This window comes from Halopelagius inordinatus (assembly GCF_900113245.1).
GTDB classification, from domain to species: domain Archaea; phylum Halobacteriota; class Halobacteria; order Halobacteriales; family Haloferacaceae; genus Halopelagius; species Halopelagius inordinatus.
In genome coordinates, this window is the sequence record NZ_FOOQ01000007.1 from 55338 (window position 1) to 111162 (window position 55825).

Annotated in this window: 66 protein-coding genes (2 of these 66 only partly in view); 50 read left to right on the forward strand and 16 right to left on the reverse strand. The window is 59.5% G+C overall.

Annotated elements, in window-relative coordinates:
• Positions 1-916: the 3' portion of a universal stress protein gene (locus BM167_RS16230; RefSeq protein ID WP_092893780.1), read on the forward strand. The gene continues 83 nt to the left of window position 1, outside the view; the window shows 916 of its 999 coding nt (coding positions 84-999); the start codon falls outside the window, past its left edge; it ends in the stop codon at positions 914-916.
• Positions 917-1267: 351 nt separating this feature from the next.
• Here BM167_RS16230 and BM167_RS16235 read toward each other — a convergent pair whose 3' ends face one another.
• A complete protein-coding gene (locus BM167_RS16235; protein ID WP_092893781.1) occupies positions 1268-1702 on the reverse strand; it encodes a hypothetical protein in 435 nt (144 codons plus the stop codon).
• A gap of 94 nt (positions 1703-1796) precedes the next feature.
• Positions 1797-2618, reverse strand: coding sequence for an IS5 family transposase (locus BM167_RS16240; RefSeq protein ID WP_092893782.1), 822 nt, complete (start codon positions 2616-2618; stop codon positions 1797-1799).
• Between the two features lie 53 nt (positions 2619-2671).
• On the opposite strand from BM167_RS16240, the gene BM167_RS16245 reads away from it, so the two are divergent.
• Entirely contained in the window at positions 2672-3013 is a 342-nt protein-coding gene (locus BM167_RS16245; protein ID WP_143095533.1) for a HalOD1 output domain-containing protein, read from the forward strand.
• A 153-nt stretch (positions 3014-3166) separates the two neighbouring features.
• Here the strand turns inward: BM167_RS16245 and BM167_RS16250 are convergent, their stop codons facing one another.
• From BM167_RS16250 to BM167_RS16270, 5 genes are all read right to left on the reverse strand, one after another.
• Entirely contained in the window at positions 3167-4303 is a 1137-nt protein-coding gene (locus BM167_RS16250; protein WP_245781403.1) for an NAD(P)/FAD-dependent oxidoreductase, read from the reverse strand.
• 68 nt (positions 4304-4371) lie between these two features.
• Complete coding sequence (locus BM167_RS16255) at positions 4372-5373, reverse strand: DUF63 family protein (RefSeq protein WP_092893785.1); 1002 nt, start codon at positions 5371-5373, stop codon at positions 4372-4374.
• Entirely contained in the window at positions 5370-5594 is a 225-nt protein-coding gene (locus tag BM167_RS19020) for a DUF7123 family protein (RefSeq protein ID WP_092893786.1), read from the reverse strand. The genes BM167_RS16255 and BM167_RS19020 overlap by 4 nt, the downstream gene beginning before the upstream one ends.
• A 17-nt stretch (positions 5595-5611) precedes the next feature.
• A complete protein-coding gene (locus tag BM167_RS16265; protein ID WP_092893787.1) occupies positions 5612-8218 on the reverse strand; it encodes a heavy metal translocating P-type ATPase in 2607 nt (868 codons plus the stop codon).
• A gap of 94 nt (positions 8219-8312) precedes the next feature.
• Positions 8313-8903, reverse strand: coding sequence for an AsnC family transcriptional regulator (locus tag BM167_RS16270; protein ID WP_092893788.1), 591 nt, complete (start codon positions 8901-8903; stop codon positions 8313-8315).
• Between the two features lie 134 nt (positions 8904-9037).
• On the opposite strand from BM167_RS16270, the gene BM167_RS16275 reads away from it, so the two are divergent.
• The 4 genes from BM167_RS16275 (at position 9038) to BM167_RS16295 (ending at position 13197) form a co-directional block, all read left to right on the forward strand.
• Positions 9038-9235, forward strand: coding sequence for a heavy-metal-associated domain-containing protein (locus tag BM167_RS16275; protein WP_092893789.1), 198 nt, complete (start codon positions 9038-9040; stop codon positions 9233-9235).
• A gap of 277 nt (positions 9236-9512) precedes the next feature.
• Positions 9513-11477 (forward strand): copper-translocating P-type ATPase, encoded by a 1965-nt coding sequence (locus tag BM167_RS16285; protein ID WP_092893791.1) that lies wholly within the window; start codon positions 9513-9515, stop codon positions 11475-11477.
• Positions 11478-11482: 5 nt separating this feature from the next.
• Positions 11483-12100, forward strand: coding sequence for a methyltransferase family protein (locus tag BM167_RS16290; RefSeq protein WP_092893792.1), 618 nt, complete (start codon positions 11483-11485; stop codon positions 12098-12100).
• A complete protein-coding gene (locus BM167_RS16295; protein ID WP_058365807.1) occupies positions 12097-13197 on the forward strand; it encodes a succinylglutamate desuccinylase/aspartoacylase family protein in 1101 nt (366 codons plus the stop codon). Before BM167_RS16290 ends, BM167_RS16295 begins: the two co-directional genes overlap by 4 nt.
• A 259-nt stretch (positions 13198-13456) precedes the next feature.
• On the opposite strand, the gene BM167_RS16300 is transcribed toward BM167_RS16295, so the two are convergent.
• The 4 genes from BM167_RS16300 to BM167_RS16315 all read right to left on the reverse strand — a co-directional run bounded on the left by BM167_RS16300 (position 13457) and on the right by BM167_RS16315 (position 17105).
• Positions 13457-14092: an adenylate kinase gene (locus BM167_RS16300; protein ID WP_080508370.1), complete on the reverse strand. Its 636-nt coding sequence runs from the start codon at positions 14090-14092 to the stop codon at positions 13457-13459.
• A 59-nt stretch (positions 14093-14151) separates the two neighbouring features.
• Positions 14152-14652: a CBS domain-containing protein gene (locus BM167_RS16305; protein ID WP_058365806.1), complete on the reverse strand. Its 501-nt coding sequence runs from the start codon at positions 14650-14652 to the stop codon at positions 14152-14154.
• 179 nt (positions 14653-14831) lie between these two features.
• Positions 14832-15560, reverse strand: a complete 729-nt coding sequence (locus BM167_RS16310) for a meso-2,3-butanediol dehydrogenase (protein WP_092893793.1) — start codon at positions 15558-15560, stop codon at positions 14832-14834.
• A gap of 72 nt (positions 15561-15632) precedes the next feature.
• Positions 15633-17105: an ABC1 kinase family protein gene (locus tag BM167_RS16315; RefSeq protein ID WP_177213397.1), complete on the reverse strand. Its 1473-nt coding sequence runs from the start codon at positions 17103-17105 to the stop codon at positions 15633-15635.
• 439 nt (positions 17106-17544) lie between these two features.
• Between BM167_RS16315 and BM167_RS16325 the strand changes: the two genes are divergently transcribed.
• Complete coding sequence (locus BM167_RS16325; RefSeq protein WP_177213398.1) at positions 17545-17841, forward strand: YHS domain-containing protein; 297 nt, start codon at positions 17545-17547, stop codon at positions 17839-17841.
• A gap of 4 nt (positions 17842-17845) precedes the next feature.
• Here the strand turns inward: BM167_RS16325 and BM167_RS16330 are convergent, their stop codons facing one another.
• From BM167_RS16330 to BM167_RS16340, 3 genes are read right to left on the reverse strand one after another with little or no spacing between them, the layout of a single operon-like run.
• Positions 17846-18778 (reverse strand): alpha/beta fold hydrolase, encoded by a 933-nt coding sequence (locus BM167_RS16330; protein WP_092893795.1) that lies wholly within the window; start codon positions 18776-18778, stop codon positions 17846-17848.
• A gap of 27 nt (positions 18779-18805) precedes the next feature.
• Positions 18806-19081, reverse strand: a complete 276-nt coding sequence (locus BM167_RS16335) for a DUF7521 family protein (protein ID WP_092893796.1) — start codon at positions 19079-19081, stop codon at positions 18806-18808.
• 3 nt (positions 19082-19084) lie between these two features.
• Positions 19085-19435, reverse strand: a complete 351-nt coding sequence (locus BM167_RS16340) for an ArsR/SmtB family transcription factor (RefSeq protein ID WP_092893797.1) — start codon at positions 19433-19435, stop codon at positions 19085-19087.
• 111 nt (positions 19436-19546) lie between these two features.
• Between BM167_RS16340 and BM167_RS16345 the strand changes: the two genes are divergently transcribed.
• Together BM167_RS16345 and BM167_RS16350 are read left to right on the forward strand one after the other, a co-directional pair.
• Entirely contained in the window at positions 19547-20107 is a 561-nt protein-coding gene (locus tag BM167_RS16345) for a DoxX family protein (RefSeq protein WP_092893798.1), read from the forward strand.
• A 30-nt stretch (positions 20108-20137) separates the two neighbouring features.
• Complete coding sequence (locus BM167_RS16350; protein ID WP_092893799.1) at positions 20138-20527, forward strand: SHOCT domain-containing protein; 390 nt, start codon at positions 20138-20140, stop codon at positions 20525-20527.
• Positions 20528-20645: 118 nt separating this feature from the next.
• Here the strand turns inward: BM167_RS16350 and BM167_RS16355 are convergent, their stop codons facing one another.
• A complete protein-coding gene (locus BM167_RS16355) occupies positions 20646-20939 on the reverse strand; it encodes a PadR family transcriptional regulator (RefSeq protein ID WP_092893800.1) in 294 nt (97 codons plus the stop codon).
• Between the two features lie 136 nt (positions 20940-21075).
• Between BM167_RS16355 and BM167_RS16360 the strand changes: the two genes are divergently transcribed.
• The 41 genes from BM167_RS16360 to BM167_RS16560 all read left to right on the forward strand — a co-directional run bounded on the left by BM167_RS16360 (position 21076) and on the right by BM167_RS16560 (position 55333).
• Positions 21076-21243 (forward strand): DNA-binding protein, encoded by a 168-nt coding sequence (locus BM167_RS16360; protein ID WP_004048632.1) that lies wholly within the window; start codon positions 21076-21078, stop codon positions 21241-21243.
• 75 nt (positions 21244-21318) lie between these two features.
• Entirely contained in the window at positions 21319-22371 is a 1053-nt protein-coding gene (gene xseA / locus BM167_RS16365) for an exodeoxyribonuclease VII large subunit (protein ID WP_092893801.1), read from the forward strand.
• A gap of 2 nt (positions 22372-22373) precedes the next feature.
• Positions 22374-22556 carry an exodeoxyribonuclease VII small subunit gene (xseB, locus tag BM167_RS16370; protein ID WP_092893802.1) on the forward strand — a complete coding sequence of 61 codons (183 nt, stop codon included), beginning with the start codon at positions 22374-22376 and terminating at the stop codon, positions 22554-22556.
• A 202-nt stretch (positions 22557-22758) separates the two neighbouring features.
• The gene (locus tag BM167_RS16375; protein ID WP_092893803.1) at positions 22759-23007 is read left to right on the forward strand and encodes a hypothetical protein; all 249 of its coding nucleotides are present in this window, start codon (positions 22759-22761) and stop codon (positions 23005-23007) included.
• A 6-nt stretch (positions 23008-23013) separates the two neighbouring features.
• Positions 23014-23436 carry a DUF7985 family protein gene (locus BM167_RS16380; RefSeq protein ID WP_092893804.1) on the forward strand — a complete coding sequence of 141 codons (423 nt, stop codon included), beginning with the start codon at positions 23014-23016 and terminating at the stop codon, positions 23434-23436.
• A gap of 28 nt (positions 23437-23464) precedes the next feature.
• Positions 23465-25201: a DUF8186 domain-containing protein gene (locus BM167_RS16385; protein ID WP_092893805.1), complete on the forward strand. Its 1737-nt coding sequence runs from the start codon at positions 23465-23467 to the stop codon at positions 25199-25201.
• A gap of 3 nt (positions 25202-25204) precedes the next feature.
• Positions 25205-26041, forward strand: a complete 837-nt coding sequence (locus BM167_RS16390) for a hypothetical protein (protein WP_092893806.1) — start codon at positions 25205-25207, stop codon at positions 26039-26041.
• Between the two features lie 2 nt (positions 26042-26043).
• Positions 26044-27159 carry a TrbL/VirB6 family protein gene (locus tag BM167_RS16395; protein WP_092893807.1) on the forward strand — a complete coding sequence of 372 codons (1116 nt, stop codon included), beginning with the start codon at positions 26044-26046 and terminating at the stop codon, positions 27157-27159.
• A 2-nt stretch (positions 27160-27161) separates the two neighbouring features.
• Entirely contained in the window at positions 27162-28283 is a 1122-nt protein-coding gene (locus tag BM167_RS16400) for a TraC-like domain-containing protein (RefSeq protein ID WP_092893808.1), read from the forward strand.
• Entirely contained in the window at positions 28276-30483 is a 2208-nt protein-coding gene (locus BM167_RS16405) for a VirB4 family type IV secretion system protein (RefSeq protein WP_092893809.1), read from the forward strand. Before BM167_RS16400 ends, BM167_RS16405 begins: the two co-directional genes overlap by 8 nt.
• Complete coding sequence (locus BM167_RS16410) at positions 30449-34795, forward strand: primase-like DNA-binding domain-containing protein (protein WP_092893810.1); 4347 nt, start codon at positions 30449-30451, stop codon at positions 34793-34795. Before BM167_RS16405 ends, BM167_RS16410 begins: the two co-directional genes overlap by 35 nt.
• A gap of 351 nt (positions 34796-35146) precedes the next feature.
• On the forward strand, positions 35147-36409 hold the full coding sequence (locus tag BM167_RS18635; protein ID WP_177213399.1) for a phage NrS-1 polymerase family protein: 1263 nt from the start codon (positions 35147-35149) through the stop codon (positions 36407-36409).
• A 211-nt stretch (positions 36410-36620) separates the two neighbouring features.
• Positions 36621-37154, forward strand: a complete 534-nt coding sequence (locus BM167_RS16420; RefSeq protein ID WP_092893811.1) for a DUF7342 family protein — start codon at positions 36621-36623, stop codon at positions 37152-37154.
• 8 nt (positions 37155-37162) lie between these two features.
• Positions 37163-37597, forward strand: coding sequence for a toxin-antitoxin system TumE family protein (locus tag BM167_RS18985; protein ID WP_092893812.1), 435 nt, complete (start codon positions 37163-37165; stop codon positions 37595-37597).
• Between the two features lie 128 nt (positions 37598-37725).
• Positions 37726-38214 (forward strand): hypothetical protein, encoded by a 489-nt coding sequence (locus BM167_RS16430; RefSeq protein WP_143095535.1) that lies wholly within the window; start codon positions 37726-37728, stop codon positions 38212-38214.
• Positions 38215-38445: 231 nt separating this feature from the next.
• Positions 38446-38730 (forward strand): DUF8069 family protein, encoded by a 285-nt coding sequence (locus tag BM167_RS16435; RefSeq protein WP_092893813.1) that lies wholly within the window; start codon positions 38446-38448, stop codon positions 38728-38730.
• Positions 38730-39056, forward strand: coding sequence for a DUF7558 family protein (locus tag BM167_RS16440; protein WP_092893814.1), 327 nt, complete (start codon positions 38730-38732; stop codon positions 39054-39056). Before BM167_RS16435 ends, BM167_RS16440 begins: the two co-directional genes overlap by 1 nt.
• A gap of 71 nt (positions 39057-39127) precedes the next feature.
• On the forward strand, positions 39128-39430 hold the full coding sequence (locus BM167_RS16445; RefSeq protein WP_092893815.1) for a hypothetical protein: 303 nt from the start codon (positions 39128-39130) through the stop codon (positions 39428-39430).
• On the forward strand, positions 39431-39943 hold the full coding sequence (locus tag BM167_RS16450; RefSeq protein WP_092893816.1) for a PIN domain-containing protein: 513 nt from the start codon (positions 39431-39433) through the stop codon (positions 39941-39943).
• A gap of 31 nt (positions 39944-39974) precedes the next feature.
• Entirely contained in the window at positions 39975-40304 is a 330-nt protein-coding gene (locus tag BM167_RS16455; protein ID WP_092893817.1) for a DUF8158 family protein, read from the forward strand.
• Positions 40305-40971: 667 nt separating this feature from the next.
• Positions 40972-41835, forward strand: coding sequence for a DNA-binding protein (locus BM167_RS16465; protein ID WP_092893818.1), 864 nt, complete (start codon positions 40972-40974; stop codon positions 41833-41835).
• A gap of 221 nt (positions 41836-42056) precedes the next feature.
• Complete coding sequence (locus BM167_RS16470) at positions 42057-42983, forward strand: transcription initiation factor IIB (RefSeq protein WP_092893845.1); 927 nt, start codon at positions 42057-42059, stop codon at positions 42981-42983.
• A gap of 100 nt (positions 42984-43083) precedes the next feature.
• Positions 43084-43968, forward strand: coding sequence for a biosurfactant protein 1 (locus tag BM167_RS16475; protein WP_092893846.1), 885 nt, complete (start codon positions 43084-43086; stop codon positions 43966-43968).
• Positions 43969-44110: 142 nt separating this feature from the next.
• Positions 44111-44299, forward strand: a complete 189-nt coding sequence (locus tag BM167_RS18835) for a DUF8012 family protein (RefSeq protein ID WP_092893819.1) — start codon at positions 44111-44113, stop codon at positions 44297-44299.
• A 106-nt stretch (positions 44300-44405) separates the two neighbouring features.
• The gene (locus tag BM167_RS16485; RefSeq protein ID WP_092893820.1) at positions 44406-44786 is read left to right on the forward strand and encodes a hypothetical protein; all 381 of its coding nucleotides are present in this window, start codon (positions 44406-44408) and stop codon (positions 44784-44786) included.
• A gap of 67 nt (positions 44787-44853) precedes the next feature.
• Positions 44854-45516 carry a DUF6735 family protein gene (locus BM167_RS16490; protein ID WP_092893821.1) on the forward strand — a complete coding sequence of 221 codons (663 nt, stop codon included), beginning with the start codon at positions 44854-44856 and terminating at the stop codon, positions 45514-45516.
• A 37-nt stretch (positions 45517-45553) separates the two neighbouring features.
• Positions 45554-45838: a DUF7967 family protein gene (locus BM167_RS16495; RefSeq protein WP_092893822.1), complete on the forward strand. Its 285-nt coding sequence runs from the start codon at positions 45554-45556 to the stop codon at positions 45836-45838.
• 61 nt (positions 45839-45899) lie between these two features.
• Entirely contained in the window at positions 45900-46646 is a 747-nt protein-coding gene (locus BM167_RS16500; protein WP_092893823.1) for a helix-turn-helix domain-containing protein, read from the forward strand.
• A 60-nt stretch (positions 46647-46706) separates the two neighbouring features.
• On the forward strand, positions 46707-49079 hold the full coding sequence (locus BM167_RS16505) for a heavy metal translocating P-type ATPase (RefSeq protein WP_177213400.1): 2373 nt from the start codon (positions 46707-46709) through the stop codon (positions 49077-49079).
• A gap of 121 nt (positions 49080-49200) precedes the next feature.
• Positions 49201-49623, forward strand: a complete 423-nt coding sequence (locus tag BM167_RS16510) for a DUF8025 family protein (protein WP_092893824.1) — start codon at positions 49201-49203, stop codon at positions 49621-49623.
• 106 nt (positions 49624-49729) lie between these two features.
• Complete coding sequence (locus tag BM167_RS16515; protein ID WP_092893848.1) at positions 49730-50221, forward strand: DUF7995 family protein; 492 nt, start codon at positions 49730-49732, stop codon at positions 50219-50221.
• A gap of 3 nt (positions 50222-50224) precedes the next feature.
• Positions 50225-50590, forward strand: coding sequence for a DUF7568 family protein (locus BM167_RS16520; RefSeq protein WP_092893825.1), 366 nt, complete (start codon positions 50225-50227; stop codon positions 50588-50590).
• A gap of 77 nt (positions 50591-50667) precedes the next feature.
• Positions 50668-51063, forward strand: a complete 396-nt coding sequence (locus tag BM167_RS16525) for a DUF7567 family protein (RefSeq protein WP_092893826.1) — start codon at positions 50668-50670, stop codon at positions 51061-51063.
• Positions 51064-51142: 79 nt separating this feature from the next.
• On the forward strand, positions 51143-51544 hold the full coding sequence (locus BM167_RS18840; RefSeq protein WP_092893827.1) for a DUF6166 domain-containing protein: 402 nt from the start codon (positions 51143-51145) through the stop codon (positions 51542-51544).
• A gap of 24 nt (positions 51545-51568) precedes the next feature.
• Complete coding sequence (locus BM167_RS16535; RefSeq protein WP_092893828.1) at positions 51569-51847, forward strand: DUF7389 domain-containing protein; 279 nt, start codon at positions 51569-51571, stop codon at positions 51845-51847.
• Positions 51848-51896: 49 nt separating this feature from the next.
• Positions 51897-52118, forward strand: coding sequence for a DUF8129 domain-containing protein (locus tag BM167_RS16540; protein WP_092893829.1), 222 nt, complete (start codon positions 51897-51899; stop codon positions 52116-52118).
• Positions 52119-52171: 53 nt separating this feature from the next.
• Positions 52172-52471 carry a hypothetical protein gene (locus BM167_RS16545; RefSeq protein ID WP_092893830.1) on the forward strand — a complete coding sequence of 100 codons (300 nt, stop codon included), beginning with the start codon at positions 52172-52174 and terminating at the stop codon, positions 52469-52471.
• A gap of 157 nt (positions 52472-52628) precedes the next feature.
• Entirely contained in the window at positions 52629-53315 is a 687-nt protein-coding gene (locus BM167_RS16550; RefSeq protein WP_092893849.1) for a DUF6166 domain-containing protein, read from the forward strand.
• Positions 53315-53470: a hypothetical protein gene (locus BM167_RS18640; RefSeq protein ID WP_177213401.1), complete on the forward strand. Its 156-nt coding sequence runs from the start codon at positions 53315-53317 to the stop codon at positions 53468-53470. The genes BM167_RS16550 and BM167_RS18640 overlap by 1 nt, the downstream gene beginning before the upstream one ends.
• Positions 53467-54003, forward strand: coding sequence for a hypothetical protein (locus tag BM167_RS16555; protein ID WP_092893831.1), 537 nt, complete (start codon positions 53467-53469; stop codon positions 54001-54003). Before BM167_RS18640 ends, BM167_RS16555 begins: the two co-directional genes overlap by 4 nt.
• 169 nt (positions 54004-54172) lie before the next feature.
• Entirely contained in the window at positions 54173-55333 is a 1161-nt protein-coding gene (locus BM167_RS16560) for a hypothetical protein (protein ID WP_092893832.1), read from the forward strand.
• A gap of 42 nt (positions 55334-55375) precedes the next feature.
• Here BM167_RS16560 and BM167_RS16565 read toward each other — a convergent pair whose 3' ends face one another.
• Positions 55376-55825, reverse strand: the 3' portion of a protein-coding gene (locus BM167_RS16565; RefSeq protein ID WP_092893833.1) for a peroxiredoxin. 105 nt of this gene lie beyond the right edge of the window; the window shows 450 of its 555 coding nt (coding positions 106-555); its start codon lies off the right edge, out of view — the gene reads right to left on this strand; it ends in the stop codon at positions 55376-55378.

Genomic DNA, 55825 nt, shown 5'->3' on the forward strand with positions numbered 1-55825 from the left:
TGATGCAGTGGAGTCAGTAGTCCAATACAGTTTATCACTTGCAGAAACATATGATGCGGCTCTCCACGTACTATCTATTCAAGATGAGGGCCACACGGGATTGGAATCCGACCAGGTCACTACACAAGAGGAGTGGAACGCAGCAGCAGAAATTGAACCCGTGGTGGAACAGGCCCACGCGCTCGGACTCAATGTGATACCAGCAGTGGATAGTGGGCACCCTCCAAGTGTTATTCGGCAGTACGCTGAAGAGAACGATATTGATCTGCTGGTCCACCAGAAACCTAAACAGAATAGATTAGCAAGAGTTCTTCGGAGAGACATCTCCAGTCGCATCATTCAAACTGCCCCTCTTCCTGTCTTGACGATACCTGATAGGAGCCCCTTTAATCCGGTTGGAAGTTCAGCTACCAGCCAGTTCACGGATGTTCTCGTGCCCACGAATGGGTATGATGAGGCGTCTGTTGCTTTCAAACATGGGCTACAAATTGCCAAACGGCATGATGCGACCCTGCATGGACTTCTTGTTGTTGATGAGCAGTCCTATTCGAGTCGGCCTGGATACACGTGGAGAGAGGTTACTGACTCTTGGGAACAGCGGGGGAAGAGGCTCTTAGAAGACATTACGGAGAAGACAGCGAGTTTCGACGTTCCTGTCCGAACTACGTTGAGTTATGGTCAAGCTCAGCAGGAGATTCTCGAATATACTGAGGTGAATGACATCGACCTTGTTACAATGGGGACACGAGGATTGACTGGTATTCGCCGACTGTTACAGAGGAGTGTCGCAGCTCACGTAATCGAGGAAGCAGACTGCCCCGTTCTAACGATCAATCGCACAACAGCGGAATTGAAGAAGCACCCGTACACATTTCTTCGAAAGGCAAATCAGAATCGGATGTCAAGGCTCTGTTGAAATCCTATTTGTTAGACACTATTTGTGGTGAAATATCCGGTAAGTGGGATTGCGTATTGACCGCCGAGAAGTCTACCAGTTTAAATATATGTTCCATTAGCTCTGCAAGATACTACGTGCTTCTCCTACCGCGGATTGGCCGGAACGCATACCACTTAGGATTCACTGGGCCTTCCAGAGTTGTTGGAACTATTGTGGAGGATCCTCTCGATAGAGTAAAGCGATCCCCGTCCTAAGATACAATATGGGTCGGCTCTGTTGAAATCCTATTCTTCAGACACAAAATGGGCTGAAACAGCTGATCGCTGAAGAATACGTATGTAGCACGACTGTTAGTGGCCTGCCCGGTATTCATGCGACCGGACGGGATTTTCTGGCAACGAATCGGTGTCCCCAACGGAGGATGACGCCGGCCCCAAACGCGATGACGCCAAGTAATAGCGCCAACGGAACCCACATCTCCCACGCTCCGACTCCACCGAACGATAGTGGAAGCGCTACGGGGGATGGCTGGTCGAGGTAGAGCCACCAATAGTACGTCAGTCTGGCGACCACCGGTGCCAGCATGAGGGTCATGCTGACTGCGAGCCCACTATTGTCATAGGCCCACCAGCTCGCCAGTCCGAACCCGATAATGACGAGTCCTGGTTCAACGATTGCACCCGCAGTAAGCGGCAAGAGCGAAATGACCAAAACGAGCGCGGACACTCCTGCCGCCACGAGAACCCCCTCTAACGACCGCTTCCGGTCGCTTCCGACCAGTGCGGTGCGGAGGTCAATTTCCATACACCCTCTCCGATTGTGAAGGGTAAATATCTTGTTCAGACCAGATGTACGGTAATGCCGACGACTTGCTGTATCCACTCTCTGTATTGGCCGTTCAGAGTGATCGGTCTACATTATGAATGAGACAGGCGATGGTGATCTCACGGAACTGTTTCCACCAGCGTCGTGAGCGGACGAACGCACCGTATTTTCGCTTGAGCGTTGAGTTGACAGTCTCGGATTGACTCCGCTGGCCGTAGAGATCAGTGTCTAAGCGTGCGTTCCATGCCTTGTGGAGCGATGTGAACTCACGATGCTTGATCAGTGGACGAACCTCGTGTTGCCGGGCAAGCCGTCTGATCTTCTGGTCGTCGTAGCCCTTGTCACCGAGCAGAATGCCAATATCTTCGGGGTTGCGCTTGATCAACGACGGCGCAATCTGGCTATCGTGTTTCCGCGTCGTCGTCACGTGTAGATCGAGGATTGCGTTCACTTTCGTATCGACCAGCAGCGTCACTTTGAGCTGTTGAATGGTGAGTTCTGCTCGTTTCGTGTAGTGTTTCGAGGCGTGACTACGGTCAAACCCTGACGCATCAACTCCAACGACACCGCTCGTCGGAAGTAGTGTCGTTGAGAGGGTCAATATGACACGCCATACGGCCATATCAAGTCGGTTGAACGCCTTACAGAGCGTTGATGGCGTAGGAAGTTCGGCTAGTCCAAGAGCTCGGCGGATGCGTGGCATCTCGATTAATTCGTCAAGCAGACCACGGTAGGTCGTGTTCTTCCGAACTTTGAGACACAGCAGAACAACGTGCTGGGGAAGTGTGTAGCGGTGTTTGGAGAATTTCGAGGAGTATCGAGAGACCACTCGGCGTGCTAGATGGATCGCCTTCTCAGTAAACCGTAGAATCTGCGACTTCGGGAGGGCCTTCATCTCGTGGAATCATACGGCGAACATGTAACTCTCTGAGGATTTCAACAGAGCCTATGGGTCAGGAATCGTTGAACGTGTATCGTGGCTGCACACCAGTAGTGGATGCTGAGTACGAGTTCGAGAGCGAAGGGTCGCCCACGGAAGTCATCGTCGAGGCTCTAGCAGAAGCTGCCGAGATTGACCCGCTTGATCTTCCACCACTGTACGAGTTCGTCGATCCTGACGCCCTCGATCAGCTCTTCGGAGAGCACGTCGGCGCAGCCCACGCGGATGCGCTCCTCAGTTTTCAGGTCGAGACCTGGAACGTGTTCGTCCGGGCCGACGGCCGCATTCGGGTCTGTGATGCCACCCGACCCACCGACCCGGAACCAGTCTTCGAATCCACCCCCGCCTAATTCGACTCTTTCAGACTCTAACTCCAACAATCTCTATCACGGCGTTCTTGATCGATATCGAGCGGTTCAATGGACCAATCTGCACATAAGTTCCCTGTACTTACTGATCCTCTCAGAATCTGTTAGCTACTGAGAATTTAACCCGAGTAGATGTCAATCAATTAACTCCCACTGGTTGGTCATTCCTCCATAGACACGCTTTAAAACTCGCCGTCTCGAGAAAATTCGGGCGAACAAGACAGGGTGGCGGAGGAGACGGGGTAGAACTGTGCTCGGAGAGCGGTCAACATCTTCAATATCGATTCCGGCGGCGGCACGAATTGCTGCTCCCAAAATCTGTGGATCACGAGTTTCAAGGAAATATCTCACAACTGTTGCGAATATATACTCCATTTTCATCCTCTGATATAATTTATCGGGGTATCTGTGTAATTGATTGCCTTTAGCTAGCTCTGCGGCCAAAAATCCTGATTCAACGGCCTGTGAAATCCCCTTCCCGGTGAGTCGATTTGCGATACCTGCAGCATCACCAACCCGTACGACAGAGTGCTCCGGTAGATAGGTTCTGTCAGGATCGAGGCTTGGTCCCTCAGGAATGATTGCGACGTTCGTCCGTTGCTGCGACGGGACTGGCCACCCATTCCGCTTACAGGCTTCCCTCAATGCCTTCATATAATCACTAGGCCGATCACTGACCGTCCAGCCGATACCAACGTTGGCTCGTTGCGGTGTCTTCGGGAATGCCCATGAGTACCCAGTATAATTCTCTAGAACAATCCGGCTGTTCGGATACAACTCGGTGAAATCTCCTTCAACGTCACTGTTGAGCGCTATCATATACCCTGAATACTCGTTAGTTGTTCCGAGTGCTTTGCTAGAGAGTGATGGCTGACCAGTTGCATCAATGACGAGATCGTACTCTTTAGTGAGCTCGTGGAAATCTGTCCGTGTGATAGACTGTTTTTCGTGGATGTCAACACCCTTCTCTGAGAGTTGTTCTGCCCAAGACTGCTCAACGGTATTTCGGTCCGTTATATATGTGTTTGCAGCAGGGAAAGTGCCGGCTCCAGTGCGTCGGCGACCGGCGTCAATACTGTCATATACCTCAACTTCCATCGCTGGCAGCGAATTTAGAAAGCCGTTCTCTACAGTCGGCTCGAGTGGTATCTTCGATACCGCTGTCATCGCTTCTCCGCAATTAACGCGTTTGCTCTCGAAGGACTGACGCTCATACAGTTCGACGTCGAATTCAGCGTCGTCGAATCCTGTAGCTGCTGCAAGTCCGGCCATCCCACCCCCTACTATCGCAATTCTGGATGTTCGAGTCATCGGTTAGGTACCAAGTATTGAGGCCATTATTAGGCCCCCAGCAGCATCCGAAGTGACCCGCGAACGCCCATCGGGAGTCCGATCGCTCCGATGAAGAACGTCATAAGCCACCACCACGTGTGATTCATCTCCTCTTTCGCATCAGCGAGATACCATACGATGCCGACAGTCACGACAAGTTTCAGCACGAACGTCGACCCAGAGAAGCCGGTGGCCTGGTACACGAGATTCGTGACGACCAGTTTGGGGGAGTAGCCGAGGAACGTCACACCGATGAGATTCTGCGCAGCGTCCCACAGCTGGCCAAAGACGGCCAGCAGAATTAGCGGGTGTCGAAGGTGTGTGACATTGACGAAACTCGCGCTCCAGTAGTAGAGCGCGGTCACGCCGAGAGCTATTCCCGTCGTCGCGACAGGAACCCATAGGCGGAGTGGGGTCGACGTCGAAAGGCCGTGCCAAACTGCCCATCCGACAGCACCGACAGCCCACACCGACCCGACAAGCCCGACTATTAGCGGGATAGAACCGATATTTTGGTCACGCACAAGTGCGCCGACGCCGAGCGCGAGGACGGTAATCGCGGTGACGACGAAGTAAATCGATGGCGTGATGAACCACACCGCGTAGTCGCCGAGCAGTCCGATATCCTCGAGGGCGCGCATCGCCCCACCAGCGATGATGATCGGAGCGAACCCGTAGGCCAGTCGTGCGTCGGTCGTGAACTCGAGTTGGTCAAGATACGCCCGTAGTCCGGGAAGGCTGTATACGGCCGCCGCGAGGTAGGTCACCGTATTCACCGCGTTGTAGCCCCGGACAGCACGAATCCCCTCGTGCGTGACTGGTTGACCGGCCGCATCGGCGACGACTGGTCCCCAGAGATACTGCCAGATGAACCGGTCGTATATCAGCGTCGAGAACACGAGGAGGCCCCCACCGATGAGGACGAGCGGGGCCAGCAGGTACAGCGCCCACCACTCGCGTGAGCCGGTCTCCGGAAGGGCAGTCTCGACGCGCCGGGTGACAGTACTCACGACTCGTTCACCTCTAAGCGCCACGTCGTGCTCTTAGAGCGCCCCCACTGTTCCAGTGAGACGACTGCGAGGTCGTCCTGAAGTTGGCTGAGGTATTGCGCGACGGCCTTTGGGGATACGTCGAGATCGCTGGCAATCTCGCGAGCCCGGAGGTATGTCGGCTCACTATCGGCTGTCTCGACGAGGTACCTTCGAACCGATTGTCGGGAAATATTCGACATTGATATAGAGGTGACGGTTAGCGAAGAAACCCGAACAGCTTGTAGTCGTGATCGGGGGTGTACCGCCGGAACAGGAGACTGTTCGTCAGCACCGACACCGACGAGAACGCCATTGCTGCTGCAGCGAGCACGGGCTGTAGGAGGCCGAGCGACGCTAACGGAATCATCGCCGTGTTGTACCCCAGCGCCCACACAAGGTTCTGCTTGATCTTCTGGAGTGTCGCATCCGAGATGCGGATCGCCTTTACTACGTCGAGCGGGTCGTCGCGCATCAGCGTGACGTCCGCAGCCTCGATAGCGACGTCGGTGCCGGAGCCGATTGCTGTCCCGACGTGGGCCACTGCGAGCGCCGGTGCGTCGTTGACCCCGTCACCAACCATCATCGCCTGCCGGCCCTCGTCTTGAATACTGTCGACCGCGTTAGACTTGTCCTCAGGAAGGACTCCTGCCCGGACGTTCTTCGGGTCGATACCAACCTGTTTAGCGACCGCACGGGCAGTTCGTTCGTTGTCGCCCGTAATCATCATCACGTCAACGCCCCGCTCCTGGAGTGCTGTGACAGCCTGTTTGGAGCTTTCCTTCACTGTGTCAGCGTCGGCGACCATACCCACGAGCTCACCCTCGTAGGCGACTAGCATCGCCGTCTTCCCCTCGTTTTCGAGGCGTTCCATCGTCTCTTCGGCGGGAGACGGGTCGATGTCGTTGTCTCGCAGCAACTTGCGGTTGCCGACCAGCACCTCACTGTCACCAATGACCGCTTTGATCCCGTGGCCCGGAACGTTCTCGAAGTTGTCAGGCTCAGTCACGTCCAGCCCGCGCTCTTCAGCCCCTTCGACGATTGCCCGGGCGAGGGGGTGTTCGCTCCCGCTTTCGGCTATCGCCGCCAGCCGAAGCACGTCATCCTCGGAGAGACGCTCACGAGTACTGAGTTGTCCACCATCTGGTGTCGGCTCACCTCCATCAGCCACTGAATTCCCATCGCTATCGAAGATGACCACGTCGGTGAGTTCCATTTCACCCTCCGTGAGCGTCCCCGTCTTGTCGAAGACGACCGTGTCGACGTCCTTTGCGCGTTCGAGGATGTCACCGCCCTTGAACAGAACGCCGTTCTGGGCACCAATCGTCGTCCCGACCATCGTGGCTGCGGGCGTCGCCAGCCCCAGCGCACAGGGACAGGCGATAAGGATCGAGGACGCGAAGACAATTATCGCGAACTCGAAGACGGAAACGGTCCCACCGACCGGGGCCGGGCCGCCAGCGACCTGACCCCACAGCGGGAGCCAGTCGACAAAGCCAGCCAGTAGCTCCGGGAACAAGAACCAGACCATAGCCCAGAGGATAGCGTTCGCGATGACCGCAGGCACGAAGTACGCGGAGATACGGTCCGCGAGGTTCTGGATGTCGGGCTGGCGCGACTGCGCCTCCTTGACAGTCTGAACGATCTGTTGAAGAGCCGTATCTTCTCCGACCTTCGTCGCCTCCACGACAAGGACGCCGTTCTCGTTAATCGTCGAGCCGACGACCTCATCGCCCTCCTCTTTCTCTACAGGCACAGATTCCCCAGTGACCATCGACTCGTCGACGGCGGACTGACCGTCGACAACGACACCGTCTGTGGGGATCTTCTCACCTGGACGGATTTTCATCCGGTCACCCGTTGTGACCTCTTCAAGCGCGATTTCTTCTTCACTGCCGTCCTCGTGGACAATGGTCGCCGTTTCGGCTTCCATTTCGAGGAGCTTCCGGAGGGCCTCGCCCGCTTGACCCTTCGACCGAGCTTCAAGGTAGTTACCCAGGGTGATGAACACGAGGATGAGGGCTGCCGTGTCGAAGTAGAGCCCACCCGCGATGAGTTCAGCAAGGACTGCCACAGAGTATAGATAGGCCGTAGTTGAACCGATCGCGATCAGCACGTCCATATTGGCGCGGCCATTCTTCACGATCGCCTTGTACGAGTTCTTATAGAACGGCCAGCCGAGGATCGCCTGCACCGGCGTGGCGAGAAGGAACTCAACCCAGCCGAGTTCCACGCCGAAGACGGCTTCAGGGACGATCGCGCCACCGAGCAAATAATTGTCGATGAGGAAGAAGAGCAACGGTGCAGACAACACTGCCCCAAAGAGAGTCAGCCTGAGTTGCTTCCGGGTCTCAGCCTGTCGTGCGGCATCTCGTGCGTCTTGGCCCGACTCTCCGTCGTCCCCATCTTCGCGGACGGGCGAGTAGCCAGCGTCCTCGATGGCATCGTACAGCGCATCGAGCGACACCTCTGCCGGATTGTAGGTGACCTGTCCTTCATCGGTGGCGTAGTTGACCTTCGCGTTAACGACACCCGGTGTGCTCTCGAGAGCGGTTTCATTGGTCTCGGCGCAGTTGGCACAGGTCATATCCGAGATGGCAATCGTCACCGTCTCCGAGAGCGCGCCGTAGCCGGACTCGTCGATAGCGTCGTAGATTTCTTGGAGCGATACCTCCTCGGGGTCATAGGTTACGGATCCCTCGTCGGTGGCGAAATTCGCGTTCGCCTCCGATACCCCGTCGAGGGATTCCAGAGTGTCCTGAATCGTCGCCGAACAGTTGGCGCAGGACATCCCCGTGATATCGAAATGGGTTGTTCGGCTTGTCATGATCGTTCTACTATACGGGGCCTATGTTTAGGCGGTTTACTGTTTCGAGAGGGTGGTTATTGGCCTCGAGAAATTTTGGAATCTAAAGTGTATACTACACCCCTTCTTCGAGTCGCTGATAGCGGTCTTCGAACCGCGCCAAACAGGACGGACAACAAAAGTGGTAGACCTCGCCGTCAATCCGAGTTGTCTCTCCTTCAGTATCGACGGTATTGTTACATTCAGCACAAGTAAGGGCAAACTCCGCACCATCAACGGATGGCGTCCATTCGATTGCGTCGATTAGCGTGACCGTATAATCTGCTATATTGATCTCATCGAAGAGCCCATTTATCCACTGACGAACGTTATGAGCTTCGACACGTGCGTAAAACCAGAGATCCCCCTCAGAGGTCGTGAAGACGTGTTCGACACCATCGGACTCCCGGGCCTGCTTGCGGGCTGACTCCAGCGACTCAGATTCAATCTTAGCCTGAATGAATACCGGAACACCGGCTCGGAGCTGGGCCCTGTTGACGTCGATCGTGAAGCCGTTGATGATGTCGGCTTCCTCTAGCCGTTTCACGCGGTCTGATACGGCCGGACCAGAGAGATCCACCTCCTCACCGATGTTACTGAACGGACGCCGCGCATCCTCTGCCAGCAGCGAGAGGATCTTCATGTCAGTCTCATCTAAATCACGCATATCTATCCGTAGGTATCCCGAATTACAATATTGTTTCCCAGCGTTGGGCTTCGTATGCCATCCCCAACCGGGGATTAGACTTTGGATTCGAAGCAGAAACTGACAAAGATACCCTCCTCGTATGTACTAAGTGTATGACGCAGACCATCACTGTCGAGGGAATGACGTGCGGTCACTGTGAACAGACAGTCGAAGAAGCGCTTCAAGAGGTGAGCGGTGTGACCGACGCGACCGCCGACCGCGAAACCGAACAAGCGAGCGTCGATGGAGACGTGAACGTCACGGAACTGGTTCAGGCCGTGGAGGACGCTGGATACACGGCATCTGCCTGAGAACCCCCCGGAACGTCCGCTGACGAACATCCCACCGTTCTTATTCAACTCCGATTTCCAGAAGTCGCGCGGAGTATCGGAGCTCGGACAGAATTATAACGAACGGCCTCAACACCAATCTATGAGCAACCATCCAGATCACGAACATTCCGAGACCGAACACGCTCACACTGGAGAAGCGGAGCACGCCCACGACGCGCACAATCACGGTGGGAACACCCACGAAGGGGGACATGGGGATCACGGCGATCACACGGATCACTCGGGCCACGAAGAAATGTTCCGGCGACGGTTCTGGGTGTCGCTCGTTCTCTCGGTGCCAGTCATCTTCTTTAGCGAATTCATTCAGGATATTTTCGGCTACACAGCGCCGACGTTCCCCGGAAGCGTCTGGATCACACCTGTCCTTTCGGTAATCATCTTCGCGTACGGTGGCGTGCCATTCCTCTCAATGGCCCGAACGGAACTGAAAAACCGCGAGCCGGGAATGATGATGCTCATCTCGCTGGCAATTTCGGTCGCATTTATCTACTCGATTGCGAGTCTGTTTCTCGAAGGGACGACGCCGTTCTTCTGGGAACTCGTTACGCTGATCGACATCATGCTCCTCGGGCACTGGGTGGAGATGCGGTCGGTCCGAGCAGCCTCAGGGGCGCTTGACGAACTGGCGAAACTCATGCCCGACACCGCCGAGCGCGTCACCGAGAGTGGGGATACCGAAGAAGTGCCAGTCTCAGAACTCGGCGAGGACGATGTCGTGCTCGTTCGCCCGGGCGCGAGCGTGCCTGCTGACGGCGAAGTCGTCGAGGGTGAGTCGTCCGTCGACGAATCGATGATTACGGGCGAATCCAGGTCCGTGGGCAAGGAACCTGGATCAGAAGTGGTCGCCGGGACGGTCAACCAGGACGGGAGCCTCCGCATTAAGATCACGAAGACGGGCGAGGAGACGACGTTAGCGGGCATCATGCGGCTCGTTGATGAAGCCCAGAAATCGAAATCTCGAACCCAGTTGCTCGCCGACAAGGCAGCTGGCTGGCTATTCTACGTGGCACTTGGCGTCGCGGCGATTACGGCCGTCGCGTGGATCGTCGCCACCGGGTACAACATCACCGTCCTCGAGCGCGTTGTGACTGTACTGGTCATCGCGTGTCCCCACGCACTCGGCCTGGCCGTCCCGCTCGTGGTAGCGATCAACACCTCGACCGCTGCCAAGAACGGGATGCTCATCCGCGACCGCATTGCCATGGAGGAATCCCGGAACCTCGATACGGTGATGTTCGACAAGACCGGGACTCTCACAAAGGGCGAACAGGGCGTCGTCGGTGTCGAAACGGCAGGTGACTGGAGTGAAGAGCGAGCGTTCGAGGTCGCCGCTGGTGTCGAGGGTGACTCTGAGCACATGATCGCTCGCGCCATCCGGGACGCCGCCGAGGAACGGGGCGTCCAGCGAGCGAGCGTTTCGAACTTCGAGAACTTCCGCGGTCTCGGCGTCAGAGCCACTGTGGACGGTGAGACGGTTCATATCGGTGGACCAAACCTGATCGAGAAATTCGATATCGAACGATCGGACGGCATCGCTGCCTTCGCGGAGGAAGCCGGCTCGAACGCAGAGACGGTTATCTACCTGGTTCACGACGAATCCGAAGTCGTTGCAGCATTCGCGCTCGCGGACGTTATTCGGGAGGAAAGCCGGCAGGCCATCGAGGCGCTACACGCGATGGATATTGAGGTGGCAATGCTCACCGGCGACTCGGAGGACGTCGCACGGGCTGTCTCGGAGGAACTCGGCATCGACCAGTACTTCGCGGAGGTACTCCCCGACGAAAAGGACACGAAAGTCGAAGCGCTCCAGTCCGAGGGGAAACTGGTCGCGATGGTCGGCGACGGCGTCAACGACGCGCCGGCGCTCACGCGAGCAGATGTCGGTATTGCCATCGGTTCAGGGACCGACGTCGCCATCGAGTCGGGCGATATCATCCTCGTCGACAACAATCCCCTGGATGTCGTCCGTCTCATCAAGCTCTCGAAGGCGAGCTACCGGAAGATGCAGGAGAATCTGGTCTGGGCGACCGGCTACAACGTCTTCGCGCTCCCACTCGCTGCCGGAGTCCTCGCGCCTATCGGTATCCTGCTGTCGCCGGCGATCGGCGCGGTGTTCATGTCTCTCTCGACAATCATCGTCGCTATCAACGCCCGTCGTCTCCGCAGCGCCGATATTTCCGTGCCCGACATTGGTGCGTGATCCCTATGGCACTCCAGGCGACACAGACATTGTTCAGCGTCAGTCTCCTATCCGGGGGACTCCTACTGGGTGGCCTCCTTGCCACCATCGTCAGTCCGACATTCCGGTTCTGGCCGCACGGGACGCGGAACTGGACGTTCTGGGTCAGCTGGACAGCCTGGACGCTATACGTCGTGGGTCTGGTCGGCATTGCATACCTCGACTGGTGGCACTGGTACGAACCACCGGTGGTGGTGCAACTCGTCAGTGTGCTTGTTTTCGTAGCAGGCACAGCGCTGTCTATCTGGGCGATGTGGACACTCGGATTCTGGGAGAGCAGTGGTCTCGAAGGCCACCTTCAAACTGAGGGACCGTATCGCTTCTCTCGCAATCCACAGTACGTGGGGTTCATCACCATGCTCGCCAGCGGAGGCCTCCTCGCAGGTTCGATTCAAACGGTCATTCTCGCTATCGGTGGAATCGTGTGGTTCCTGCTCGCACCACTCGCCGAAGAGCCGTGGCTCCGCGAGCAGTACGGGGGCGAATACGAGTCATACTGCGAGGCGGTTCCACGATTCCTTGGTAAACCCAGTAGACGTGCAGCGCAGACACATTCAGAGCAGTCCGAGAGTGATTCTCAATGACTGGATCCGCGACACAACCGATTGAGGTCGGCGGCCGAACCATCTCACCCGGAGAGAAGCGCCAGTTCCGCTATTCGGTGGGAACAAGTTTCCACGGCGACCCGATCGACATTCCGGTCACGGTCGTCAACGGAGAGAATGATGGCCCGGCGATGTTCCTCAGTGCTGCCGTGCACGGCGACGAACTGAACGGCATCAAGATCGTCCAAGAGGTCGCAGAAACCTACGGTCCCCCGGACATCCACGGGGCACTCGTCTGCCTCCACGTACTGAACGTCCCGGGATTCATGGCCCAACAGCGCTACATCCCGATCTATGACGAGGACCTCAACCGGTCGTTCCCCGGGAATCCACAGGGAACGATGGCGAAACGTCTCGCCCATACTATCTTCGAGGAATTCGTCTCGAAGTGCGACCTAGGGCTGGATTTCCACACCTCGACGCGCAACAGGACGACGATGTATCACGTTCGGGCAGATATGCGCGACTCTGACGTCGAACGCATCGCCCGTGCATTCGGAACGAGCGTGATTCTCGACGGTGAAGGCTCAAACGGGACGCTCCGAAAGGCAGCATCGAAGACGGGGGTTCCGACCGTAACTGTGGAGATGGGGCGCGCCCACCGGTTCCAATCGACGCATCTCGAACGCGCCCTTCACTGCGTGGCGAGTGTCCTCGCTGAACATGAGGTTCTGCCAGACCGGCCGGTCTCTTGGCCTGGGTGGACGCGTGTGGTCGCACGCGACGGTGAGAAGACGTGGCTTCGTGCTGCCACCGGCGGACTCGTCGATATGAAGTGGGGCCCACAGCCGCTCGTCGAGGACGGGGAGCAGCTGTTCACTATCTCCGATCACTTCAAAGATGAGGTCGAAGTCGTTCGTGCACCGTCAACTGGCCTCGTCGTCGGTGTACTCGAGAACGCAGTCGCGTACCCGGGGCATCCGCTGTGTCACTTCGTGAGCGTCGACGAAACGACCGCAGACATCATCCGGGACGACATCGAGCGGGGTGAGTTCGATGTCTACCGTGAGGGTGGTTTCCAGCGGCCGGAATATGGTGAGAGCGGTGAGTATGAAGGACGAGATCCGCTCTCTTGACGGGCCAGCGTCTGCTGACAGGCTCTTCATCGGTTCGAAGAGCCCCCCATAATTGCCTACTGGATCGTTCTTCGGCCAATAACCGTTCCAAGTTCTAATTCGTACGGTATGATGGTCGGCTTTTATCGAACATCGTCGAGATCACCTCAGCAAGATCGTGCCCTCTCAACTACAGACTCGCCGGGTACCAGTGTGTAAAATGTACAGATCTGCTAGGTGATGCCCGGTATAGTAACGCTCACCCCAACTTTTTCGCGACCTATTGCGCGTTTTCAACCGCTTTCCTTACGTCAACCCAGACTTCATCAGGAGACTGTTTTCCGTCGACACGTTCCAGTTGACCTCGTTCTTCGTAGTATTCAATAACTGGTTCAGTGGTCTCACGAAATACACGTAGACGTTCACGGACTGTCTCCTCGGTATCGTCATCCCGCTGCTCAAGTCGTCTTTCAACTTCAGGATCTTCAGGCGGACTATATTTTATATGATAAGTGTCCCCTGTTTTTGGGTCTATACGGCGACCCGTGAGTCGTTGAACAAGTTCCTCCTCGTCTACGTCAAGATATAGAATAACGTCAACGTCGGTCATATTATTGAGTTCCTCAGCCTGTTCTACGTTGCGGGGATACCCATCCAGAACAAAGCCATTGACTTGCGATAGAGCCTCTTTAACGAGCAGAGTGACAACCTCGTCCGGAACAAGCTCACCTTGATCCATATATGTGCGCGGGACATCATACTCTGATTCAAATTCTGAAATATCCCTGTCCTTATTTGCCCGAAGGAGCTCCCCGGTAGTGATATGCTTTACATTAAACTCCTCAGAAGCCTTTCTACTCTGCGTCCCCTTTCCTGCGCCTGGTCCACCGAGGATTAGAATCCGTGGTTCGGCCATGTCTCTCTTTTGATGTCAGTCACGAAAAAGACACGTATCGAGAGTCTCAGATGCGGAGGTTACTTTCTCTGGGACTCTGACCGGATGATCCCGGAGAGATTGTCCATCTGTGCGGAGACATGGGCAGCTTCTCCCGCGAGGTGAGTGATGAGATCGTCAAGGGTGACGATCCCCACAACTGAGCCATCTTCGACAACGGGAACATGGCGGGCAGCCGCCTCGTTCATTTGTCGCAGTACCCTCGGTACCTCCGCCTCAGGCGTTACGGTGAGGGGGTCGGAGGTCATCACATCTCCGGCGGTTATGTTGGATTCGCTCTGATCCGTTGCGAGAACGTTGAACTCACTATCTGGCGTGAGGAGCGCGCCAATCAAATCTCGATCTGTAATGATGCCCACGAGCTGGTCGTTTTCTTCCACAACGACGTAGCGGGCACATTTGGTTTGCGCGACCATCGTTTGGGCGACCTCTGCTACCGACGTATCCGGAATAACGCGACCAACTGACTCGTCGGCGATACTCCCAACACGTAGTGTGAGATCGGATCGATTCTGTTCCATACTGGGGGATTGGTTAGAGAGACTAAATAATATGGCGGCAGTTCCTCACTTCAGAGAGGCAACGCAGGGAGTTACGGTGCTTGCCTTCGGTAGATAGTAGCACGTTTTGCGCTGCTACTATCCGACTGGTCTCCCGCGTAATGTTGGAACCAAGTGTGGTGAATGTGCGACCGTAGTTACTAGTGGGCAGTCCAGCCTCCGTCGACAGGAATGTTTGTACCCGTGATGTACGACGCCTCATCAGAGGCGAGAAACATCGCAATGCCGCCGATCTCCTCGGGTTCGGCCACTCGCTGCATGGGTGTCTCGTCTCGGACGAACTCGTAGAACTGTTCCTGGTCGAGGTAGTCGTCTGTCATCGGCGTTTCAACGAATCCAGGGCAGATACTATTGACACGTATCCCTTCTGTGGCGTAGTCGATGGCGAGCTCTCGTGTGAAATTCACGACACCACCTTTTGCTGCCGAATAGGCAGGTGATCCAGGACCACCAACGAGGCCATAAATCGACGCGACATTAATGATGCACCCCTCACTGTCTTTGAGATACGGGATCGCCGCTCGCGAGCCGTACATAACCCCTGTGAGATTAATTTGAATGACCGTATCCCACTCTTCGAGCGACATTTCTTCGATGGACCCTACTTGGCCAATTCCAGCGTTGTTTACGATTGCGTCAAGCTGTCCGTATTCGTCAACCGTACTGTTGACGAGGGTCTCTACCTGCTCATACTCCGTGACGTCACATTGGTGGAATTCACAGCCGAGTTCTTCGGCAGTCTCTCGGCCGGTTTCTTCCGTGCGACCTGCGATAACGACTTCGGCTCCGTAATCAATGTACTTCGAAGCAATTGCTTTGCCGATCCCGGTTGCACCACCAGTGATGATCGCAACTTTATCTTTGAGCATATCAGGTACTTCGCATAGACGCCACAAAATAGTTTGAGGCGTCGTGGGGGTACTCCGTATTCGAGATACCAGTTATCGACGCTGTTGCCTTGATGAATGAATGAATAAAATGGTGAAGCCGAGTGCGACGACGATCCCAACAGTAGCAGAGATCTGACTTACGGATAATGCGAGACCACTCGCTACAAATGTTCCTCCTGCGAGGATGGCGTACCCGATCGAACGAGTCTGCCGTCGTTGGCTCTGTGCGATCTCCTGAGGTATCACTGTGCGTTCCTGTTCTCGTGCGTCCAGTTCACGATCCAATTTCGTGGGTAGCCGGAGGAGGGCCCAGAGGGAGGTTTCGATGTCGGACTGAGCTTCGGCGAGTTTCATCCGGGCTGCTCGCTGGAGGAAGCCGTGTTCACGGAGGAACGCCTGCGCAGCTGCGAGGATATTGAACTCGGGATCGAGCTGTCTAAGAACACCTTCACCGATCGATCCCACCCGAATGACTAACATCACGTCTGGCGGGATACGAAACGGAAACTCTCGGAGCATTCCGACGACCACGTCGATTATCTGCTGCCAGTTCACATCACCACTCCCTTCGAGGTCATCGATAACTAACTCGAGAACGTGGCCGACGGCGGCCCTGTCGGCGTCGGGATCGAGTGCACCAAGGGCGACAAGTTCGTCGATGATGGATTCGACATCCCGGTTGACAGCGGCCAGATAGAGGTTGATCACGCTCGCTTGCATCGCCGGCGTGAACCGACCGCTCATCCCGAAGTCGTAGAATACGATGCGGCCATCATCGTCGACAGCGAGATTTCCAGGATGGGGATCGCCGTGGTACACACCGTGATCGAGTCCCATCGTGAAGTAGGCATTCGCCACTCGTCGGGCGACGTTCTCCGGATCGTAGCCCTTCGCTTCGAGTTCCTCGAGGTCAGTAACCTTCGTTCCCTCGGCGTACTCCATGGTGAGGACACGTTCGGAGCAGACGTCACGAAATACGCGTGGGATCGTAACGGTCTCATTCTCGTCGGCAGCGAAATTTTCCCGAATCTCCTCCATCATCTGGGCCTCTCGCTCGAAGTCCAGTTCCTCCAGAATGATGCGCTCAAAGTCGTCCGCCATGTTCCGGAGTGAGAAACTGAACCGATCAGGTGCGAGAAACAGTGCAAGGGGAACGAGGCGACGAATAATGCGCAGATCGGTCTCGATGAGGTCCTTGATTCCGGGGCGTCTTACTTTCACGACCACCTGTTTTCCCTGATAGGTCGCCCGATAGACCTGTGCTAGCGATCCGCCGGCGATGGGTTCGGGATCGAAGTCGTCGTACGAGTGATACCCGACGTCTTCGGCGAGAGCCGGAATCATCTCTCGATACGGACCCGCCGGGATCGCATCTTGGAGCACTGCGAACTCCTCCGCGTACACTTGCGGAACGAGATCTGGGCGCGTCGAGAGAACTTGGCCGATCTTTACGAACGTCGGCCCAAGGTTGAGCATCGCCTCCCGTAGACGGCGGGCACGCTGCTCGTGCTGGTCCCGTGGCACAGTGCGTGACCCACCGACGATCAGAAACCGATGCCGGTCACGGAGAAAGCGTAGGATGAACGGAGTGAACGTCCCGAGAATACGAATTAGACGGAGAAGAAATCGAACCATGGGCGTTGTCATAGAGTTCTTCCGACGGCCCTTAATACGTGCCCGTCGACCTACTTCGAAATACCCAATCGGCTTGGAGACGGATCTGTGAACAGAATGCCGAGGGATCCCGTCTGCGGTATGCAACTCAGAGTTGACGAAGCGGTAGCTTCAGTCCGGCACGACCAGGTGACGTACTATCTCTGTAGCGAAGAATGTCGACAGCGCTTCGAGAAACAGCCCGCAGTATACACCGAGTAGGGAGCCTACGCACAGTAGCAAATGGCCGACTGACGTTTATGGAAGGGCGAGGCGTACTGCCAGTATGCCAGTTGAGTCGGTCTGCGGTATGGAAGCCAGCGACTCAAGCGAAATCACCGCCGATTTCGAGGGGACGACGTTCTACTTCTGTTCGTCCGACTGTCGTGATTTCTTCGAAGAGCACCCGAAGCGATTCGTCGACGAGCCACGACCCCACCTCTGTGATGCGAGTGGCGTAATGGTACCGCGCTTGCACTACGGCCGCGCCGTCGGTGAGTTCAACCTGACGGTCGCCGACCCGGAATTGCTGAGCGTCGGTCTCGAGGACGATACCGACCTTCAGTTCGATCTCGAACGGGCGAATAAAGCAGCAGAACGATCGTGATTCCTTAGCGAACTTCGGATACTTCGCTACCGTTTTCGTCGACCGATTCTCGAACCGTCATTTCCAAATCCCGGTCCTCTCGAACCGTCTTGATGAGTGCTTCAAGCAGACTGTTATACGCATTCGGGCGCTCAATCATAGCGACGTGACCGGTACGCTGTAGCCTGCAGAAAACGCTCTCAGGAATCCGCCTCGCGGTTCCGCGTGCCCGCTCGATGGGAACAATACCGTCGGCTGGTCCGTGGATGACGAGCGTTGGGGCATCGACTCGCTCAATATCGAGGCGACCGTCGTACCCCCAGAAGGCCTCGGTGACAGTCGTCCACGCTGAGCGACGGTGGGGAAGTGGGTTCGATTGCAGGAAATCTTCGACAACGGCACGTGACGTCCCTTCGTGGAAGCCTACGCTGTAGGCTAACTGCCGTATGAGCGCGTCGTTCGCGGGAATCTTGTAGAGTTGTAGTGCGAGAAACAGTCGTAAGAGCGGTTTCTCCCACGTGGGTGTTAGGTCGTGGTCACCCCCAGCATGCAAAACGAGCCCGGCCGTCGGGTTGCGCTTCGCGTACTCGATTGCGAGGGCGGTACCATAACTGTGGCCGTGGACGATAGGGCACTCGATGTCGAGTTCATCGAGGAGATTCGCGAGATCGGAAACATGTCCCGAAAGGGTCTGCTCTTGGCGTGTGGTCGATTCTCCGTTGCCGGCGAGCGCGTACGTGACTAGTTTGTGCCTCCCTTTAAAAGCGTCAAGCTGTGGGTACGGATTCCAAAGTGACCCGAGACCACCGTGGACAAATACGATTGCTGGGTCTGGACCAGGAAGATGCAGTGTCTCCAGTGTGACTGATTCTGACACCTGAATGGGTGTCGATTCTGGGACCGACTCTCGAACATCGTCGAACTTGACGTATCCCAGAGGGAAGTCAGATGAGGACATACCGAAACACTTTGTCGAGTGGGATATTCAGGGATTCGGCGCATAGAGCGCATACAGGATGGAAAGCATTCCCGCCGCCGCGACTAGTGCAGCCACGAGACCCGCCTGAAAGATCGATACCTGGAGCAGTTCGAATAGAACTCCTTCGAGGAGCCCGCCGAAGCCAATTAGTGCGAACCCAAGGGCGACGTAGAGCATCAGCTGTGTTCCGTGGCGTTGGTAGCCGCGATAGGCTTGGTACGCGATAACCAGAGCCAACGCGGTCATGAACAACTTGGCGATGACGAATAATGTGTGTTCCATGAATCAGTCTCCTCGCATGTTTTCGAAGATGGATGTAATCCGGTCCGCGGGATCCGGCCGGACATCGATATGGATGTCAAACCCCTCGTCTCGGAGGAGGACTTCGATACGTTCGAGACGTGCCTCATACTCCCGATAGTGCCGACCAGCGGGATCGACGTGCGTGTACTCTTCGAGAAGTCCTTGCTCGACGAGTGTGTTGACGCGACGAGAGACGGTTGGGCGTGACATATCGCATTCCTCGCTGAGTTCTTTTGCAGAGAGTCGGTCCGTGTTCGTCGCCACGAGAATATCGCGAGCGTACTCGTCGTCGAGTGTGGCAAAGACGGCTGGTGGGCTCAACTCCTCAGTCACACTCGCATACTCGTCCTAATGGGGTAAAATAGCCGCCCGGTTTTCTGACTCAGAACACTGGCTCACCGGTATATCGTCTCTCCCTGCGTACTCTCACTCGGTGAAGTAACAATGTCTACGATTCCCTCTGGCGTTAACCAACTTGAGAGCAAGGTCGGTGGCCTGACCGTCGGTGGCCGCGTCCACAGCCTCAGCGCGTGGTTCGTGCTCGCACTCCGCCTCATGATGGGGTATGCGTTCGCGTACTCCGGGTTCACGAAGATAACGGGCGAATTCGCGGCGGGTAGCTACCTCTCGAACGTCGCGGCGACCAACGGCAACCCCCTCGCGGGAATGTTCGCGTGGATGGGTTCGACCCCGTGGTTCGTCGAGTTCGCGAACGTAGCTGTCCCGTGGGGCGAGCTGTTCATCGGTCTCGGACTGCTCGTCGGCGCTGTCGTCCGCCTCGCGGCGTTCTTCGGCGCGCTCATGATGGTCATGTTCTACTTCGGGAACTGGGACATCGCCCACGGCGTCATCAATGGCGACTTCGCGTACATGCTCGTGTTCCTCGCGGTTGCGGCGTTCGGTGCGGGCCGCATCCTCGGGCTCGACAAGTACATCGAACAGTACGAGGTCGGCGGCGAGGCGCTCGTCGAGCGCTACCCCGTCCTCGAGTACATCCTCGGCTAACCACGCCGAACCATTTCAGGAGAAATATACATGACAAACTCAATTCAACCACGCGGTACTCGTTCCCTCGGACTGATCGTCGTCGGTGCGCTGACGGTCGCGGTTATCGGGGGTATGGCCCTGACGCACGCAGCCGTCCCGGACGCGGTGATGTGGGACTGGCACTACGGAATGTGGGACGACGGCCACATGACCGGCTGGGGGCTATGGGGATGGGGCATGATGCTGTTCGGCATCCTCTGGATGGCCCTCATCATTGGTCTACCCATCTATCTCGTCTATTGGCTGGCTACCCGATCTCAGGCTGACGGACCCGCCGAGGATAGAGCCCTCGTGACTCTCCGTGAGCAGTACGCCCGCGGTGAGATCGACGACGAAGAATTCGAACGCCGCCGTGGCCGCCTCGCGGCGAATCGCTAACATACGTCGCTACCGAAGAGGAGAGCTACTACCGACATCCTCCGAGATGGAAATCACACCCATCGCGGATTTTCAGATAATTCATGGACATTGGAGTAGCTGATCTGTACGAGAGAACCTACGCAGGCGCAGACTCTCCAATCTCGATGTACTGATGCTCCCACTCACGGCGAGCTTCGATTTCACGGCGGCCGCGGCGCGTGAGCGTATAGACGTTCGTCCGGCGGTCCTTCTCACCTTTCTCGACGAGGCCTTTCTCGACGAGCGTGTCCAGATTCGGATAGAGCCGGCCGTGGTTGATCTCCTGTTCGTAGTAGTCGTCGAGTTCGGCCTTTACTGCGAGCCCGTGTGGTTCCTCAAGCCCGGCGATCACGTACAAGATATCCCGCTGGAACCCGGTTAGATCGTGCATCCGTCCGTTCCCTATCTTTGAGGGGTGGCATATGTTCTCTCTGGTGCTCGAAGGCCAATATTCGATACGACGAGGCGAGAACCCTGCGTGAGAACTTCGAACCTTTATATAGTGGACAAGAGAAGTCCGCGATGGAATGTCTGACCTAATCGTCAAAGCAGCCGTGAAGGACGCACTCTCGGACCACAACGTCTCGGCAGATTTCTACGATGCCCTCAACGAAGAGGTCGCCGAACTGCTCGACGACGCCGCAGAGCGTGCTGAGGCCAACGACCGGAAAACGGTCCAGCCCCGCGACCTGTAGGCCTGCGTAACGCAGCCAAACCCGGCACTCGAACGTAGCTTTTTGAGGTTCCTGTTCAGAAGTTAGGAAACGGAGATGGCGGACGCACCGGATACCGAACGGCAGGCGGTCGAACCCGATGCGAGAGAGGTCCTTAGCGTGTCCCAGCTGAACGACCGGATCGCGTCGGTCGTTCAGGACACGCGTGCCCTCAACGGCGTCCGCTGTATCGGGGAGGTCACTGATCTCCACCAGAATAGCACGGCGCTCTACTTCACGCTCACCGACGGCCAGGCCGAGCTCCCCTGTATGATCTGGGCGAACCGTTACCGGGAGATGGACGTCGATCTCGAGGACGGGACCGAGGTCATCCTCGAGGGCGATATCGACTACTGGGTCGAGGGTGGGAAGATCGACCTCAAACCGTGGGAAGTGATCGTCGTCGGCGACGGCGACCAGGCGGCTGCCGTCGAACGACTGCGAAGCGAACTCGAAGAGCGTGGCTGGTTCGACGACGAGCAGAAACAGCAACCGCCGGCGTTCCCGGAGCGGGTCGGCGTCGTCACGTCCCTTCGAGGAGACGCCCGGTACGACATCCAGAACGCGATCCACGGACAGGACCCCACCGTTGATATCTTGGTGAAGGACGCGACCGTCCAGGGGTCGGAGGCGCCGACGTCCATCGCGAACGGCATCCATCATCTCGACCGCTCGGAGGACGTCGACGCCATCATCGTCGGCCGCGGCGGTGGGAGTGATTCGAACCTCCAGGCGTTCAACACCGAGCGGGTCGCGGAAGCCATCTTCACCGCGAACACGCCCATCGTCACCGCGATCGGGCACACTGACGACCGGCTAATCGCCGATCAGGTGGCGGATGTCGCAACGATCACGCCGACGGCCGCCGGCGAGTATATCGCGAATTCGCGTGAGGAGTTCCTCGCGAGCGAGATCGAGCCGCTGGAGCAACAGCTTGTTGCCGCGTACGAGACCTTCCAGCAGGACCACGAACACGAACAGGAGCTCGCCGAAGCAGTTGACGAGGCGGCCGCTCCCGAGGGGCTTCCGCCAATCTACTACAAGGCCGCCATCGGTGTGTTGCTGTTGCTGCTGTTGATTATCACTGCGCTGTGGCTGGGGGTGATCTAAGGGTGGCAAACGACAAAGAGATCCACGACCGGCTGACCCGTGTCGAAGAAATCATTGAGCAGCTCGATGCGGACGAGTGTGACCTCGATGAAGGGACAAGGCTCCACGAGGAAGGTCAGGAACTCTTGGCCGAAGTGCGGCAAATTCTCGACAACGGGCGTGGAGAGGTCGTGGAACTCGAGTAGAGCGCCATCCTAGCCTTAACCAACAGACAACGGTATCTAACCCTTTGTTGGTTAACGGTACCTTTGCGAGGTGAACGAGCGCTCCGGTTATAATTTACTTTAGCTTTTTGCGCCAGTTGGTGGCCAGAAAGCATATACCGATCTTCTAGCTATCGCACCACCATGGACCGGGGTTCAACCGGTGCATACCCACCCCGCACATATGATCACACGGGCAGTCACCATCGAAGACATCGATGATCTGTACCTGACGTGGAACAGCCATATCAACGGGTCCGCTCTCTATCGCCGCGCCCTCCGAGATGAGATGAAGCTTCGCGACGTCGACCCCGACGAGCTTCGAGATCTCTTCGAACGGGCCCGCGAACAGGGCTACACGAAAGACGAGATCGTCGACGAGACCAACCGCTACGCTGATCTGAAAGCACTCGTCGACGACGCAGAGGAGTAACCCGCTATGTCACAGGACAATACGCCCTCCGAGACGGCTTCGAATCGCGCTGAAAGCCATCCGACGGCATCGAGTAGGCTTCCCAGGCAAGCTGTGTTCATCGTCGTCGTCCTGAGCCTGTTCGCTGTGGAACCCGCCGCCGCACAGACGAATGCCGTCTGTAGTGCGGACAACCTCCCCAGCATGATCGAGGGCTTCTTCCAGCTTACCACGGCGCTGGGCATTGTCGGCCTCGCAGTCGTGTGGCAGGCTGACTCCCTTATCGAGATGTTCACGATCACGCCCGAGCAGAAGAAGGGCCTCAAGCGGCACAAACGGTCGGCGATGAAATCCGCGGTCGTCCTCGTCGCCCTCGGACCACTCTACACCGTCGCTGGGTCGATGATGAACCTCCCGCTGGCGCAGTGCGTCGACCTCGCCCCCTGGTAGGCGACTACCACCCCCGTCGCGAGCCCCCATGACACAACGAGAGCTCTCCGTGCTAATGGCCGCCCTGTTCGTGACGAGTTTAGTCACGGGTCTCGTTACTGCGAGCCCGCCACGGCCAGGCACGGAGGGGAATGGGCTCACTGAGAATGAATCAGCGACGCTGTGGTCTCGCGACGCGGACAACTACATCAGCCAGGAGGAGTACCAGCAGCGCTACGGCGAGAGCCGGACCGCGATGCACCAACTCGCAAACGGGACGGACATCACGTTCACGCGCCCGCCGGCGACAGCTGCAACGTGGACGCGAAACGATTTCGCTGATCTCGAACCCGGTGGGTCGGATACGTCCGTGCATCCGCGCCACGCGCCGCTCGAAAATGGGGTATTCATCGAGGACGCTCACGCCACAGTGTTCGCAGTGCAGCCGTCGACGCGAGGTCACTTGGAGTCGGGTGAAACCCCGCTCTATATTGCACCGAACGGCACGATGCGTGGGTTCGTTGACTATCGTGTTCGCGTCCCGAACGGAAGTTCTTCAGGGAACACGACGATCGAGTGGTCGCTCGCGAACAACGAGGTCGAGGAGGTTCGATTGCAGAAGGACGGCGAAACCATCGTCGAACGTGATGGCTCGCACACGCCGGCCCTCGACTACCAAATCGAGGATGACTGGAGTGCAAACCTCACGCTCGAAGCCGAGATCAGCGTCCGGTTGAAGAAGACCACGCGAATCGACCGAGGCGACGAGACCGATGTCGAGGTCACGTATCGTACCGAGTCGCTCAACGTCTCGGACTCGATCGCCGTCGAGATCTACGACCTCTCGGCGTACCCCTACTACGCCGAGTATCCCAATGGTGACGCCGGTGTGGCTATCTTCCAGTCCAGACCGTGGCAGGGGTACACGCTGACGGAGAATGGAAGCGCACGAGTGCGTGGCGTCTGGCGGTTCTACACCGCTCGGAACACCAACTGGGATACACTCGTCAGGTCGAACCGGACTGACAGCGCCACCGTCGAGTCTGACGCGATTCCTGTGTACGTCCACGCGTATCCGTCGCGAATCGGCCCGCGTGCTGAACCAGTTCGCGATGGCCCAGAGATCATCGACACCTGGGGCACTGACCGACCGTCTCCGGACGGAACGCTCGGTGAGAACATCAACATCGACATCGTCAACCAGTCGTACACGACAACGTACGGTGTTGCGGTTCGCGCGGAGACCGTCGACCGCAACGCGCTCCAGGTAGCGGGGATCGTACGGGGTGTGAACGCCTCGATTGTGGCACCTGACGCTGGCTCTGAGCGGCAGCTCCGGCGCAGTAATTTGACTGTTGAGGTGCTCCAGCAGAACGAAAGTCAGGCCACACTCCGCATCGAACTCCGGGATAACGAGACCGGCGCACCAATCGTGCTCAGCGATCCCGACCGACGATATCCAATCGGTGGGAACACTCGCAACGGGTACATCACCGTCGCGGAGCAACGCGTCGAGACCAACGCCTCCGGGGTGGCGATCGTGACGATCGACGAGCCGGGCATCTACACGGCTCGGTACCATCCGGGTTCGTGGCTCGGGCACGACCCCGCGTATGTGAGTGCGACGGCAACTGCTCGGTGGCATCCGCTCGGCACCATCGACGGTTGGTTCGCATTCATTTTCGAGGTCGGCTGGCAGCTCATCCCGTTTCTTGTGATGTTCTACGCTGGCAAGCGGCTCCTCCGAATGCTCGGTCCAGAAGACATCTTCCAACGGAACCCATAGTCCATGACTAGAAACCACCCACACATCAGTCGGCGAACCGCCCTCCGAACTGTCGCAGGTGCTGCCCTCATGAGCGTCGCTGGCTGTCTGAACGACAATGGCGGTTCTGGGACGCCTGGTGACGGAACGACCTCTCCAGATGGCAAAGGCCCACTCACGCGTATCGCTGTCGAGGGAACCACACTCGTCGTCGAACTCTCCGGAGAGGCCGACATCGACCAAGTCAATCTTATCCAACCGAACGGCGAGCTATTCGGGAAGCGTGACGTAGCCGCAGGTGCTCAGCAGGTCTCGTTCGAGATCGGCACCGCGTATGCGCCCGGTGAGTATCGCGTACTCGCGTTGAAGGGTGAGGAGACAGTAGTCGAGACCACGACTGAACTGCGTCCAGAGATCCAGATACAGGATGTCGGACTCTATCGGAATAATCCAGATAAGCCGTGGGACGAAGTCTATGGTGAGAGCGAGACAGACCGGATCAAGAATGGCGAGGCATTCGTTACGGTAGAGAACACAGGAAGCGGTCCGGAAGCGATAACTGAACTAATCTTCTCCGGGGACGTTCCCAATCCAATTGAGAACCCCAGAGGCAGTGGAATGCACGAAACCGACCGGGTAGTAGTCTCCCCTGGCGAGACGGCCGACCTGTTCAGTAGTTCGTTTCCGTTCGGCACAGAAACTGAGGACGGGATGGGATGTTCCCCAGACGGGAATAGTGGCCAGTTTACTGTTATCGTTGAGACCCGGGTCGGTGGAAATCAGGTCTCAAGCACCTACAACGTCCAATACACTGGTTCCGACGATATGACTGATTGTGAGGTCACGATCACTGAGGTATAACGATGGTCGATCTCATTGATGTCGTCCTTGAGGGTATCAAGGGCGTCGTTGAGTGGTTTATTGGGCTGTTCATGGACGGTCTCAGATCAGGGTATGAAACTCTGACTGAGGGAATGTTCGGGACACCCACTCCAGAGACGAACGGAGCTTTTGTCTTCGGTGAACCGACCAATGCACCCTGGCCAGCGATTCACGATGCTCTCATCGGCGGCGAAATCATGCTAGTTGCCCTCTTGCTCCTTGTGATGAGCGTTCAGGGCCGTCATACGGTTCGGATCTTCAATATTGGAAGTACCTACGAAGCCCGAAAAACGAAGAAAACGGCCTGGGTCGGTGCTTTTCTAATCATTACGTGGTACTGGATTGGGACTCTCGCGCTCTACCTCGTTGACGGATTCACTATCGCCCTGATGCCGGAGCTTTCCTCGGTTACGGAGGCGATGATTGGATTCTTGGAAGTATCTATCACAAACCCAGGGCTGGGATTATTGTTCGCCGTGATTGGTGGAATCTCGATGTGGGCGTTGGAGGCGCTGTTCTACATCCGGATGATTCTGCTGTATGTCTACCTGTACGGAATGCCGATTGCATTTGCACTGGCCTACGGAAATATTCCGGTCGTATCCGATATCGCGATGGGGTTTTGCAAACGGTTTGTCCCGTTGGCTGTCCTCCCGCTCCCGGCAGCGATGGTCCTCAAGGGGTACGACTTGATCTACGGCGGTGGGACGCTCACGCCAGGAACAGCGTTCCTCAAATATCTCGTCGCTGCGTCCCTCCCGCTGGTCGCCCTCTACATCACGTGGAAGACGTTCAAATACGCGACTCCGCTGACGGCCAAAGTCGTCGGCGGTGCAACGAAAGGCGCAGCACTCGTTGGTGGTGTCGCCGCTGGAGCCTACGTCGGTGGCGCCGGCGTCGCGACGACCGCCGCTCGGTGGGGGCCGAAAGCCGCCGCTGGCCACGCCGTCGCCCAAAAAGCGGCTGCCCGCGGTGGGCATGGAGGAGACGATGGCGGGACGCCATCGTACCGTCGAACAGAGAATGACCCTGGTGGAGCGACAGCGGAATCGGCGAGTGACGACCGTGGGATGGAGTTTGATCGAGGAATCCACTAACAATGTCAGCAGATCAAGACGCGGCCGCACGGCGCATCATGGATCAGTTCGGCGAGGAGAGTCGCATCCCGTATCTCAATATCGAGGAAGGGGACGTCGGCATGCTCATCGCCTTCCCCATTATTGGGCTGTTTATCGCTGGCCTCACCGGGATCGAGTCGCTTGCCCTCCCGTTCGTCGCTGGCGGGCTTGGCTTTGGCGTCGCCGTCATCTACGTCTCACCAACCCACCTGAATGCCTGGACGTGGACGAAAGACGTCTATCGGTACCTCAAACGCCCTCAGGTCACGTTCAGTGCGCCCGCCGACGCCGACACGAGTACCAACGAGTCAGAGCGGAACGAAGGCGGACTCGCGAACTACACGCCGTTCAAGCCGGACGAGCGAACGCAGGACCTCACAAACATCAAGCGGGCGTGGCCGGGCGCTGGCGCGATCCAGCGTGAAGACGGCGCGATGGAGGCGTTCATCGAGATCGATCCGGCCAACATGGATTTCGCGATGTCCGACGACTGGGCGCAGCTGCAGGACGCCGGCGAAGAGTTCGCTAACAAAGAGCTGGACTCGAAGCTCAAACTCCACGCCACAACCCGTTCCTTCCCGGTCGAGCAGATCACCGAGACCATCGAGGATCGACTCACGGACGAAGACGTCACGGAGAACCCGATTTTCCGGGAACTCCTCGAAGAGTACCGGGAGACACGGCCGAAGGAAATGCGTGACCGGGGTATTCAGCAGGTCCGGTACTACATCGGCGTTGAAGTCAGCCCGATAGAGGTCTACGACCGCTTCCGCGACGAGGGCACCCCCGCAGAGAAGCTGACCCAGTTCCCGGTCATCGGCTTCCTGTTCAACCCGTTCGTCACCCGCCGCGAGGACCTCACCGACGTCGAACGTCGTGCGCAGATGTTCGAGAAGCTCGACAGTCGCGTCAACGACGTGCGATCCGAGTTCATCCAGCAGGCGTCGGGGTGGTCCGCACGTCGACTCAGCACGGTCGAGCTGTTCGTTCTGAATATGGACTTTTGGAACGGCCGCGAACACGACTACGACGAGGCAGAACGTGTCGTTCGCGACCAATCGATCATCGGCCACTCGCGCCGGGAGGACCCACACGATGCGTAACGTGATCCTCCAGACTGGTGGTGGCGCGCTTGGCTCCGTCGCCGGGTGGCTCCAGAATCTGACGCCAGCAGAGAGTGCAGTACTTGCCCTTGCAGTGGGTCTCGGCCTTGGCGTCGGCAGTAAGTACCTCTGGGACCGCTTCACTGCGGATGATGAACCAGAGGTAAACTTCACCGATGTCCTCGATGAGGAGACACTCGAAGAAGGCGAGGCCGAACGCAAGCTCCTCGACGACATCTCCGAGTCGCACAAGACCGTCACCGCGCCCGGAGCTGTCGAGTGGGAGACGCGAGCGGCACGGGTCGGCGAACAGTGGACAACGACACTGTACATCGCTAATTATGCCGACTATCCCAACGACGGATATCTGAGTGACCTCTTCGAGATGACCGACGTCCAGTTCGATCTGACGGCCCACATCACGCCGAAAAATCAGGAGCGAGCCCGGAACGAACTACAGGACATCGCTGACGACCTCCAGGTCGATGCTGACCTCGAACAGAGTATCCGGAGCGCCTATCTCCAAGAGCGCGCCAACGAGGCCGCAGCGACGTACAAGGCCGTCGAGAACGGCGCGAACGTCTTCGACCAGGGGATGTTCATCACGGTGCGAGCCGACGAGAAAGACGAGCTCAGAGATGCCGTCCAGACGGTCAAGAGCGCGCTCCGCGACGACCCGGCGAACCTCACGCCGAAGACGGCGATCTGTCGCCAGGATCTCGCCCTCCAGTCCGCCGCGCCCATCGGCGACAACGAGTTCGGGCGGACGTCGATTGCGCTCGGCGGCGCCGTCGGCGCGCTGCTGTCCTCGCCGCACAACGCGACGATTCTCGAGGAAGGCGGGGTGGAGTTCGGGATTCACAAGGACAACCAGAGTCCCGTGGTTATCGACCCGTTCGCGCGGGACAACGGCTACGCGATGTTCACCGTGGGCGACACGGGCTCGGGGAAGTCGTTCAGCTCGAAGCAGAACTTCATCCGTTCGATCGAGCAGAGCAAGGACCGTATCGGCATCATCCTCGAGCCGTTGAACAACTGGGCGGGGGTCTCAGAGGCACTCGATGCCAAGCGAATCACCGTCGGCGGGACGCTCGGGCTGAACCCCTTGGAGATCCGCGAGACGCCCGAACACGTCCAGCGGGCGATGGGCGAGGACGCGAGCCCGTTCAACGAGAAGCTCGACGACGCGATGAGCTTCCTCACGAACTTCTTCGCGCTCCGCGGCATCTCACTGGGAGACCGGCGGACGACGCTCGAACTCGCCCTCAAACGTGCCTACAAGCGTCAGGGCATCACTGACGACATCTCGACGCACGACAATCCGAGTCCGACCATTCGTAATATGATGGACGTGTTCGAGGATATGGTCGACGACCCCGAGGAGTTCGTCGTCCGGTCCGACGAAGAGGCAGGGAAGATCAAGGAGGATGCGACGTGGCTCCTCGACCAGCTCCGCCCCTTCGAGGACGACGGTCGCCACGCCAACCTCGGCCAGGAATCCGACTTCGACATCCGGGACGAGAAGGTCATCTATCTCGACCTCGCCCAGCAGGAGGGAAGCGTCGACAGCAGTACGGCGCTGACCATGCAGCTGCTCATCTCGCTGGTCTACGAGCGAGCGAAGGTCTCGGAGAAGGAGGTCGTGTTCTACATCGACGAGGCCCGCTACATCATGCAGGACGCCGCGAGCCTAGCGTTCCTCGAGACGGTGTTTCGCCACCACCGTCACCACGACCTCTCGATCCGACTGGTCACGCAGACCGTCGACGAGTTCTTCGAGCACGCCGAATCCGAGGCGATTCTGGACCAGTGTGCCGTCAAGCAGTTCCACCGTCTCGACGGGATGGACAAGGAGTGGGCCGACGAGTTCGGTCTGAACTACGCACAGATGCGGTTCGTCCAGGACGCCGTGCCCGGCAACGAGGACGCCGGCTTCTCCGAGGCGCTCGTCGGCGTCGACGGCGAGTGGCGCGGCATCCAGGTCAAAGCGATGCCCAAAGAGAAGCAAGTCATCGACTTCGAGCCAACCGAGCAACGGCGAGACTCACTCCCCGGGACTGGTGAGAACGCCGTGGACGCGGAGGTGCAGGCGTTCCAAGACGATATTGAAAGCCGAGCGACCGACAACGGACAACACACACCTGAGCGGACGCCAACAGAGACTGATGGCGGTGAAACGGGAGGTGACGACGATGCGTGAGTACCTTCGCGTGACGCCAACCTCCGAACGGCTCAATCCGGAGCGTCTGCCGCAGGCACTGGAGAGCCTCCACAAACTGACCTCAACGGACTCGACAGGGCTAGCTGACAAACTCAATCCGCTACATAGCGACACACCGCTACGCTTCGAATTCCTCGCACTGAGCGAGGGGAAAGATGACCCCGTCGAATTCTACTACGGTGCCGACGACCATCTGGATACCCTTGAGAAGCGGCTCCGGTCGGTCTATCCCGAGACGTTCGACATCGAGCGTACCGAGGTCGACATCGCATCCCGACTCGTACAGCCTGTCGAATTCGACCGCGAGACATTCGTCGAGCACTATGGGGCGGGCGACCTCCAGTACGAATTCGACCCTGACGAGCAATACGAACGTGGCACTGACGACAACAAACAATCGGGGCCAGGGGACGCCGAATCAGTCGCGGATGGAGGAACGGTCGGTGACCAGTCTGCCGACCACATCATCGAGATCGGCGATACTGCCCTCGAACTCGCCCCACCAGATGCGATTCCCGAGGATGAGCCACTCACGACGCTTGCCAAACCAACGGTAACATCGGAGGGGACGATACTCGCGCGGCCAGCGACCGAATCCGTCTCCCCACTCGGCGTGCGGTGGCAAGGGTCGGCAACTCGGAAGCAAGACTGGATGACCTCACTCTCGCCATTTACTGCAGACGACGAAGCGGAACTCCCAGCCGTCGATCAGCCAGGAGGTGCGCTCGCGTCGCTCGTCGACCACCTAATGGAGGCGACAGCACCAGTAGCGTTCCAAGTCGTCTTCCAGCGACGCGAGAGCTGGCAGTCCGATGCCGACCTTCGCAAGGAGGACGTCATCGATGGACGAGATACACTCGCACAGGAGATTATTGGCTCTCTCTTCGAACTCGACGATCAGTCGGAGAGCCGGGACAGAAACCAGCTGAGCGACGCGGTTGCAAAACGTGTCGCAGCAATCGAGGCGAAAAATCCGAAGCGCTCGTTCACCGCGAACATCCGAGCAATCGGGATTCCATCCGGTGGTGACGGTCGCGATGATCTCGGTGAGCGAATGCAATCACTGGTCCCGGTATTCGACCCGCTTGACGGGCCGTACTACCAGGTTGCAGCCGAACGAATACGTGACAGCGGCTTGCGGGCAGCCACAAAAGAACGGAACGCACGAGCGGCGCTGCAGCGGCTCTTGGATCGTGAGATCACGACCGGTCGTGGGACGACCCGACCGGAGTTCGTCCTGAGTGGTCGAGAACTCGCGCACTTCGTACTCGTCCCCTCCTCGGAGCAGCTTACTGTCGAGGGGGCACGTGGGACGCGTGCGGAACAGCAGAGTCGGAATCCGTTGCCCCGTCCGCACCAGGACCTTATGGGTGAGTTCCGAGACGGGATGGCAATCGGGTATGCCCTCGACGACACCGGCGAGGCCGAAGACGTGCCGACACACATTCCACCCGGACTGTTGCCCACACATTACGGCCGGTTCGGAACAACCGGCTCTGGGAAATCGAAAGCCCTCATCAACGATATGCTGTCGCTGTACGACAACACCGAGGGTCCGACGATCCTCATCATCCCGAAGAACGACGATATGGCCCAGAATTATATGCGGGCTCACGCGCGTCGGTTCGGAATGACCGACCTCGAAGAGAACGTCGTCCACTTCCCAATCCCGGACGTGCTCCCCGGGTTCTCGTTTTTCGATCTCGAACCGCCGATGGAGAGCGGACGGCGCCGCGAAGACGCCGTCCAACGGAAGGCCGACCACTACGAAGAGATTTTGAAGCTCGTGATGGGAACCGACCGCTACGAGCGGGCGACTGTGGCCCCGACTCTCATCAAGACGCTCATCAAGGCACTGTTCGACGAGGAATACGGGCGTGAAAACGGGCTGTACCGAGCGTCGACGGACTACTTCGCCCACCGACAGCTCGAACACGTCGTCGACCAGCTCTGGGAGGCCGGGCCACCGAACGAGAACATCGGCGACGCCCCACGGTCGAGCGACGAGGAAGTCACGCGGACGATTCGACGGCAGCTCCAGTTAGATCCAAACACCTTCGCGAACGTGATGGGTGGTGTCGGAAACCGCCTTGCGTACATTTCACAGGATACACACCTACGGCAGATCTTCAACAATACCGAGAACCAGTTCGACTTTCGGGATGTCCTCGACGAGGATACGGTCATCCTCTTCGACCTCGGAGACCTCCGCGACGACGCTGCCCGGATCATGACCGGTGTGATCCTGACCAATCTCGATGCAGCTCTCAAGGACCGCAAACAGGCCCTCTCCCAGCACTCGGACGACTACGTCGTGAACTTGCTCGTCGACGAGGCAGCGTCGGTCGTGGTCTCCGACATCATGAATGATCTCCTCGAGAAAGGCCGGGGATTCCGGCTCTCTGTTGGCCTGTCGATGCAGTTCCCCGAACAGATGGAGGCTGAAGGTGGGCGGAAGATCTACCTGAATGCTCTGAACAACATCGGCAGTTCACTCATCGGGAAAATCAACGTCGACCGGGAACTGGCGCGAGCGATGGCCCACGAAGAGATGGATCCCGCGGATTTCGCCAATCGGATTCGTTCGTTGCCACGAGGGGAGTGGATCGCCAGCCTGCCAAGCCCGACGTTCGGTGAAACGGGGCCGTATCCGTTCAGTCTCGAACCACTCCCGATTCCACCGGGCCACCCCGAGAGCGAATCCCCGCTCACAGAGCGTGAAGAGGAGCAGTTCACTGAGACACTCTCCTCGATGCACGAGGACATCAATGACGAACACGGCGTGCCGGCCGCAACAGACGCCTCAACAACGAGAACACCGATCGACGGACACGGGGTGCTCGATATCGGGAGCGATGACCTGGACGTCGCGATTGCGAAGGTGGTTCGGAGTCTGCAGCTTCGAGAGGAGTGCCGCGAGGAGAACGGCTGGGTGGCCGTTGAAGCAGTTGACGACGAACTCAGGCGGCTCTTCGACGACGTCGACGCCGAGCCGCCATCGTATGATGCACTCGCGGACATTCGAGAACGATCACGATACCTCGATACGACCGTCGATATCGACGCCGACGAGCTCCGCATCCGGCTCACTGAAGCCGGAGAGGATATCTCGACACCCGATACTGGTAGCGTGCAGGCCGCTGGTGGGAGTGTCCACGACGCAGCACTCCTCCAGATCGAAGAAGAGCTCACCGCACTCGGCTTCACTGTCTCGATCCTCGCACAGGATGGCAGCGAGAAACCTGACGCGAGGGCGAGCCACCCCGACGTTGCCGACCGATTCGCCATCGAAGTCGAAACGACGACACCCGAGAATCCCGCAAAGGTGCTCACGAATCTCCGGAAAGCCCAAGAAGCAGGGGATATCCCGCTGTTTGTCGTTCGCCCAGGAAACGACGAAACTGAGTGGGCCGAGCGTGTCGACGGCATTCTCACACCACCCGTCCGTACCCTCCAGAATGGTGAGACACGGTTCTACACGACTGACTCGAATCTCACGTTCAACGGTGGAGCGACCGAAGAAGGTGGAGTGACGGCCGTGCGGCCGGCGACCGACGACGAGAACGGGACCCAGAACATCTGGCAGCGTGATGGCGACGAGATCGTCCTTCGTGATGCCAGCGGGACGGAACACATCCGCCTCCCGTCGCTTGAAAAACTCTCGAAGGACCGTGTTCCAGCCATCTACAGCTACGACCACGCTGCCGACGAGTACGTGGTATACGAGCACGGTGAGCAACACATCTACGAGACGAAATCGAAGTTCGAGGACGACTGGGTGCGTATCAAGAAGCCATTTGTCCCCGAAGCCGAACTCCCCGTACCAGACTACACACGTTCGACGTACGGCATCCTTATCCTTCACGATGAGGCGGAATCGGTCGTGTATGAAGACGGCGAGAAGCGGCCACTCTCGGCAATCACTGACGGGTCGCTCCGTCCGGTATCGCCCGAATCAGCGGCCGCTGACGAACCACCCAGTCAGACCGACCAGGCAGATGAGCCGGTCGAAGAGAAGCAGGAAGACCAATCGCCACCGTCGTTCGAATCGTTCGTCGACGAATATCTTGCCGAAGATGCGGATGGAGCCGTGCCGAAAGATGATGTATTCGATCTCTACAACGACTGGGCAGAAGCATATGGAATCGACGATCCGCTGAATAAGAGCTGGTTCACACGGAAGCTCAACACCCACATCGAGGTAGACTCCACGAAGAAGCGAATCGACGGGGAACCCGTCCCGCATTACACTGGTGTCCGCATCCGGTCTGAAGAGGACTTTCAGCCATGAAATGGACGTACACGGTCCAATTCCCGATATCATCGGGACTTCTTGAGACCTGTTCCACCCAAGCTGAATCATGACCTCATCCAATCAAACTCGAAGGTCGGAAATCACCCGACTGCGGCATGTTCCACCCAAATCCTCAATGGGTGGAACACCAACGAACTTGGCGGAATGGGTGGAACACGCTCACGTCCAGCGGTTTGCAACCAGCCATAGTGAGTGTTCCACCCAACAACCAACTAGGATAGAACGGGGGGTCCCCGTTGGGACCAAGGGATTGGATCGCGACGTACAGCAGAGTGAGTTCTGTGCTGGCTCAGAGCCAGTGAGAGCCATGCGAGGTGCTACGTGAGGATGAGTGAGCCTATGATCGGCGAGCCGGAGGCGGTTCCGGAGTCGTTACGCGAACGCGACCAGTGGGTGTGCTGGCGGGAAGAGAACCGAGACGGTAAACCGACGAAGATTCCGGTGACGCCGGGGGCTGGGGGGTTCGCGTCAGCAACAGCGTCGGAGACCTGGGCGAGTTTCGAGGCAGCACTCGACTACACCGAGACGGAGCACGCCGATGGTGTCGGGTTCGTGTTTACCGACGACGATCCCATCGTCGGCATCGACCTGGACGACTGCCGTGATCCTGAAACCGGCGACGTCGACGACGACGCACAGGACATCATCGCACGACTCGACTCCTATACGGAGGTATCGCCGTCCGGCACCGGCTATCACGTCCTGATCACCGGCACACTCCCCGACGGGCGGAACCGGCGCGGGAGCGTCGAACTGTACGACACGGCACGTTTTTTCACCGTTACTGGCGACCACGTCGGCCGGACACCCACTCGCGTTGCACGCCGGCAGGACGCGCTCACAGCGATTCACCGTGAGTACGTTCAGGACACCGAGCGTGACACGGCCCCCGAGTCCAAGCAGTATGAGGGCGCTGACGACGAGTCACCGACGACCGGTGCAGCCGCCGTTGACGTCGACCTCGAAGACGGGGACCTCCTCGAGAAAGCGCGAAACGCATCGAACGGCGAGAAGTTCGAGCGGCTCTGGAACGGGAATACGGTCGGCTACGACAGTCAGTCCGAGGCCGACATGGCGCTGTGTTGTTTGCTGGCGTTCTGGACTGGCGGCGACCAGACGCAGATGGATCACCTGTTCCGCCAGTCAGGATTGCTTCGGGAGAAGTGGGACGAGGTCCACTACGCTGATGGGTCGACGTACGGGGAGAAAACCATCGAGCGAGCGATTGCGACTACTTCCGAGTTCTACGACCCGGACGCCGGCGACGACGCCGCAGATTCCCACGACGCACCTGGCGGGGTCACTGCTGGCGGTACTCCTGACGACGCAGACCGGAGTCGTGCGTATCTGGCGGAGAAAAACCGACTGTTGAGCGAGCGCGTCGACGAACTCGAGGCAACACTCGAACAGAAGACGGAGCGGATCGAGGCTCTTGAAGCAAAGGTCGAGCGGCTCACCGACGAACTCGCAACCCGTGACCGGGAGACTGCACAGTCTCACGAGGAAGACTCCGGTACTGCGAGAGAGACCGATGACGATTCAGAATCACCCTCTATGTTGAGTCGATTCTTCGGTGGCCAGTCCGAGTAGTAGCGCCGCGTCACCTTCATCCGAGAAGTCCTCCCTCGAGCCTTCTAATTCCGTGAGCTGAGAAGATTAACCAACAGGCTCGCTATATCACGCTGCTTGTTGGTTAACTACGCTGAGTCTCGCCGTGAAATGGGGGCTACCGCAGGATATTGTGGTTCAGGAAACTATTCCTCGAAGTAAGAACTATATCCTCTGGTCTACAAGCCCACGTATGTCCGAGTCAGACGCCGCCGATGGGCCGCCCCCCTTCGAGGATGCGTTCGCCAGCGACGACGTCGAACAACGCATCTACGGTACCATCCTACAGACCCGCGAGCCGACGACGGCGAGCGCGATCGCCGACAGCGCCGACTGTGACCCCAAGACCGCCCGGAAGTATTTGAGCTGGTTCGACGATCTCGGCATCGTTACCCGGTACGACGGACATCCAGCCACCTACGAACGGAATGACGCGTATTTCGAGTGGCGACGCATCAACCAGCTCGCAGCCGACCATTCCGTCGAGGACCTGCAGGAGCGCGTTCGTGAACTCACGACGCGCATCACCGAGTACGAAGACACGTACGACGCCGCGTCACCGGCTGCTATCGATGCCGTCGCTGCCGCGGAAGCCAGCGACGAGCGGACCATCGACGACGTGTACAGCGACCTCGCCGACTGGGCGACCGCCCGCGAGGAGCGTGACCGCTACGAACGCGCCCGCCAGCAACGTACGGGTGGCGAGCGCGAACAGGCGTCCGGGTAGCCCGCCTGATGGCGCCACCGACAGGCGATGGCGGGAGCCCTGCCCCCATCGATCGTCCCATCCTCGAGTTCCTTCAGACACGGCTCCAAGCCACCGGACAAGTCTCCCACGCGGCCATCACGGATGCAAGCGGCCATCTCGAGCTTCAGGTCGTCTTTGCATCGTCATACTACCCAGCGTCCATCGACGACGCAACCCTGACTGTCCGCTGGTACACGAACGACGACTTCACAATCCACTATCGAGAGGTCCATTCGGAGCACACCTGTGACTGCCGATGGGATCGGCATCCGAACCCCCACAATACGCGCGATCACTTCCATCCCCCGCCCACCGCCCCGACGCCCGGTGACGATGACTCCTGGCCGACCGATCATCGTGATGTCCTGCGACTCGTCCTCGACGAGATTGAAGACCGGATCGCAGTACTGTGGAGCGAATAAGCGACTGCCCCCGCAGTGGCGTTTATCGCGCCGACCAAGGGTGACGGCGCTCAGCCCGATGGGCATCACCACGAGAGTCGTCGTGGTGTCCAGCCTGGAGTCAGCTGAGTGCAGTCACAGGTGAATCCATGTCTACCTTCAGTAACTCCGAGACAGCGAGTGCATCGCCGTCAGAAAACCACACGAGCCCACCCCGAGAGACCGAGGACACAGAGCCACAGACATCCTGGCCAGACGATACGAGCAGCGAGGATGGAACACCAACGCTCAGGATGGACCAATGTCCGGAGTGTGGGAACCGTCGCTTCGTCTCAAAACTCCTCGTGTACGAGATCACAGGCTACGACGAGGGCGGCGAGCAAGAGTTCCGCCGCCAGCACGTCCGGGCAGAGTTCGAATACACCTGCAGCGAGTGCCAGACGACACTCCGGACGCTTCCCGCAGATCGCCGCGATTACTACGACGAAGTCGCGGTCCTCGAAACAGAACGGCGGGCAGCCCTCCGTGATCAACTCCGCCAGCTGGGGCAGCGGTGCTGGCGGCGTCTCGCAGCGCGAACGACGTGGCTGGCACTCGGACTCGTAATACTCGTGACCGGCCTCGTGATCGCACTCTAACAGTCCGAAAGAAGAGAGCCTCCCCGCTATCGACTCTTGCAATCCGCCGAAATACGCAGTGTGCCATCGACGGTGGAGAGCTAGCCCATCAGCAGCAGGAGAGGAACGGGTTCGGCGTACGTGCCCGGGAAGAGCAGGGCGCAAACGGCCGGGCGAGCTGGCCGCACGTGATCGTCGTTCGCGCCCGCAAAGGGGCGAGGCGCGCTCGAAGCGCGTCCAGTGAGAGCTTCCATGACTGGACCTGATATCCTCGACGATACGACAGACGACTACGAACGACTCGAAACCGAACTCGTTGCCCAGGACCGGGATGCGGCCCGGGTCTCGACGGCGGACGTCGACGAGCGGAGTGCCCGCCGTCTCGTGGGTGATCTCATTGAAGACGATGTGGTGACGCCGGTCCCCGACCAGCGGGTCCTCGTTCACGGGCCGAGTGGCGAGGCCTTCGACTCGATCACCCAGCTCGCCGTGTTCCATCGCGGATGGAGAGCCGCCAGAGACGCGGAGGACAACTGATGCAACAGACGCTTTCCGGGTGTGCGTTCTGCGAGACGCTGCCAGGGTCAGAAATGGGCGAGGCGCATACGTGGGGGCAGGACGAACGGGTCACCCACCCAATCTGTGTCGACTGTGCCGTCCAAGAACAGCCGGATCCCGAGGAGCACGATCACTACGCCTGCGACGGGTGTGGGCTCGTCGTTGACACGCTCGCAGCGCTCACCCGGTTCCGTGTGGAACTGGGGCACCTCGAAGGCCCGTTGCAACTGTGCGAGCACTGTAGTCCAGGGGGGCTCGCAACGTACTGGACGCGTGATCTCGAGGAGCATCTCGTGGCCGAGTGACGCTCGACCGAGTGACGCTCACATCGTACACACGAAAACGGCTAAGTGCGTTGGCTCACAATGTACACATTATGAGCACCGATAAGAAGCGCGTGCAGTTCCGGGCCCCCGATCGGCTCATCGACCGGGCCGACGCACTGGCCGCAGTCCTCGGGGAAGACCGGACCGACGTTCTCGTGACTGCACTTCGGGAGTACCTCCAAGACGCCGCTCACGACGACGCACTCACCCAAGAGATCGCCGCCGCCTATTACGACGATGAGATCACCTTCGAGCAACTCAAAGCGCTCGTCGGCGCCGAGGAGGCGGCAAACCTCCGCGTGTTGAAACAGCAGTTGGACGAGGACTTCATCGACGAGGTCGCCGACGCTTAGATGTCGCGGCTTATCGCAGACGCCTCCGCCCTCGTGAGTCTCGCCATCGTTACTGACGACGATCCCGATCCACTCGCACTCTGTCTCTCCCGGTACGAGGTCGTCGTCCCAACGGCGGTCATCGATGAACTCCGAGAGATTGCCTCGTACGATGACGTCCATGGACACGCCGCGTCCGCCGTCCTCGACCAAACGGAGTCATTCACGACACAGTCGGTCGAACTCGATGCCGAGTTTCCCCTCGATGACGGTGAAAACGCGGCGGTCACGCTCGCGAACGATCTCGATGCTGCGCTCTTCCTCTGTGACGAGTTCAACCAACTTGGCTTGATCCACGCCTCACTCGCTGATACCCGACTCGTCACGACACCGACGCTACTCTCGGTTCTCGTTCGAACTGAACACCTATCAGCTGCCGATGCGCGGGTGCTCCTCGATGCGATCAGTGACGCCCGTAGCTGGGGCGCGAACAGTTACGTGCAGCGAGCTCGCTCATTGCTCAAGGAGCCCTGACACCGTGGAGGATCCTTCGAAGTGAACAGAAATGCCCGATAACGACGCTCTCTACGACGTTTGTGAACGAACGAAGAATCCCGAGCACGCATCAGTTGATGACGTGGTCGAACTCGTACTCGAGCGCGCACAGCATCCCCGGACGGAGCACCGGGATGCACATCTCGACGAGATGATGGCTACTGTTGTCGATAGGTACGGGACCGGCCCCGTCCGAACTGTTATCCATCGCGTTCTCGTCGACCACCACCCCTTTCGGACTGCCACGCATGACCTCGAGATGCGTAACGTCGACGGTGTTCGTATCGGGACAGCAGCCGGCCAGTTCCTTACAGAATTGAACGCGCAGCACGACGATTGAAATACAGTTTCTGAAAGCCCTCGGCCGCTCGGCATCCCGCGACCACCGCTGCGCTCCTCGTGCCTGTGGTGCTTGCGGGGTCGGGGGACGACCGAGACGGCCTCGCCCTTTCTGAGTCCGCCAGGACGGTAGCTGGATCGCCGAGTGTCGCGGCCGGCTAGACAGGTGTGTCCGTTATGGCCCGCCCCGCTCGCCGCGTTCCGCCCTCCGCGTCGCTCGCGACCGACCATTCCGGGCATGCGGGCGCTCTCCGCACCGCCCGCGCCCGTTCCGGGCTAAAATGGATGTGCCCTCGGCGCCAGCGGGTATCCCCGTCGGTTGCGCCCCTTGCGGGCTTTCGCGTTCCAGCGCTTGGTGCCGCCTGCGCTGTCGCGCGCCACACCGCGGCGCGCGTTCTCGGCGACAGTCGCCCTGGACACGGACCCGCACATCGGGCCGGACACGAGCGGGCATATCCCGCTGGCCGCTCGCTCCGGGCGGGTCGGCGCGCGGTGCTGGATGGTCGTCCGCCTCGGGCGCGCTCTCGCTCGCGCCCAGGAGGGCGCTCGCGAAGGCGCGAGCGAGAGCGCGCAGACGAGTCTGTCGGTTGTTGTCGTCGAGGAAATCCGCGATGTTGTAGCATCGCGGTGTCGGGCGCGTGAGCGCCTTCAGGAACCGGTGAGTTCCAATGTCAAGTAAGAACGTCTCCAGTGAAGTAGTTTCGGTCGATGAACAGGCTTTCGAGAAACACGATGACGTCGAGGTCGACGAGGACGGATTCGAGGTCGTCGACGAGACCCCGGAGTTCCGGGCGACGGTCGACATGGAAGTGCAGGCGAAGGTCGATTCCAACCATCCGGACGCGCGGGTCGAGGAAGGCCCGGATCACCTGTACGGGAAGACCCTCGAACAGGAAGAGCGCATCAAGGCCCGGGAAGCCGAGCTGGAGCACATCAGTGCCCAGGCGGAACTCAGTCAGCAGGAGGGACGCGCGAAGCGGACGCGGGAGGTCGTCGTCGAGCAGTGTGGCCGGGACGAGCCCGAACCGGTGGAGCGCACGGATCCCCGAGAGAAGCTGACGCAGGAGGAACTCGCGGCGGTGAACAAGCAGGCGATGCGGATCAGCGACGAGGTGAACGGTGGCTGGTCGAGAGCGGTCGTCGCGAAGCAGCTGGCCGAGAAGGTGCAGCGCGGAGAGGACGTGACCAAGGCGGTGCTGGAGACGCTGGACGAACTGAAGGCGGTACCGGGTGCAATCGTGCCCATCGCGGATGTGCCGGACGTGCCGGTTGGGGAGGTGACGGTCGAAGGTGAGATCACCGAGCTCTGGACTCCCTCGGCGTCGAACATCCAACAAGTCGGGCTGATCGAGGACGAGAGCGGGCGTACGAAGTTCACGGTCTGGGAGAAGAGTGGGAAAACGGTAGTTCGAGAAGGGCAGACGGTCAGATTCCGCGCTGTCAAGAAGAACTGGTATCAAGGTCGGTGCAGTCTCGCGATCACGGGCTGGAGTCGGATCGAATTCCCAGAGCGCGGCCGCTGGTGGGAATAGCCGGGGCGACGCGCCCTTTTTTGCTGGTGTGTAGCGGTCACCGCCACCTCCCACCACCTCCACGGTCCGGGCTGCTCACGGCGCTGCGCGCCGTTGCGCGGCCGGGCTTTCGCCACAGCACGAAACCGTGTCATCGCCGTGCTGCTGGGTGTTTATATGCCCCGTGATGGGTGAGGGGCGCTCCGAGAGGCGCGAGCTGTGTGATCCCCCTCGTGAGTATCATGGCAACCAGAGAGATCTACGAAACGACGTTCGACGAAGACGTCCAGACCGACGCGGAGTCGAATCAGTGTCCCGAGTGCGACGGCCGGGTCACCACCAATGCGATTGAAACCGTCTGCGAGGACTGTGGCCTTGTCATCGACGAGCAGCGGATCGACCACGGGCCAGAGTGGCGAACGTTCGACGAAGACGAGCGTGAACGGACTGGCGCTCCGTTGACCGCCGCCCGCCACGACCGGGGGCTATCGACCGAAATCGGCCGTGGGACCGATGGGAACGGGAACGCACTCTCCGGCCAGAAGCGACGCCGGCTTTCCCGGCTACGGCGTGAACAGACGCGAGGACGGTTTCAGTCGAAAGCCGAGCGCAACCTCGCACACGGGCTCGGTGAAGTTCGCCGGATCGTGAGCGCGCTCGATCTGTCCGAGACGATCCGTGACCAGGCGTGTCGGCTCTTCCGGAGCGCCCAGAACGAGGACCTCCTGCAGGGTCGGTCGATCGAGGCGATGGCCGCCGCGAGCGTCTACGGCGCGTGTCGGTGTAACGGGCGACCACGAACGCTCGACGACATCACCGATTCATCGCGCGTCGAGCAATCGCGGGTGACGAACGCATACACGACGCTGAATACGGAACTTGGCTTGCCAGCCCAGCCCGTGACGCCCAGTACGTTCGTTCCGCGGTTGGCGTCAGAACTCGATGTCTCCGATCAGATACGGCAGCGGGCTCGGCAGCTGGCGGAAGCATCCGAATCAACCGGGGCAACCACGGGAGTTCGGCCGTCCGGATTCGCCGCAGCCTGCCTGTACAAGGCCGGGCGCGAACAGGGGCGGTGGCTCACCCAGTCGGACGTCGCTGAAGTTGCGAACGTCTCGCCGGTCACCGTGCGGACCCACCGCGACACACTGGACGAACTGGCTGTGTAACGCCCACGCTGTTGGTTTTCGGTTGTATGCCTGTAGTCTAATTGATGTGAGAGCCATTGTTTAAACCTGAAGACGAAGCATGATACGGCCAGACCACTCTATGACCGACCAGTACGCCGACTACGAAGCCCTCCGACCGCTCGGCGAAGCGACCCACGTTCCCGACAACCAGCTCACCAGTGGTGGCAAGCCCCGGCGACAGCGATCTGGGAGCGTCGACGCAGGCTATCCAGACGACCCGACAGCGGCTGCAACCGAGTGTGAGTCCTGTGGGGCGTCGATCCCCGCCAGCCAGTCGAAGTGCCGATTCTGTCTCACGAATCATCTCGATGTCGCCGACGACCAGGACACATCGGACGGCAGCAGGTCACTCCTCCACGTCGTCCAGATGCTCGTCGAGGCGTCGACGTTCTACGGCGCCGTCGCGAAGGGATCAGCTGCGGCCTCTCTCCTTGAGAAAGCAGATGCTGACCCAGCGATCGACGACTGCCAGCTGATCTACGACCTCAACGAGGAACCAGCAGCGCAGCTTGCCGACCAGTGGCCCTCGCTCCCCCCGGCAGTACGGATCTCATCGTCGTGTGGCGAACAGTTGCTCGCGGCTGCTCGTGAGCGGACGGCGTGGACAGAGACAACGCAGTCCCGTCACGACAGCGAGCATGCGACGTTCCTCTACGATGAAACCGGAAGTTGGGTTCGCGCCGGAGATCGTCTTGCAAGCTTACGTGCGGACGCAGACGATGACGTCTGGCTGGTGCCAGCGATTGCGCTCCAGGAATCCGTTGACCAGACCGATACCGAACCGCCACGACGCGAGCGCCCGAACAAAGAGTCCCTCGAGTGTCGGGAGTGCGGTCGGGAGACTGAGCATCGATTCCGCGAATTCGAGGCTGTACCCGATGACGAGTGGACCGGGCAGCCCATGTGGGAGTGTCAGCGGTGTGGGACACCTCGCTATGGGCCCGAACCCGAAGCCGGTCAGTAGAGACCGTGTTAGGTTAACCAACGGATCCTGATGTCGATTCGTTCTGTTGGTTAACTAGAGGCCAGTTCGTGATCACCCTCGGACTGCCCTGCTGACAGCCCGCCGGCGTTTTTTCGCGCCGCAAATTGGCGGAGGCGCACACATGGACCCACGAGACACCCCCGGCTATCGACTCCACCGCGCGCTCAGCAGCCTCACCAGTATCGACGTCGACCAATTGGAGCCCGCTGATCGAGAGCGAATTAGCACCGCGACGACGCTCCTCGAGCAGGTGGGTTTTCTCACCCAACCGAATACGACGAGGGACTGTGACGTCCACGGAGAATCCTGACAGCTCGACGCCTCGGCAGCGCAACGCCCTGTGGCCGTCACAGCGTGAGCAGTTGTTCGCCCCCTGAAGGGGTGCGGGGGCGCGAGACCGCTCCCGAGAACAACCCATGGCAACACTCCAAGCCGCAACGACATCGACCGGCGCGCTCGTAACAGACCCACAGGCCGTCCGCCAGCTCTGTGAGAACCACTGCTTCGGGACGCTCAACTGGGAGGTGGACGACGACGGCGAACTAATCATCTGGGGCTACGACAGCTTCGAAGTGTACGAGGCTCGTGAGAACGGGCTTCCTGACTACGACGGTGGCATCGTCACCCACGAGTTCCTCCGGTCGCTCGCGGAGTATCTCGAACCGAACGAAGAATTCGACATCCAGACAGCCGGATTTACCAAGTGCAGATTTCCCGTGCTGGCGAAACGGTACGTCGTCCGCGACGGTGAGGTGCTGTACGCGGACCTCAGTTCCCCCGACCCGATCGACGAGTAGCGTTGTTCGTCCCCCGGGACGGGTGCGGGGCGATCTAGTCGCGGTCGCCCCGTGAGGTGATTGCTCGATGGGACACCGCGCACTCGTTGCGTACGAACGCACAGACGGACAGTACACGCTCCACTACAGCCATTGGGGTGCAGCGAACCTGAAGCTCAAGCACCGAATTTCGGCTGAATCGCCGTTCGGTGGCGACGACACCGACTCCAAGTGGGCGAAACAGCTGCTGGCTGAACTGGCCGATGGCCTTGAGGCAGATGCGGTCGACGGCTACCTCGCCGGCGAGGATCGGCCGTCGACGGTCGTCGAACCGAAGCCCCGCGCCACCGGGCTCACTCTCGACGAGATCGTCGCTGACCACCTCGACTACCTCCATCACGAGGCGTTCTTCGTGGTGTCGACGACGTTCGAGGTGACCGCCTATCGGACGCTGTGGTTCGGCCTGCAGTACGATTCGGAGACAGTCGAACAGGGAGAGACGGTCGGGAACGGCGCGCTCGCGACGGTGCGTTGGTACGACTGCGAGCCGGTCGGCGACGGCCACCTACAGGGACAGTTCGCGGCCCTCAAAGATGTCGTTGGCGACATGCTCGACAAAGGCGTCTTCACGCCGTCGACGGCGAGACAGTACCTGAAGCGGAAGCTCGCTGAGCGGGTCGGAGACCGACAGGAGCTCCTCATTCCGACTGGTGAATCTCCCTTCGAGACAGCGAGTCTCAGTGAGCCGTAACGCCCATTCCTTAGTGGATACCGGCTAACACACAAGTATGTCAAATCAGCCTGAAGACGGTCTTCGTGTCTGGCTTGTCGAACGAACGTACTCCGATGACGAACAGAACCTGATCATCCTCACCTACGCGACGCCCGATGGAGAACAGTACTATCGGAAGGAACGCGCACTCACGTCCTTCACCGACGTCCGAGACACGACAGCAGCAGTCGATGCTGAACCCGGCAATCTTGGCATGGTCGATGACCCCGACCTCCAGGAGCAATACGCGGCCGAAGCACAGCGAATGCAGGAAGTTCACGACCCTGACGACGTAATCTGAGGTCTACTGGTCGACAACGCTGCAGGCCATGGGTTATGTCGTAGCAGGCCTTAGACGGGGTATGCGCGAACTCGTCTTCGCTCTCGAATACGAGCCCGGCTGCAACAGGGTGGCGGACGCCCTCGCCGACCACCCCGACGCTCGCGTTCGCTCGCTCTCGCTGCACGCCACTGCCGAGCGTCTCTGGCGGGTCGACCATGCCACCGGTACGCCTGAGGCGCTCAACGCCATCGAGGACGCCTTTCTCAACGGCGACTACTACGCTGACTGTCTCGCCACCGAGGACTGCAACGCCACACAGACCACCCGCGTCCTCGACCGCACGGACGACGCGCTCATCCTCTACTCAGATTGGGAGCGCACTCCGACCTGCGCCTCAGTTCCCCACATCGCTCGCGACCACCTCGGCGACGGCGTGCTGTTCGAGACTCGTCACGAGGGCCGCCACTACACGTGGCGACTCATCCACTCCGGTGAGGGCGACGTGGCGGCGTTCTTCGACGCTCTCAAAGTCGCCGTCGGGGAGTGCGCCCAGATGGAGATGCTCCGCACAGCGGACACAACATCAGCTAGGGGAAGCGACGGGACACCGAGCGGCCTCCCACCAGCCCAGGAGGCCGCGCTTCAGGCCGCGGTCGAACACGGCTATTACGAGTCGCCCCGCGAGGTCGACGTCGGCGAGCTCGCCGTGCATCTCGACGTGCCACGGTCAACACTCACCTACCGACTCCGGCGGGCGGAAGAACATTTAGCGAAGCAATATGTCGCCGGCGAGCGGGTAGCTGAAGAACGGCTGGCATCGCACTGAGGGCCGCAGTTGGAATATTCCAACAAAGACATATCGAACTCCCACTCCTACCGTGAGGTAATGACAGAGAATCCGGACGCAGCAGGAGAAACGAGCGGCGGCGGACAGCGACGTGAGCTGTCCGCCCGCCTCGCCGTTCCCGAGATGGACTGTCCCTCTTGCGCCCAAAAGGTGGACAAGAGCCTCCAGCGTGTCGACGGCATTACTGACGCCACGCTCCAGCCGACCACCGGCACGGCCAACGTCACGTACGACCCTGATCGGACTAGCGAAGCCGACGTAATCAAGGCGATTGAAGGCGCCGGCTACGAGGTCGTCGGGGGCTCGGACGCTGAGGGCGATGATGAGGACAACCAGGCGACCGACGGCGTCGACATCGCGCCACCATCGGAGGTCTGGACGAGTCCTCGCGCGAAGAAGACGTGGCTCGGCGCGGCGTTCGTCACGCTCGGCCTCCTCTTCGAATTCCTCCTCACCGGACAGAACGTCACGGTGGCGAGCGTCCTCGAGTACCCGCTCCACATCGCAGATGTCCTGTTCCTCGGCGCCGTCGCCGCCAGCGGCATCCCCGTCGTCCGTAGCGGGTACTACTCCGCGAAGAACCGAAGCCTCGACATCGACCTGCTGATGGGGACGGCGATCATCGCGGCGACCGGTATCGGCTACTTCGTCGAGGCCGCCACGCTGGCCGTCCTATTCAGCATCGCCGAGCTGCTCGAGGACTACGCGATGGACAGGGCACGGGACTCCCTGCGCGAGCTGATGGAACTCTCGCCCGACGAGGCGACTGTCCTTCGCGATGGTGAGGAAGTGACCGTTCCCGCCGAGGAGGTCGACGTTGGCGAGACCGTCGTCGTCCGCCCCGGCGACAAGATTCCGCTCGACGGAACGGTCATCGACGGCGAGAGTGCAGTCGACCAGTCGCCGATCACGGGCGAGAGCGTCCCCGTCGACAAAGCTGCCGGCGACGAGGTCTACGCCGGCGCGATCAACGAAGAGGGGTACCTCGAAGTCGAAGTCACGTCGACGGCGGGCGACTCGACGCTCTCGCGCATCATTGAAATGGTGCAGGGCGCACAGGCGAAGAAGACCGAGTCTGAGCAGTTCGTCGACCGCTTCTCCGGCTACTACACACCCCTCGTCGTCGTGCTGGCAATCCTGACCGCCGCTATCCCGCCGCTGGTCATCGCCGACCCCATCTCGGTGGACGTGGCCGGGTACGGGTTCACTTTCGCCGGCGACTGGCAGACCTGGTTCATCCGCGGGCTCACCCTGCTGGTAATCGCCTGCCCCTGTGCGTTCGTCATCTCCACACCCGTCTCGGTGGTGTCGGGCATCACCAGCGCCGCGAAGAACGGCGTCCTGATCAAGGGCGGCAACTACCTCGAAGCGATGGGCGAAGTCGATGCCGTCGCGCTCGACAAGACGGGGACGCTCACGAAGGGCGAACTCGCCGTCACCGATGTCGTCCCGGTCGGCGACACTACTGAGGATGATCTGCTCCGTCGCGCCGCCGGACTGGAGCGTCGCAGTGAGCACCCCATCGCTGCGGCGATTCTCGCCCGCGCTGAGGAGGCGGGCGTGGGCGACCTGCCCGACCCGAGTGGCTTCGAGAGCCTCACCGGAAAGGGCATCCGCGGGGAGATCGACGGCGAGACGTACTATGCGGGCAAGCCCGCGCTCTTCGAGGAGCTGGGCTTCGATCTCTCTCGGGCACGCCGCGAGACAGACGGCGGCGTCGTGGCGGAAGAAGCGGCCGAGGCCGACGACGGGACGTTCGCCGAGGACGCGCTCACCTCACTGGAACGGGAGGGCAAGACGGTCGTTATCGTCGGGACGGAGTCGGAACTGCTGGGTGCGATCGCCATCGCCGACGAGGTTCGCCCGGCCTCGAAGCGGGCCGTCGAACGCCTGCACGAGCTGGGCGTCAAGCGCGTGGTGATGCTGACCGGCGACAACGAGGGCACCGCCCGCGCCATCGCCGAGCAGGTCGGTGTCGATGAGTATCGCGCCGAACTCCTACCCGACGAGAAGGTCGACGCGGTCGAAGAGTTACAGGCGGAGTACGGGGAGGTCGCGATGGTCGGCGACGGCATCAACGACGCCCCCGCGCTCGCCACTGCGGAGGTCGGCATCGCGATGGGCGCGGCGGGCACCGACACCGCCCTCGAAACGGCTGATATTGCGTTGATGGGCGACGACATCGGGAAACTCCCGTACTTGTACGATCTGTCGCATACGGCCAACGGCGTGATCCGGCAGAACATCTGGGCCAGCCTCGGCGTGAAGCTCCTGCTCGCGCTAGGCGTGCCGCTGGGCCTGGTCAGCGTTGCGCTGGCAGTCGTTGTCGGAGATATGGGGATGAGCCTCGGCGTCACCGGGAACGCGATGCGGTTGTCCCGGATTGAGCCCGATCGAATCATCGACGCCTGACTCTGCGGCGGGAAGTGCGGGCAGGACGCTCTTCTTTCGGGACTTACCTCCGCTACATCGAGACAAGTTGTGGTTTGTCTGGGGCAGAAAGGACTGAGCCCCACCGTGGGCTCGTGATTTGATGCCCGAGAATCCAGACGACGATCCATTCCACGATTGCGAGTTAGGTCCTGACGCAGTCCTCGGGACGCGCACCTTCCACGATGTCCTGTTCACCGACGACACGGAGACGCCGATGAACGTGCTAACTGGTGAGACGCCCGCCCATTCGCAGGCGATCGTCGAGGAGGCAAAGGAGTTCGCTGCGAGTATTGACACCGACACGCCACAGATCGCACTTCCGGCGTCAGTCGAAACGCAAATCGAGACGCAGAGTAAGCCCTACACGTCGGCTGCGTTCTTCCACTTCAAGGCGACGGGCTCGCTCAAGCGTCACCGCGCCTACCACGCCGCATATGACTCGGATGCGTTCACCGTCGACTTCGAAGCTGACTACGAGTCCGGAAACCTGACCATCACAGTCGATCGAACGAACGAGTCCTAAGAACCGACCGCTAGATCGGGTTTTTCGGGCGCCGGCGATGGGTGCCGGCGCAGCAGGAGCGAGCGAGCAATCACTCCCGGTGCGTCGGCGTTTCGAGGTGTTCGAGATGCACATGGTAATTTACGCTCTGGTAGAAGAATCGACCCACGACGACGCACTGGCCACCGGAAAGTCGGTGTTCGACCGCCTGGTCGGCGCGGACCCACACGCCGGCGCCGTCTTCGACTACTATGTGACCTTCGACGAGGAGGACACGTCCGTTGCGGGGAAGGCGCGATGGGGTGAGTTGCCGACTGGAGCCCCCATCGACTCCGATGACGGCCAAGACCTGCTTGAGCGTGGCTGGGAGGCGACGAAAGAGGAGTTCGAGCGCAACCTCGACCGGGTGAGGGAAGCACTTGACGAACTCTCCGACGAGGAGATCATGCGCGACGAAGATCTCGCTCGGCACGCCTTCCACCAAGTCGGCGCCTACGACGGGCCAACGATCTTCCTGTACAACGAATATGCGAACGGTATCCGTCACCGTGAGCAGCTGGATCGAGTGCTGGAAGAGAGCGAGGAGCTCTGGATCGTGCCCGCCGACGTCCACTTCTAACAGATGTCCCGGATCACAAATTGGAAGCGCGAGAGCCGCACGCCCACACTCGCATACCGGAATACCGAGACCGGAGCTCGGGCTGTCTTACACCGAGCGCCGGACTCCTACCGGTACAAATGGCGTGGCGCAATCCTTGTCGACGGCTACCCAGTGTGGTCGCGGGGGTACGAGACGAAGGACGCGAAATCGTTCCGTGACGAGCTCCGTGACCAGCCAGCGCCCGAGCTGAGTTGTCCCGAGTGTTCGAACAGCGATGTAGCAATCGGTGGGAAAACGGCTGACGGCGCGAAGGTTCAGCGCTGGTTCGAATGTCGGAACTGTGGGTACGAAGCATCCTCGCGAATCGTGTACGGCGCCGAGCGCTGATTGATGGGAACGTTTCTGCGGTGACGTTTATTTTGAGCCGGAATGGGTGGCCCGTCTCAATCGGGCCAGATCCACAGATGAGTCTGGAAGTCATCGACCGTCACAGCGAAGCACTGTTCGAGTTCCTCTGGTGTCCCGTCTGCGGGCACGAGGTATTCAGTCACATTCCGTTCGAAGGTGTGTTCTGCAAGAACTGCAACACACAGGTCGAACTCCAAGAATCCCGAGAGACACGCGGCTACGAGGAGGCCGTCCTCGCCTGCTTCGACACCCACTCAACGTGGAACCTCCACGTCGACGAAAAGCTCCGTCGCGACCTACCCGATGGGTCGGCACGGGTGAAAATCCTCGGCGCACCAGGTGCCTACAAGGTCGACTGGTGGAGTCCAGCACCCGGCGATGACTGGCAGCCGGTCGAGCGAGGCCAGTTCGACGATGTCGACGAACCAGCCGATGTCTCCCATCTCGCGTAGGAGAAAGCAGTTCCTGTGGCTGTTTTTCGCCCCCTGAGGGGTGCGGGGGTGCTCGAACGAGTAGCTCCCGAACAGACCGATGAGTAGACCTAGCGACACACACTCGATTGAACAGACACGCCCAGCGAGCGACTGCGACATCGCCTACGTCGGGTATCGGCAGAGCGGGCAGGCTATCGTCGAGAAACGTCCCGGCCAAGAACGGCTCACACCAGAGCGGAGTCTCGCGCTGGTGAACCACAGTCCCTCGGGATTCGAATGGGGATACGGTGGTAGTGGTCCGGCACAACTCGCGCTCGCACTCCTCCTCGACTACACGGATGACGAAGCGTTCGCTCTCGACCACTACCAGGCATTCAAAACCGAGGTCGTGAGCCAGCTGGACTGCGCTGGGTCTGCTGGACGCTGGCGACTCACCGGGCCCGAGATCGACGCAATCCTTCACGAAACACCCGGCAAGCCGGCCGCACCGTCCATCTAAATACCAATCACCGAAAGAAAATCCATGTCAAAACATACCCAACCATCTCGTGCGGATAGCGAATCGGCCGAAACCAGTGAACAGACGACACGAACGGAGTACGTCGAACGAAGTGACGTCGGCGTCTCCCTCACCGTGAAGCTCAAGCGTGGAACCGGTACCAGAGATCAGGACGAGGTAATCGCGAAAGCGAAAGGCAAGACCCTCGAAGACGCTCGCGAGGACATGGAAACCCTCAGAGAATACATCCACGATCTCGCAGAGGACGCTCGCCAAATCCAACCCGAGGAAGAAGACGGGTAACGGCGAGGGCTGTTTTTTGTCGCCTCAGCAGTGACGGAGGCGATCATCAGTGAGCAATCCAGACGGTCAAACAACAGACGCAAGCGAGCTTTCGCCAGAACAACGGCTCGAGCCATCGAATACGCGACTCATCAACGCTGGTATCGTGACGATCAACGATATGGAGACGCTGCGAGCCTGCGTCGCCTACGAGAACGCGAATCAGCAACGGGTCCAAATCCTCCGCCGGCTTGAACAGCGGGCCAGCGAAATCCGCGCACAAGACGATTGACCCAACGCCCGGAGGTGTCTGTCGGAGCCTCGGTGGGTGGAGGCTCAATCCAGATGAGCGACCGACCAGAGATAGAGATTCAACGACAGACCGCATTCGGTGACGATGGCCAACTCGAAGTAACCGAAACAAGCGTCGAGACCGCGCTTGAGGACTTCGGCGCTGACGTGGATCATCGTGACCGGGATTCGCGTCTTGACCAGCCCGAGGCGTGTGAGTTCGGCGTCGACGATCGACCCGAAGTTGAGCAAACATCCGAGGGAGATCAGTCAACACTCTTCGCTGATACGGACGAGGATCAGCAGACCCTCACTGGCGACGATGCAGCCGCTCGCTGTCTCTTCGAAGAATAGACTTGCCTCTATCGATTGGTTGTCTGATGAATTGTTATAGTCTGAACTATAATAGTCTGAATTCTAATTTTGAAGCGAGGCTGAGGGGCTAATAGCCGGTGGTGGTTTTTCGACCCCCAGCAGGGGCGCGGGGAATCCGAACGCCCGCATGCAACCGATGGAGATGAATTCGACTACCGACCCACGAGCAGTCGTACAGTATGCGAGTGAGCGATGGCAGGCGAGTGCAGACTGCGTTGAGTACGTCGGAATGCGTGTCGATGGAACGCCAGTGGTCCTGAACCTCACCGCACACGAACGCCTCTCCCCAAATCGAAGTCTCGGTCTCGTGCGGCATAGCCCGGCGGGATTCGACTGGGGCTATACGGGAAGCGGACCGGCACAGCTCGCCTGTGCACTCCTCCTCGATTACACCGACAACGAAACCGTCGCCCAGCAACACTACATCCAGTTCCGCAACGACGTGGTCAGTCAGCTGGTGTGTGATGGCCCGGCCGACTGCTGGCATCTCACCGGGGAGGATATCGAGGCGGCACTCGCCGAATTTGAAGAGTACCGAGCACTCACGCCAGATGGTGGGACGCCGTCATCGTCACTGCCGACGAATTGGAGTGCGGTGAGCCGGACAGATCGGACAGTCTTCCAACGCCGGGATATCGACCACTACGTCGTCCTCGCCGAAGGGAGCGAGGAGTGGTTGATCATACTATGCGCGCAGGGGGACCGGGCGTATCCCGCCCCACTCGACCATCGAACGCTTCCGGTCGAAAATGATCCTGCTTCAGCCGTTCAGGAACTCGTCGCTGAGAGTAATGACCTCGTCGAGCCAGAGGAGGACACCTGATGGAGAAATTCCGACTCTCGCGGGCCACATACCAACTCATCGAACGCGCCGTCACGGCGCTGGAGTGCATCGGCCGAGAACTCGAGCGATACAACGACCGGCACGAGCGAACAGCTGGGAAAGATACAGACGAGACAAATCCCAGCGAATCATGACTGACGAAGCGACACTCGACGATTTCGAGACCGAGAATTCGGCCGGTGAATCCCGCTCGCTCATGCTGGAAGAGCGACTCCTCTCACCAATCTCCCGGTCCATCGGTCTGCGGGTGATTGCCGGGCGCGGCGATCCGCTCTATCTCCAAAATCGGGGAACAGAACGGTATCTCTTCCGCGACGATCATGACCGGTGGTTCATCCTTCAACCCTCGGCGAAGGACTCAGAGGACGGGTTCGTCCGGTGTGTGTATCTCCCAGCAGACCGGCCCGAACGGCTAGCGCAGTCGGCGCTTCGTCGACGGACAGTGATCGGCTATGACTACGTTCAGCGGTCGGCCGCACCAGATCCAGTCAGGTCGACGGTGACGGCAATGTTCGTCACAGAACGCTGGCCCGAGACCGCCTACGAATGTGGGTCGTGTGAGGCGCTGTTCGACACGACACGAGAGCACGCCCTCCACTGCTGGGACGCCCATCCGTGGGTACCGAATCCGGAGCAGGTGCGCCGACGGCGTCAGCCTGACGAGTGAGTTCGGGAGTCGAAGCCAGGTATCGGGACCGTTTAGATGGTTAACCAACAAGGCTGGATTTCTGGGTAGGATGTTGGTTAGGGGTTGTTTTTTGCGCCCGTGAGAGGGGCGCAGGGCGCGTGATGAGAGCGCCGTCGCGGGTGACGAATTCGATTTCGAGGTGACTGCAATGAAAGACCCAGAATCCAGAACCGTGTTTGCTGGCGTCGACGGACGAACCGATACAGAACTACCTGACTGGTACCGCCGGAAGAATACGGTCGACGAACCGAAGTCCTTCGCCGAGACGATTCGTGACCTTCCGCAGGCCGTCGAGACGACAGTCGCATACCGGAATCCCTACTCCGACGAGTGGGTCGAAACGGATCGCTTCAACGCCCTGGTCGAGCCGACGAGAGCGCGCGACCACGCGACAGACGATGAGCCCGACGCAGACCCACTATTTCACGTTCCCACGGACAGTTACGCGATTATCAATCCGGTCGACGTGTACAGGCCCTTGGAGGAGGTCCTTCGCGAGGAGACCATCGATGGGACGCCGCTGGGCGAGGTGATGTTCGGCGAGATCCGGCGCTACCGGGGCGGCGGCGAGGTCCACATGGACATCATGTTCGACGGCCTCGAGGTGCGCCTCCCCGGTCGCTCGGACCCGATCACGATGGGCGTGACCTCCGGCTACGACTTCTTCGGCGAGCACGCCGTCTACGTGGAGGGCTTCGCTCAGGACGGCTACTGTTCGAACACGATGCGCTCGCTCACCGACAAGGAGGTCATCAAGCACGTCGGCGACGTACGGAACTTCCGAACCTGGTGGGAGGAGATCCTTGCACAGGTCGAACTCGTCGCCGACGACCTCTTCGAATTCATCCGTGACGCCCAGGACATCGACCTCGACTTCTCCGAGCTCCCGTTCACCGTCACCGAGTTTTACAGCCTGCTAGGATTCCCGGACTATCTCGCAGAGCGTGCTGCCGAAGATGCCGAGGCGAACGCAGCGTCGCCGTTCGAGATCGATATGTGGACACTGCACTCCGGCGCGACATACGCGCTCACCCACTTCTTCCAAGGCAAGGAGGGTGCGTCGCTGGACGGCTACGTTCGCACGGCCAACGACATCCTGTTCAACCCGGAGGGCACCATCGAGCGCGTCGAGCGAGCCTACGAGGAGCAGCTGGAAGCAGACGGAGACGACGGGTCCCAGGCGTCGCTCGCCGGCGAGCGGGCACTCGCGAGCATCGAGCGCGTCAACGATGATCTGCAGGAGAAGGTCGACCAGTTCGAGGAACGTGAGGACGCGCTCCGTGAGAGATTCCAGGATGCGATGGGTTGATTGTCGGAGCGGCGTTCACTGAAACGATCCTCAAATAGTAGTTTACGTGAGCTGTTCCGGTTCCTCGTTATATTCGACTACTAATTCGACATCCTCAGGACCGAGTTCATCGCGTTCCGCTTCCAGCGTCTCAAGAGCGTCTTTGACAGGGAAGAAATCCGGCTTCTCGAGTGCATCTTCTGTCGCCCAGGCGTATCGAATCGTTCGCTCGGAATCGATAAGGAACACGGCACGCTGCGGGACGCGCTCGTGGTTCTCCCATTCGTCATAACAGACATCATACAACTCGGCAACCCGCCCGGAGCTATCACTAAGTAACGGGAAATTGAGGCCGTATTCCTCGGCGAATGCTCGGTGGGCGTAGACGCTGTCACCAGAAATTGCCCAGACATCGAGCGCCGGCGTCAACTGAAACCACTCTGCATCGCGAATCGCACACAGTTCGTTTGTACAAACAGGACTGAAATCAAACGGGTAAAAAACTAGCAACGC

Bases quoted from the DNA above. Each gene is read 5' to 3' on its own strand.
- BM167_RS16235 (WP_092893781.1), bottom strand. From the start codon at position 1,702: ATGGAAATTGACCTCCGCACCGCACTGGTCGGAAGCGACCGGAAGCGG.
- BM167_RS16240 (WP_092893782.1), bottom strand. From the start codon at position 2,618: ATGAAGGCCCTCCCGAAGTCGCAGATTCTACGGTTTACTGAGAAGGCG.
- BM167_RS16245 (WP_143095533.1), top strand. From the start codon at position 2,672: ATGGGTCAGGAATCGTTGAACGTGTATCGTGGCTGCACACCAGTAGTG.
- BM167_RS16250 (WP_245781403.1), bottom strand. From the start codon at position 4,303: ATGGCCGGACTTGCAGCAGCTACAGGATTCGACGACGCTGAATTCGAC.
- BM167_RS19020 (WP_092893786.1), bottom strand. From the start codon at position 5,594: ATGTCGAATATTTCCCGACAATCGGTTCGAAGGTACCTCGTCGAGACA.
- BM167_RS16265 (WP_092893787.1), bottom strand. From the start codon at position 8,218: ATGACAAGCCGAACAACCCATTTCGATATCACGGGGATGTCCTGCGCC.
- BM167_RS16270 (WP_092893788.1), bottom strand. From the start codon at position 8,903: ATGCGTGATTTAGATGAGACTGACATGAAGATCCTCTCGCTGCTGGCA.
- BM167_RS16275 (WP_092893789.1), top strand. From the start codon at position 9,038: ATGACGCAGACCATCACTGTCGAGGGAATGACGTGCGGTCACTGTGAA.
- BM167_RS16285 (WP_092893791.1), top strand. From the start codon at position 9,513: ATGTTCCGGCGACGGTTCTGGGTGTCGCTCGTTCTCTCGGTGCCAGTC.
- BM167_RS16290 (WP_092893792.1), top strand. From the start codon at position 11,483: ATGGCACTCCAGGCGACACAGACATTGTTCAGCGTCAGTCTCCTATCC.
- BM167_RS16295 (WP_058365807.1), top strand. From the start codon at position 12,097: ATGACTGGATCCGCGACACAACCGATTGAGGTCGGCGGCCGAACCATC.
- BM167_RS16300 (WP_080508370.1), bottom strand. From the start codon at position 14,092: ATGGCCGAACCACGGATTCTAATCCTCGGTGGACCAGGCGCAGGAAAG.
- BM167_RS16305 (WP_058365806.1), bottom strand. From the start codon at position 14,652: ATGGAACAGAATCGATCCGATCTCACACTACGTGTTGGGAGTATCGCC.
- BM167_RS16310 (WP_092893793.1), bottom strand. From the start codon at position 15,560: ATGCTCAAAGATAAAGTTGCGATCATCACTGGTGGTGCAACCGGGATC.
- BM167_RS16325 (WP_177213398.1), top strand. From the start codon at position 17,545: ATGGAAGCCAGCGACTCAAGCGAAATCACCGCCGATTTCGAGGGGACG.
- BM167_RS16330 (WP_092893795.1), bottom strand. From the start codon at position 18,778: ATGTCCTCATCTGACTTCCCTCTGGGATACGTCAAGTTCGACGATGTT.
- BM167_RS16335 (WP_092893796.1), bottom strand. From the start codon at position 19,081: ATGGAACACACATTATTCGTCATCGCCAAGTTGTTCATGACCGCGTTG.
- BM167_RS16345 (WP_092893798.1), top strand. From the start codon at position 19,547: ATGTCTACGATTCCCTCTGGCGTTAACCAACTTGAGAGCAAGGTCGGT.
- BM167_RS16350 (WP_092893799.1), top strand. From the start codon at position 20,138: ATGACAAACTCAATTCAACCACGCGGTACTCGTTCCCTCGGACTGATC.
- BM167_RS16355 (WP_092893800.1), bottom strand. From the start codon at position 20,939: ATGCACGATCTAACCGGGTTCCAGCGGGATATCTTGTACGTGATCGCC.
- BM167_RS16360 (WP_004048632.1), top strand. From the start codon at position 21,076: ATGTCTGACCTAATCGTCAAAGCAGCCGTGAAGGACGCACTCTCGGAC.
- xseA (WP_092893801.1), top strand. From the start codon at position 21,319: ATGGCGGACGCACCGGATACCGAACGGCAGGCGGTCGAACCCGATGCG.
- BM167_RS16375 (WP_092893803.1), top strand. From the start codon at position 22,759: ATGATCACACGGGCAGTCACCATCGAAGACATCGATGATCTGTACCTG.
- BM167_RS16380 (WP_092893804.1), top strand. From the start codon at position 23,014: ATGTCACAGGACAATACGCCCTCCGAGACGGCTTCGAATCGCGCTGAA.
- BM167_RS16385 (WP_092893805.1), top strand. From the start codon at position 23,465: ATGACACAACGAGAGCTCTCCGTGCTAATGGCCGCCCTGTTCGTGACG.
- BM167_RS16390 (WP_092893806.1), top strand. From the start codon at position 25,205: ATGACTAGAAACCACCCACACATCAGTCGGCGAACCGCCCTCCGAACT.
- BM167_RS16395 (WP_092893807.1), top strand. From the start codon at position 26,044: ATGGTCGATCTCATTGATGTCGTCCTTGAGGGTATCAAGGGCGTCGTT.
- BM167_RS16400 (WP_092893808.1), top strand. From the start codon at position 27,162: ATGTCAGCAGATCAAGACGCGGCCGCACGGCGCATCATGGATCAGTTC.
- BM167_RS16405 (WP_092893809.1), top strand. From the start codon at position 28,276: ATGCGTAACGTGATCCTCCAGACTGGTGGTGGCGCGCTTGGCTCCGTC.
- BM167_RS16410 (WP_092893810.1), top strand. From the start codon at position 30,449: ATGGCGGTGAAACGGGAGGTGACGACGATGCGTGAGTACCTTCGCGTG.
- BM167_RS18635 (WP_177213399.1), top strand. From the start codon at position 35,147: ATGAGTGAGCCTATGATCGGCGAGCCGGAGGCGGTTCCGGAGTCGTTA.
- BM167_RS16420 (WP_092893811.1), top strand. From the start codon at position 36,621: ATGTCCGAGTCAGACGCCGCCGATGGGCCGCCCCCCTTCGAGGATGCG.
- BM167_RS18985 (WP_092893812.1), top strand. From the start codon at position 37,163: ATGGCGCCACCGACAGGCGATGGCGGGAGCCCTGCCCCCATCGATCGT.
- BM167_RS16430 (WP_143095535.1), top strand. From the start codon at position 37,726: ATGTCTACCTTCAGTAACTCCGAGACAGCGAGTGCATCGCCGTCAGAA.
- BM167_RS16435 (WP_092893813.1), top strand. From the start codon at position 38,446: ATGACTGGACCTGATATCCTCGACGATACGACAGACGACTACGAACGA.
- BM167_RS16440 (WP_092893814.1), top strand. From the start codon at position 38,730: ATGCAACAGACGCTTTCCGGGTGTGCGTTCTGCGAGACGCTGCCAGGG.
- BM167_RS16445 (WP_092893815.1), top strand. From the start codon at position 39,128: ATGAGCACCGATAAGAAGCGCGTGCAGTTCCGGGCCCCCGATCGGCTC.
- BM167_RS16450 (WP_092893816.1), top strand. From the start codon at position 39,431: ATGTCGCGGCTTATCGCAGACGCCTCCGCCCTCGTGAGTCTCGCCATC.
- BM167_RS16455 (WP_092893817.1), top strand. From the start codon at position 39,975: ATGCCCGATAACGACGCTCTCTACGACGTTTGTGAACGAACGAAGAAT.
- BM167_RS16465 (WP_092893818.1), top strand. From the start codon at position 40,972: ATGTCAAGTAAGAACGTCTCCAGTGAAGTAGTTTCGGTCGATGAACAG.
- BM167_RS16470 (WP_092893845.1), top strand. From the start codon at position 42,057: ATGGCAACCAGAGAGATCTACGAAACGACGTTCGACGAAGACGTCCAG.
- BM167_RS16475 (WP_092893846.1), top strand. From the start codon at position 43,084: ATGACCGACCAGTACGCCGACTACGAAGCCCTCCGACCGCTCGGCGAA.
- BM167_RS18835 (WP_092893819.1), top strand. From the start codon at position 44,111: ATGGACCCACGAGACACCCCCGGCTATCGACTCCACCGCGCGCTCAGC.
- BM167_RS16485 (WP_092893820.1), top strand. From the start codon at position 44,406: ATGGCAACACTCCAAGCCGCAACGACATCGACCGGCGCGCTCGTAACA.
- BM167_RS16490 (WP_092893821.1), top strand. From the start codon at position 44,854: ATGGGACACCGCGCACTCGTTGCGTACGAACGCACAGACGGACAGTAC.
- BM167_RS16495 (WP_092893822.1), top strand. From the start codon at position 45,554: ATGTCAAATCAGCCTGAAGACGGTCTTCGTGTCTGGCTTGTCGAACGA.
- BM167_RS16500 (WP_092893823.1), top strand. From the start codon at position 45,900: ATGCGCGAACTCGTCTTCGCTCTCGAATACGAGCCCGGCTGCAACAGG.
- BM167_RS16505 (WP_177213400.1), top strand. From the start codon at position 46,707: ATGACAGAGAATCCGGACGCAGCAGGAGAAACGAGCGGCGGCGGACAG.
- BM167_RS16510 (WP_092893824.1), top strand. From the start codon at position 49,201: ATGCCCGAGAATCCAGACGACGATCCATTCCACGATTGCGAGTTAGGT.
- BM167_RS16515 (WP_092893848.1), top strand. From the start codon at position 49,730: ATGCACATGGTAATTTACGCTCTGGTAGAAGAATCGACCCACGACGAC.
- BM167_RS16520 (WP_092893825.1), top strand. From the start codon at position 50,225: ATGTCCCGGATCACAAATTGGAAGCGCGAGAGCCGCACGCCCACACTC.
- BM167_RS16525 (WP_092893826.1), top strand. From the start codon at position 50,668: ATGAGTCTGGAAGTCATCGACCGTCACAGCGAAGCACTGTTCGAGTTC.
- BM167_RS18840 (WP_092893827.1), top strand. From the start codon at position 51,143: ATGAGTAGACCTAGCGACACACACTCGATTGAACAGACACGCCCAGCG.
- BM167_RS16535 (WP_092893828.1), top strand. From the start codon at position 51,569: ATGTCAAAACATACCCAACCATCTCGTGCGGATAGCGAATCGGCCGAA.
- BM167_RS16545 (WP_092893830.1), top strand. From the start codon at position 52,172: ATGAGCGACCGACCAGAGATAGAGATTCAACGACAGACCGCATTCGGT.
- BM167_RS16550 (WP_092893849.1), top strand. From the start codon at position 52,629: ATGGAGATGAATTCGACTACCGACCCACGAGCAGTCGTACAGTATGCG.
- BM167_RS18640 (WP_177213401.1), top strand. From the start codon at position 53,315: ATGGAGAAATTCCGACTCTCGCGGGCCACATACCAACTCATCGAACGC.
- BM167_RS16555 (WP_092893831.1), top strand. From the start codon at position 53,467: ATGACTGACGAAGCGACACTCGACGATTTCGAGACCGAGAATTCGGCC.
- BM167_RS16560 (WP_092893832.1), top strand. From the start codon at position 54,173: ATGAAAGACCCAGAATCCAGAACCGTGTTTGCTGGCGTCGACGGACGA.